The sequence below is a fragment of the Gramella sp. AN32 genome (assembly GCF_023718305.1).
Lineage (GTDB): Bacteria > Bacteroidota > Bacteroidia > Flavobacteriales > Flavobacteriaceae > Christiangramia > Christiangramia antarctica.
In genome coordinates, this window is record NZ_QEYO01000007.1 from 115,344 (window position 1) to 173,014 (window position 57,671).

Genomic DNA, 57,671 nt, shown 5'->3' on the forward strand with positions numbered 1-57,671 from the left:
TGAAGATATCGAAACCGAAGATGACGCCGAAGATCTTATTGGTGCAGAGATCTATCTTCCCTTGACGCTCCTACCTGAACTGCCGGAAGACAAATTCTACTTCCACGAAATTATCAATTTTGAAGTAATCGATAAGGAACATGGAAATATTGGAAAAATCGTTTCGATAAATGATTCTACTAGCCAGGCTTTGTTTGAAATTGAAAATAACGGAAAACAAATTCTTATTCCCATGAATGATCAATTCATCGAAAAACTGGATAAAAAGAATAAAAAACTATACGTAATTACCCCTGAAGGCTTGATCGACCTTTATCTCAATTAATCTTTTTAAATCATCGCTTCTTTCCAACCGAAAGCTTCGAGAATAGGACTAAAAAGAATTTTTCCTCCAACCATATTAAGGCCTTTGGCCAGCGTCTTATCATCTGCACAGGCATCTTCCCATCCCATATTTGCAAGTTTCAATACATAGGGCAGAGTGACATTCGTGAGGGCAACTGTTGAAGTATAAGGTACTGCTCCCGGCATATTGGCCACACAATAATGCACCACATCATCAATAATATAAGCAGGATCTTCATGGGTAGTTGGCCGGGTAGTTTCAAAACATCCACCCTGATCTACCGCCACATCTACGATCACTGTTCCCGGCTGCATTTCTTTCAGCATATCACGGGTAATAAGTCGCGGAGCCTTGGCGCCGGTAATTAAAACCCCACCAATTATTAGATCGCTGGTTTTTATATGTTTTCTGATATTGTATTCGTTGGAAAATTCGGTAACCACATGCGGGGGCATTACATCATTCACATAACGTAATTTTTTCATATCGATATCAAGAACGGTAACCTGAGCCCCAAGACCTGCCGCCATTTTTGCTGCCTGAATTCCAACAGTACCAGCTCCCAATACCAAAACTTTTCCCGGAGGAACTCCCGGAACGCCTCCCAGCAATATACCTCTTCCCTTTACTGGTTTTTCCAGATATTTTGCTCCCTGTTGAACAGCCATTCTGCCGGCAACTTCGCTCATGGGCGTTAATAAGGGAAGTGAGCCGTCTTCACCTTCCACGGTTTCGTAAGCGATACAAACAGACTTACTTTTCATCATGGCCTCGGTAAGTTGTTTGTTGGAGGCAAAATGAAAGTAGGTAAAAATGATCTGATCTTCTTTTATGAGATCGTATTCCTGCTCTATAGGTTCTTTCACCTTTACGATCATGTCACTTTTGTCATAGACCCGATCAATAGTAGGCAAGATAGTGGCCCCGGCAGCGTGATAATCTTCATCGTCCCATCCGCTACCTTCTCCTGCTGTAGATTGAATAAAAACTTTATGCCCCAGTTTACTTAATTCAAGAACGCCGGCCGGAGTCATTCCCACACGGCTTTCATTATTTTTGATTTCTTTTGGAATCCCGATTTTCATAATAGAATATTTAGATTCCGAAAAATAAACAAAGAATTTAATAAAGGGGGTCAAAAAATAAAAAAGTTATATTCCGCTTAATAATATTAATTTTTAAGGGGGTTATATTACGATATTTACAATTTTACCGGGGACTACAATAACTTTTTTAGGGGTAGATCCGTTTAATTGATTTTTAGTTCGATCATCATCAAGCACGGTTTTTTCGATTTCATCCTTTTTCATATCCAGCGGAAGTTCCATGGTAAAACGCATTTTCCCATTAAAAGAAACCGGGTAGTTCTTCGTGCTTTCAACCAGATATTTTTCTTCATAAACCGGGTACGCAGCAGTTGTTATTGATTCTGAATTCCCTAATTTTTGCCATAATTCTTCTGCGATATGTGGCGCGTAAGGCGCGATCAAAACGGCCAGTGGCTCCAGGATTTCCCGGCTGTGGCATTGCTGCGCGGTTAATTCATTTACGCAGATCATAAAGGTAGAAACTGAAGTATTAAAACTAAAATTCTCAATATCCTCGGTGACTTTTTTTATGGTTTTATGTAGACTCTTTAACGAATCTGCCGAAGCTTTTTCATCTGAAACCAAGAACTTCTCTTCTCCATTGGGGGAGTTGGAGGGGGCGTGATACAATTTCCAAAGTTTCTTTAGAAAACTATGTACCCCGGTAATCCCGGCGGTATTCCATGGTTTTGCCTGTTCCAGCGGACCCAAAAACATCTCGTACATACGTAAAGTATCTGCCCCGTAATCTTTACAAATCTCATCCGGGTTGACCACGTTGTATTTTGATTTGGACATTTTTTCGACTTCACGACCTACGATGTATTTACCATCTTCAGTGAGAAATTTAGCATCTGCAAATTCCGGTCTCCATTTTTTAAAGCCTTCAATATCCAATTCATCTGAAGCGTTTACCAATGAAACATCGGTATGTATTTTTGAAATCGAAAGATTCGGAATGTTATTAAATTTTTTAGAATTTAAGTAGTTAATAAGAGCGGAATAATTGGAATTACTTTTAATTACGTCAAAAAACTTCTGCTGTAAACTTTCAGGATTATCACTATCACTTTTTGAAATAAAAATTGAATCATAATAAATTGAAGCTGTAGGATTGTCTTCAATTAAATCTTCTTCATTAATATATTTAAAAACAAAATCCAACCTATAAGCAAATGCACTCTGCCCCAAAATCATTCCTTGGTTAATCAGTTTTTTAAAGGGTTCTTCCACGCTTAAATATCCGCGGTCATATAAAAACTTTGTCCAAAATCTGGAATAGAGCAGGTGGCCCGTGGCATGTTCGCTCCCGCCTATATACAGATCCACATTTTCCCAGTATTTCTGCGCTTCCTTGGAAACAAATTCTTCAGAATTGTCACTATCCATATATCTGAATAAGTACCAGCTACTTCCTGCCCAGCCGGGCATGGTATTTAATTCCAGAGGATAAATTCCATCACTCTGAGACCCCTCGACTGCGCTCGGCGTGACCCCATCATTATTTGCGTCATGCTGAACTTGTTTCAGCATGTTATTAGAAACCACTTTGTTATTTTTTGTATCCCAGGCCCAATCAGTTGCGTTTCCAAGCGGTGGTTCGCCGGTTTCTGTAGGCAGGTATTTTTCAACCTCCGGCAACTTTAAGGGAAGGTGCTCCAAATCTATCATTTTCGGCAAACCGTTCACATAATACACCGGGAATGGTTCTCCCCAATAGCGTTGTCGGCTAAAAACAGCATCCCTCAGCCTATAATTTATCTTTCCGTAACCCTGCCCGGTTTTCTCCAGTTCCAGGATCACTTTATGCATGGCCTCTTTATATTCCAGTCCGCTTAGAAAATCTGAATTTCCGATTACCGTGCCTTCCTTTCCCGCATGTGCTTCTTCAGAAATATCAACATTTTCGAAAATATTCCGGATTGGAAGATCGAAATGCTTTGCAAATTCATAATCCCGCTGGTCACCGCAGGGAACGGCCATTACGGCACCGGTTCCATATCCCGCCAACACATAATCCCCAATCCAGATAGGCACCGGTTCTTTGGTAAACGGATGTTCCGCATAGGCACCGGTAAAAACACCGCTAATACTTTTTACATCGGCCATACGTTCGCGCTCACTACGCTTAGCGGTTGCCTGAATATAGGCTTCCACAGCTTCTTTTTGTTCTTCGGTAGTGATCTTTTTCACCAGATCCAATTCCGGAGCTAAGGTCATAAAAGTGACTCCAAAGATGGTATCAGGCCGGGTGGTGAATACACCAATTGTAAATTCTGAATTCTGAATTTTGAATTCTACATGCGCCCCTACAGATTTTCCAATCCAGTTACGCTGACTTTCCTTTAGACTTTCGGTCCAATCCAAATCATTCAAACCCTGAAGCAATCGCTCAGCAAATGCTGAAATTCGCATACTCCACTGGGTCATTTTCTTTCTTAGCACGGGATAACCTCCACGTTCAGAAACTCCGTTTACAATCTCATCATTCGCCAACACAGTACCTAATTGTGGGCACCAGTTAACTTCAGTTTCAGCTAAATAAGTCAGGCGATATTTTAATAAAATTCGTTCTTTTTCATCTTCAGAAAAAGCATTCCATGCTTCCGCAGAAAATTCTTCCGTATCATCATCACAAGCTGCTTTAATTCTGGTATTTCCTTCCGAAGAAAATAACGAAGAAAGTTCAGTGATCGGTCTCGATTTATCCGCTTCCAGATCATACCAGCTTTCAAAAAGCTGGATAAAGATCCATTGTGTCCACTTATAATAATCGGGTTCACTGGTTCGCACCTCACGACTCCAATCGAAAGAAAACCCAATTTGATCTAACTGCTCGCGGTAACGCTTGATGTTACGCTCTGTGGTTAGAGCGGGGTGCTGCCCGGTTTGAATCGCATATTGCTCAGCCGGCAGGCCAAAACTATCATATCCCTGTGGATGCAACACATTGAAGCCTTTATGACGCTTATAACGCGCATAAATATCACTGGCGATATATCCCAGCGGATGCCCAACATGCAAACCGGCTCCCGAAGGATAGGGAAACATATCCAATACATAATAAGCCTCCCCCAGCCCCTCCGAAGGAGGGGAGCCAGGATTCTGAGCTCTAAACGTCTGGTTTTTGGCCCAGTATTCCTGCCATTCTTTTTCGATCCTATTAAAGTCGTAACTCATCTTCTGTCTCTTACTATTATCCATTTTCATGGAAGTCATTGCGAGAAATGTAATGCCGAAGCAATCTATAATCAAAAATGAGACTGCTTCACTACGCTCGCAGTGACGTTAATCACTAATTGCGTGCAAAAATACAATTTTCAAACACTTATTGGGAATGTTAGGAGGGTTGTATTATCCCGATTTTCGAGCCGCTTCTTCCATAGGTTTAAGGCATTCATAGATATACCGATTTATGGGAGTATCAACACCCAGTTTTTTACCCTGCTTTACGATATACCCATTAAAATTTTCTAATTCTGAAGGTTTTCCCTGCATGATATCCCTTTGCGTGGAAGCTGTGTTACCTTTCGGCTGGGAATTGATAATCTCAAAGACCATTTCCAGATGTTTATCTGTAAGTGGAATATTCTTAGCTTTCCCAACCGCGATAATTTCTTTTGCTGTATTTCTCATCATCTCGAAAAGATATTCGCTTTCCCTAATCTTATCTATGGAAACCCGGGTTAAACCTCCAATTCCACTTACTGTACAGATGAATAAAAATTTCTTCCAGATCTCAAGCTGAATATTTTTAGGGATTGAATTCTCAATTCCGGCTTTATCGAAGAGGGCATGAATCTTCAAAATTCTATCTGACTGTGAATTATCACTCTCTCCAAAAGTGATTTTGGGCTCGAAAGCTGTATGTTTTATTTTTCCAGGCTTCTCAATAAAACTTACTACAAAACAAAGCCCGGCCAGGACATTTTTCTTCGGAAGAACTTCGATTAATTTTTCATAATTATCGGCTCCATTCTGTAACGGAAGCACCATCGTTTTTTCTCCAATTATCGGTTTTAACTCTTTAGCAACCGAAGGAATTTGCCAGGATTTAATTCCCAGGATCACCAGATCAGGTTTAGGAACTTCAGCAACATTAGAAGTTGCCATTTTTGGTTTTACTTTAAAATTCCCGTTAATACTTTCAACCTCAAGTCCGTGTTTTTGGATTGCTTTTAAGTGCTCTCCCCGGGCGATCATACTCACATTAAGTCCTGCATTTGCCAATTTTCCTCCGAAATATCCGCCAATACCGCCTATTCCGTAAACAAGTATTTCCATAATTCGATTTTTATCAAATTTAGGAAACTTAATATTGATTTTATTCCTGGTTAAAATGACATTTATTGAAATGTCACCTAGCGCAGTCGAAAGGTGGCTTTAAGTGTTTCGATTTCGCTTAACATGACCAATTCTTATTCAGTGTCACCCTGAGACCAGTGATAAAAAAATTATATAGCGTAGGTAATTGACTTATTTTTTAGCATATCTAATGAGATGCTGAAACAAGTTCAGCATGACGGCAATTCTAAAAACCAGTATCGTCACCCTGAACTTGTTTCAGGGTCTCTAATAAGTAACCAAATAAAAAAGCAGTCTCCATAATAGATTGCTTCACTGCGCCTGCCTACCGCAGGCAGGTTCGCAATGACAACCAGTAGGGAAACGTCCTCAGTTTCGGATTCGGGACCCGTAGGTGCAAAATCCGTTCAAAAGAATTGCTGTTTGAGCGAAGCGAGTTCCATTCTTTTAGGATTTAAACCGTTACGGGTGAACGAGAAACTGCAGACTAGCTTTTTTGTTTCTTTTTCAGCAATGGAAAAAGAAAAGAATGAGATTATGCTTCGACTGCGCTAGCAGGACATAAGAATTAAAATGAAAACACACTTACACGTCAATGGTAACTGGTTTCAGGGTCTATAAAACGTAACCAAATAAAAATACGTCAATGGTAGAAACGAAGTGACCGAAGCAATCTCATGTAAAAAACAAATTCTTCAAAAGATCGCCACGCTGCGCTCGCGATGACGAATAAAACTAAAGACTAACTTAAATTGTCATTCCAATGAAGCAAAGCGACTGAGAAATCATATTCAATAAAGAGATTCCTCGACTGCGTTCGGAATCAAATAGTATAACATGACCGTAATAAACATGATCCCTTTCCAATATTTTTAAAAGTTTAAACGTTTTAAAGATTGAGAAAGCTGAACTTTCTTATTTTTACAAAAAATCTGCAGTCTCTTTATGACCACATCTTTCGAAAGGTATCAGAAACGCCGACTCATATCTTCCTATTTTTCTGTAGTAATCAGTATTTCGCTGGTATTATTCCTACTGGGAATGCTTGGCCTTTTAGTATTGAATACGAAAAAAGTAGCCGATCATTTTAAGGAACAAATCGCTCTTACCGTTTATTTAAACGATACGGCGAAAGAAGTTGAAATTGAACAATTAAAGAAAAGTCTGGCCATGGCAGATTACACAAAATCAACCAAATATATTTCCAAAGAAGCAGCTGCAGAAGAACATAGCAAGGAAATTGGTGAAGATTTTATGGAATTTTTGGGCTACAACCCGTTGCAAAATTCCATCGACGTATACATGAATGCCGATTTTGTTAGTTCAGAACAGGTAGACAAAATAGCGGAAGATCTCACGGCAAAGAATTTTGTGGATGAAGTGGTTTATGACAAACCCCTGATCGCGCTTTTAAACGACAACGTAAAGAAGATCAGTTTATGGGTTTTGGTGGCGAGTACCCTGTTTACTTTTATCGCGGTATTATTAATTAACAGCAGTATTCGATTGGCGGTATATTCAAAAAGATTTATTATTAAAACCATGCAAATGGTGGGAGCTACTAAAGGCTTTATTCGCCGCCCATTTATCTGGCAAAGCGTTAAACTTGGGATTATAGGGGCCGTGGTTGCATTGATTGGAATGGCTGCTGTTTTGTATTATCTCAATAATAGTTTCCGGGAACTGGAACTTTTGAGCGATGCAAAAATGCTGGTGATGCTTTTCTCTGGAATTTTTCTAATGGGTGTGGTAATCACCTGGATAAGTACGTTCTTTGCCACTTCAAGATTTTTGAATTTAAAAACCGACGAACTTTATTATTAATTTCAGAATATGAAAGAAAAAAATAAACGAAAGGGAAGTTTTAATACCGATTTTGTATTCGGAAAAAAGAATTACATGTTCATGCTCATTGGACTTGCTGTGATCGCGCTTGGGTTTATTTTAATGTCGGGTGGCGGGAGTGAAGACCCCAATGAATTTAATGATGCCATTTACAATTTCCAAAGAATTCGCCTGGCTCCTACCCTGGTTTTAATTGGTTTTGGAATTGAAGCATACGCCATTCTCCTCAACCCCAATAAAAAATAATATAATTTGGACGCATTAGACGCCGCCATCCTTGGAATTATCCAGGGCCTAACCGAGTTTTTACCAGTTTCATCCAGCGGACATTTAGAACTGGGAAAGGCAATTTTAGGAGATAACAGCATACCTGAAGAATCCCTTCTTTTCACCGTTATTCTCCATTTCGCAACCGCTCTCAGTACGCTGGTCGTTTTCAGAAAAGATGTCGCGGAGATATTTCGTGGTTTGTTTCAATTTAAGTGGAATGAGGAAACACAATTTTCTTTAAAAATCATTATTTCCATGTTGCCCGCTGCAATAATCGGGCTTCTTTTTGAAGATCAATTAGAGGAATTATTTGGGGGTAGTGTGATGTTCGTTGGCTTTATGCTCCTGGTCACGGCATTATTATTATGGCTGGCCGATAAAGCTAAAAATACAGGCAAAAAAGTTAGTTATAGCAATGCCTTTGTGATAGGAGTATCGCAGGCTATCGCCATGTTACCGGGAATTTCACGCAGTGGAGCAACCATTTCAACCTCTGTATTATTGGGTAATGATAAAACTAAAGCCGCAAGATTTTCATTTTTAATGGTAGTGCCTTTAATCTTCGGAAAGATCGCTAAGGACCTATTAAGCGGTGATCTCATGAATAGCAGTGCCGACTTCTCCATTGTTGCCATTGGCTTTGTTACGGCTTTTCTTGCCGGCCTGGCCGCCTGTACCTGGATGATAGCTCTGGTTAAAAAGAGCAAACTTTCCTGGTTTGCCATCTACTGTTTTGTGGTTGGGATTGTCGCCATTACCTTTGCTTATGCACAACAATAAATTTTCTGCGGAAGAGTTTAAAACCGGCCAGATTTTACTTTTTGATAAACCCCTGAATTGGACTTCTTTCCAGTTAGTCAATAAAATTCGCTGGCTAATCAGGAAAAGTTGTCACATCAAAAAAATTAAGGTGGGCCACGCGGGAACTTTAGATCCCCTGGCGACCGGATTGTTGATCATCTGTACGGGAAAGTTCACCAAAAAAATTCAGGAATTACAGGGACAGGTCAAGGAGTATACCGGAACGATCACTTTAGGTTCTACCACGCCTTCATTTGATTTGGAAACTGAAATTGATGCCTCTTTTCCAACAGATCATATTTCAGAAAAGCTTTTAGTGGAAACTTCGAAAAAATTCATTGGTGAAATTGGGCAAACCCCGCCTGTTTTTTCAGCATTAAAAAAGGATGGAAAAAGGCTGTATGAATATGCCCGCGAAGGACAGGAAGTTGAAATCCAGAAACGAAAAGTAGAAATTTCAGCTTTTGACATCGATGCTTCAGCATTTCCAAAGATATATTTTAGAGTAGTTTGTAGCAAAGGAACTTATATTCGAAGTCTGGCGCATGAATTTGGAATGGCCCTGAACAGCGGGGCGCATCTTTCCGAATTAAGGAGAACGGCAATTGGTGATTTTCAGGTTGCAAAAGCTTTCAATGTCGCAGCTTTTGAAAATTTGCTACCTTCACAGGATTAATATTTTCCCACTTTTATCTGGAAATGGATTTTTTTGAAAAACATAAAGCCCTAATCATCACCTCTTTGTTATTCGCAATATTGGTGCTGGTGCTTTATAATTTTAACCTCGCCCAAAACAGGCAGCAGGTTTCAGAAATGCTTGTGGATTTGGAACAATTTAAAGTAGAGGAACAGCCGGAAGAACCTGAAACAGAGCAGGAAACTCAGTCTCAAAATCAGCGAAATATTCAAACCAATCAGGCATTTAACGAAAGTAAAGAAGCCCGTGATGCCGATATGAACAATAGGCTTAATGAGATTTTCGAAAAGAATACCGCTAACCAGGAAGCCGAAGAAAACAATGAAAATTCAAATGCTGATGGGAATTATGCGCTGAGCAGAAAGAATTCTGAAAAGCAAAAAACCAAATCTGACGGAAATGACAATTCAGATGAAATTGGGCAAAAATCGGCAGTATATGATTATAGTTCCATTTCATTTTCACTGAAGGGCAGGAATGCGGTAAAAATTCCCAATCCGGTTTACACCTGTGATAATGCCGGGAAAATTGTAGTGAATATTATTGTGGATGCCAACGGATTTGTAACTGATGTGTCCCTTAATAAAGGAAGTTCAAACTCCTCCAACGAATGCCTTACGGAAAGAGCACTGCAATACGCGATTGATGCACGATTTACCAGGCTCACAGGTCAAAATTCGCAACCCGGTACCATTACTTATTATTTTAGATCTTAATTATGGAAAAACACAAATGTGGCTGGTGTCTTGGCGACCCTTTATATGAAGCATATCATGATACGGAATGGGGTGTTCCGGTTTTGGATGATGAAAACATTTTTGAGTTCTTGATCCTGGAAACCTTCCAGGCGGGCTTAAGCTGGATCACTATTCTTCGGAAAAGGGGAAATTTCAGAAAAGCTTTTGATAATTTCGACTACCGGAAAATCGCATTATATGAAGAACCTAAGATTGCTGAATTACTCCAGGATGCAGGCATTATTCGGAACCAGCTAAAAATAAGGTCTACCGTTTCCAATGCCAGAAATTTTATGAAAATTCAGGAAGAATTTGGCAATTTTAGCCGATATATCTGGAGTTTTGTAAATGGAGTTCCCATCCAGAATGAGGTACAAAATTATAAAGAAGCACCGGCAACCACGGCACTTAGCGATAAATTAAGCAAAGACCTGAAAAAACGCGGATTCAAATTTGTAGGATCTACTGTGATCTATGCACATATGCAGGCAACGGGAATGGTAAACGATCATGAAACGAATTGCTTTCGATATGCGGAAGTAAAAAAAATGGGGGAAAAAATAAAATTTGTTTAAGGCTACTTTAAAAATTCCAAAAATTTATTTCTATCAATTTCCAGGGCTCCCAGACTTTCCAGATGTTTTGTATACACCTGGCAATCAATTATTTTGATATCCTCCTGCTTCAATTTTTCTACCATTTTTATAAAACCGAATTTGGAAGCATTGTTCCTTTTCGAGAACATGCTTTCCCCGCAAAACATTTTCTTATTTTTCAGATAAATACCATAAAGGCCGCCAACCAATGTCTCATGATCCCAAACTTCAACCGAATTTGCCCAGCCTTCCTGATGTAGTTGAAGATAATTCTGCTTAATAGCCTGAGTGATCCAGGTTCCAGCCTGTCCTTTTCTATCTACCCTTCCACAGGCATCGATCACCTTTTCAAATTCCTGGTTGAAGGTGACCTGAAATTTATTTTGATTGAGATAAGGCTTCATGCTTTTCGCAATTTTCAGATCTTCTGGAAAAAGCACCATTCGGGGATCTGGCGACCACCACAAAACTGGCTGGCCTTCATTATACCAGGGAAATATCCCGTTAAGATAGGCTCGTTTTATTTGTGGAACGGCAAGCGTTGTCGAAACGGCCAAAAGGCCATCTTCATCAGCTAATTCCACAGGAGGAAACTTATCTTCAGGGTTTACGAAATACACGAATGAAATTTGTTTTGAAGTAAAAAAGTCCGGCTACACACGCAACCGGACTTTCAATTTTATTATTTGACCTTAAAAAGGAAGATCATCATAATCTTCATCATTGAGATCGTTTGCAGGCTCAAATTGATCGGGCGGTGGTACATTTCCACCTCCTGGTTGTTGTGCGACCAAATTTTCGATCCTCCAACCCTGTATAGAGTTGAAATATTTTGTTTCTCCCTGCGGGTTTACCCATTCCCTTCCTCGAAGGTTTACCCCAATTTTTACAGGCTGTCCCACTTTGTAACTATCTAAAAGGGAACATTTGTCCTGAACAAATTCAACCAGAATATGTTGTGGATATTGCTCTTCTGTAGTAACTACCACTTCCCTTTTCTGGAATCCGTTGCTTCCAAATTCTTTTGTTTCACCAATTAACTTGATTTTTCCTTGTACTTCCATCGTCTGTTATTTTGCTAATAATAAGTTCCAGGCCTTTGAAATTTCTTCCTGCTGAAGATATAACTGTGCCTTTTTATGAATTTTCTGTTTGTTTCCTTCTTTAATAAGCGTTAGATCTTCATAATTATTCTGAAGAAATATTTTTATTTTATCCTCTTCCGGGAGTTTTTCCACATTCCCCAACTTTCCAAGATCATTTCCAGTCAAAATATCGCTTGTCCTTATTTCTTTTGGCAATTGGTCTACTCCAATTCCTAATGTTGAGAGTGGTTTTGGCACTTCAAACATTCCTGTTTTAGCGCGAGTATACCAGTTCCCCCCCATTCTCGCTACCTGATCGATTTTATGTTGATCAATATAACCGTTTTCATCTAAAATTTCATCTTTAATATGCATTTTCAACACATGACAAATGATCAAATTTCCCGCACCGCCCTCCTGTCCCGTTTCCACGATCTCTTTCACTTTACATTCCATTTGCACGGGAGACTCAGCCACTCTGAAAGGTTTGATCAAATCTGATTTCAGCATAGTTAAACCTGCTTTTTCAAATTCATTCACCCCTTCAGCATATTCAGTACTGGAAAGGGACATTTGTTGAACTATTTCGTAATTCACGATATTGATCACCACCTCATCAACATGCTTTACATTTTCAAAAGTATGTTTGGTAGTATTGTCTCTTCCGCGACGCGCCGGGGAAAAGATCAAAACCGGTGGATTGGCCCCAAAAACATTAAAAAAACTAAAAGGTGACAAATTGGGCTTTCCTTCAGCATCAATTGTACTGGCAAAAGCAATGGGCCTTGGCCCGATCGCACCTAAAAGATACTGGTGCAGTTTACCCACAGTCACATCTTTCGGCTCAATAGTCAACATAAAATTAATTTTTTCAAAGGTAAAGAATTGAGCAAGGAATGAAAAGCGAAGCAGCACAATAAAATTTGTTTTAAAACGCTTATATTTAATTTAATAAATTACCTCAAAACGGTCTCCTGGAATATTTGAAAAACAAAATATTTCGATGTGAAAATGTGGTATTTTAATGCCCACGTGGTGGGTACAAAGCCTGAAAATTACATGAAATTATCAGACGAACGCAGCTTCAACCGCTGGTTTATCATCGCTTCCTGTCTTGTAGTTGTCTCCCTCGTGCTATGGAATACCAATATATTTTTTCAACGACTCAAGGAAGACGAAAGGGCTAAAATGAATATTTGGGCCGAGGCCTTCCAGGGTTTGGAAAAAGCTACCGATGACGCCCACCTTAACCTCATTCTGGAAATTCTTAATAAAAATACCACGATCCCTATTATCTATATGGACGAAAATGAGAATGTGGTAGATACCTCCAATATCGATCCTGCAATTACCGATGATGAAGAAAAACTGATGGATTTTCTTCAGAAGATTATGTCTGAAAATGATCCTATTGTGGTTGATCTTGGTGGCGGACAGGTTCAGCATTTATACTATGGCAATTCCCCTACATTGAATAAATTAAAATATTATCCTATTGGATTGACCTTACTTGGATTTCTCTTCGTGGGCGTGGTTTATTTTTTCTATACCACCACAAAAAATAGTGAACAAAACAAACTCTGGGCGGGAATGGCCAAAGAAACCGCACATCAAATTGGAACTCCGCTAAGTTCACTCATTGGCTGGACAGAAATTTTAAAGACTGAAAATGTAAATCCTTCTTATGTGGTAGAAATGGAAAAGGATATTGACAGGCTCAATACCATTACCGAAAGATTCTCCAAAATTGGCTCTGCACCTAACCTTCAGGATACAGATATTGTCCTTGCCACCAAAGACAGTTTTGATTATTTAAAAGCCCGAAGCTCCCGACTGATAGAATTTTCAATCCAGGCGCCAAGACAGCCAATTTGGGTAAAATTAAATGAACAGTTATATAGCTGGACCATCGAGAACCTGGTGAAAAATGCCATTGATGCGATGCGTGGGAAAGGAAAGCTATTAATTGAGATCAAACAGGATCTTAAAGAAGCGCACATCTACATTAGCGATACAGGGAAAGGAATCGATAAGAGTAAGTTTAAACTGATCTTTGAGCCGGGACAGACAACGAAAAAAAGAGGCTGGGGACTTGGTTTATCCCTGGCAAAAAGGATTATTGAAGAATATCACTCCGGAAGAATAAAAGTGGCGCATTCAGAATTGAAGAAAGGCACAACCTTTCAAATAAGTTTAAAGAAGGTGATTTAAAATTGCGCTAATTTTTCGCGAAGCCACTCAGGAACCGGAAAGGTTTTTTTAATTTCAAAATCAAAACAAACTACCACATCTTTACCCTCCGCACAAAGCTCATTTTCATCATTAAGAATGATGTGTTTCAACGTAAAGCTTTTATTCCCGATGGCATCCAGTTTCGTTTTGATGATGGCATTACCGGGATAGAACAATGATTTTATAAAATCACATTGCGTGGAAACCAGCATGGTCCCCTGCTTAGAATTTCTATAAAAATCATGAATTCCCGAAGCCTCCCAAAAGTTTACCCTGCCGCTTTGCAAATAGCGCATGTAGGCAACGTTATTTACGTGCTCATACATATCCAGATCACTCCAGTCTATTCTTAAAGCAAGAGAAAGTTTGTATTCAGAAAATTTGCTCACAGAGCCATATTATTATGAATTTTTTTCGCGAGGGCCGTAAATTCATCTTCTTCCATTTTTACATGGTTCGAAAAATCCATTCCGCTCATATCATTTAACGGGATCAAATGTATGTGTACATGAGGTACTTCAAGCCCTACAATAGCCATTCCTACCCGTTTACACTTAACAGATCTTTCTAGGGCAAGCGCCACTTTACGCGAAAAACGCATTAATTCCTGATAGGCTTCAGCTTCCATATCCCAAATCTTATTTACTTCTTTCTTCGGAATACATAAGGTATGACCTTTGGCATTTGGGCGAATATCTAAAAATGCCAGAAACTGACTGTCTTCTGCAACTTTATAAGCCGGGACTTCCCCCCGAATAATTTTAGTGAATAACGTAGACATCAATTTAAATTTTTTTGGTTCCTCTTAAAAATAAAGAATCCTTTTCTAAATTCCCGTGGATTGGGTGTTAGAAAAGGATTAAAGTTTTAGAAAACAGCTTTTATTCCCGCCAGATTTCGATTACTTCAAAATTTACCGTTCCGTTTGGCACTTCAATTTCAGCGGTATCACCCACTTTCTTCCCAAGGAGACCTTTCCCGATAGGAGAATCAACGGAAATTTTACCCGATTTTAAGTCGGCCTCACTTTGTGCAACCAGCATGTAGGTCATTTCCGTTTTATTCGTTTTATTTTTAATTTTCACATGCGAATGTACCAGCACTTTAGAGGTGTCTAACTGGGTTTCGTCAATAACCCTGGCATTGGAAAGCACTTCTTCCATTTTGGAAATTTTCATTTCCAGCAATCCCTGTGCTTCCTTAGCGGCGTCATATTCGGCATTTTCACTTAAGTCTCCTTTATCTCTAGCTTCACCAATAGCCTGCGAAGCTTTTGGACGTTCCACATCTTTTAATTGATTGAGTTCATCCTTTAGTTTTTTTAAACCTTCCGCGGTGTAATAAGATACTTTACTCATAACTTCTACGTTTTAATACTTAACATCCTCAGGGATTGCTCCCTAGGTTACAAATCTCTAATGACATAGTATTTAAATAGTTTCCCAGATTGGGAATATCCCGAATTTACTAAGCTTTAGGCCCCGGGAATAAACCAGAATATCATTAACTAAAAAAATCCCAATACGTTCGGGATTTCCTCTTATCAAATGTAAGAAATTTAATCTTTCAGAACAATTATATTATTTTCGTAAAAAATCAAATTTAATGTTAAGAATACTTAAAATTTTTATGATAAGCTGCCTGTTTTTAAGCTGTTCAGCAACTGATGATGGGTATCAAAATAATCCTAATCTGGCAAATCTTAATTTTAGGTTTCAGCTTAATTTAAATTTACCGGAATACAATAATCTCCAGTTTCCCGGGAATTCATTTGCTACCTATACTTATGGCGTTAAGGGTATCGTGATCTATAATTTTAATAATTCTGAATATGTCGCCTGGGAATTGAGTGACCCCAATCATCCTGCCAGCGATTGTTCTGCGATGACCGTAAATGGCATTATCGCGACCTGTGCCTGTGAAGGCAATGAATACAATATCGTTACAGGTGAAATAACCAAAGGTGAAGGGCAATATACTTTAAAACCTTACCGGATAAGACGCTCCGGAAATATAATTGAAGTTTCAAATTAAAAAAGCCCTCCAATTCGTTAGAAAAGGAAGGCTGCGGTTAGCATTTCAAATCTTAAAATTTCAACGTCAATCCCAATAAAAAATTAGTGGTCGCCTGCGGATAATATCCTGCGCCATCAAAAGTTTGCAAGCCTGAAGGGAGGTCCTCATTAGGAATATTATAAGTGTAATAATAGCCATTGGAGACATATTTTTCATTCAGGATATTATTAACCAGTCCCGTTAGCACCACTTCACGGAAGATCCAGGGTTTTTGCAGCACATACTGCACATTAAAGTCATTCACAAAATAAACCTCCAGTTTAGAGTTTTCAGCTTCTACATTACTCATAAATTGTTCTCCCACATATTTCGATAATAAGCGTAATTCTAGATTTTCAATGGGCAGGTAGCTGAAAATATTTCCCGCAACAATTTCCGGGGAGTAGGATATATCTGTATTTCCATAATCAACTAATTCGCCATTAAAACCTGAGACAAAATCCACATTTTTATTTCGGCTTAAAGAGATATTTGGCTGTATTTTAAATTGCTCATTTAATTTAATATTGGCATCAATTTCTACACCTACACGGTAACTGTTCCCACTATTCTCCCTTATAAAAGATCCCACATCATCTATGCCCCCGGTTAACACTAACTGATTTTGATAATCCATAAAATACAGGTTGGAATTAAGCTTAAAGCCTTCGGAAGTATGCCTCCAGCCCAATTCAAAATCATTCAACTCTTCAGGTTCGGGATCGCCATTCTCATAATCATTCCTGCTGGGCTCTCTATGGGCACGGGCATAAGAAGCATAAAACTGGTTCCCGTCATTTAATTCATACGTCACACCAGCTTTGGGATTGAAAAAGCTGAAATGATCTTCATTTTGAAAACGAGACTGATCATCCAGTAAACCATCGGTTTGATAATCTACTGTTCTTAACTGAAGATCTGCAAAACCCGAAAGTTTTTCTGTAATAACAAAGTTTGCTTTTCCGTAGATATTAAAATCTACTTTATCTGACTGGTTGAAATAGTAAGGATCAAAAGGTTCGCCATTCATCGCAAATCTGGTGTAAAGTATTTCCCCAAAATGATCTCCTTCATATTTATTTAAACCTCCGCCAAAAGTGATATCCCAGTTGGAATTCTGATAATTTAAACTGAAAACGGTTCCGTAGAAATTATTGTCCAGCCATTTAGTCCCTACAATATCTGAAGTTGAAAATTCCTCCCCATTGGCCAGAAAATTGGGCAACCCAAACTCCGCCAGATCGGCATCTTCATTAAATTCTTCATAATATCCCCTTCCATAGGTATAATGAAATGCGATATTTGAAGACCAGTTCGATCCATAAGCCTGGTTCCATAGGAGTTGATAATGGTCCTGTTTATAGTTATCGGTTTGATTATCATAGAATTTTACGTTTCCACCTTCATCAGTATAGATTCCCGCGGGATTAAATCTCCTATCCTCATCCAGTTGAGCCTGATCTATTCCATACCAGGCCTGGTAGGTAACTTCAGAACCGCCAAACATGATAGCCTTGATTAGGCTCTGGTCATCGACATAGGTTCCCTGTAAAAAATAAGATTTAAGATCACTGCTCGCGCGATCGATATACCCATCACTACGAATCTTGGAAGCCCTACCGGCGAATTCGAAATGATCATTGATTAGCCCTGTGCTGAATTTTGCCGTATGCTTAAATGTGTTATAAGAACCAATGCTATTGGAAATTTCCGCCTGTGCATCGGTTTTATAAGAATCGGTTAAAATATTTAGGCTTGCACCGAAAGCGCCGGCACCACTGGTTGAGGTCCCTACCCCTCTTTGCAGTTGCAAATTCTGAACTGAAGAAGCAAAATCTCCTAAGTTCACCCAGAAGGTGCCTTGGCTTTCCGCATCATTATACGGGATACCGTTAATAGTTACATTTACACGGGTCGCGTCGCTCCCACGCACCCGGATTCCGGTATATCCTACACCAGCCCCCGCATCGGTAGTAGTTACCACGTTCGGCATATAATTCATTAAAACGGGAATATCCTGCCCTAAATTTCTATCGGCTATTTCCTCATTACTAAGATTACTATAGGTGATCGGGGAATCTGGAGTGACCCTCACCGCATCCAGAAAAACCTCCTCAAGGCTTTCTTTAGCATTCGCCATATCTACGTTTAAGGTAAGATCGGCGTTTAGATTAATTTTTCTGCTTAACTGGTTACCATAGGAAAAGATAAGGGTGTGATTTCCGGATGGAAGGTTTAAAGAATAAAGGCCATCGGCATTGGTAATAGTTCCAGGGGAAGTGCCCTCTGCATAAACCGAAACATCGCTTAAGGCTTTTCCGTTTTCAGAAACTGTTCCTTTAACTTCGAATTCCTGAGAAATTCCGGTGGCACAAGTGAGTAAAAAACCCACAAAAAATAATACATTTTTCATTCGTAAAAGAGTTTACGAATAAAAGGGGCAATTATTCATTGATTAAATTTTAAAAAAAAATCCCGAAATTACCATAAGGTAAAATCAGGAGTCATACATAGCACGTTAGTGCTTATCCCTTGGCAGCATTACCTGCCCAGGTTCGTTGGGTATGATCTCAGCCCGAAGGCACCCCTTTGAGATATTGGTGCAAATGTAATTTGGTTTTTTGGAAAAGCAATAACTTTATAAGAATTTGTGAAAATGGTTTAATTTTGGTTTAAATTACTTCGATGTTCAGTAACAAACGCTCCATCACTATAAAAGTTATCGCAGGCTACGTAATTGTCGCCGCCCTGGCCGGTCTGGCCGTCTGGTATATTTATAATCAGGTCCTTCAATATTCACAATTAGCCGAATCTAATTCCGACAATAACCAGCAATTAATCCTTGTTTCTGAAATTACCACTAATTTAATTGCTTCTGAAAATACCAGCAGAAGGTTAATTCAAACCGGTGAAGCAGAAGAACTGGAACTTTATAACCAACAAATAGATAGCGTTAAGTCTACCCTCAATGAGTTAAAGGAAAATTATAAAAATTTAAATCTCGACACTGAAGCCGATAGTATTTCCCGCTTACTTGAACAAAAAACGGAAAACCTAAAAGAACTGGTCGCATTAAGGGATACAGATAGGAATACGAATTATTATTCCCGGGTATTATATGAACTTGAAAAAATCGATGATTCGTTTACAACAGAAAATTATGATAAACGATTTCTCAATCTCGAACCTCACCAAAGGGATATTTTAATAAAGTGGCTGGAATATGCCAAAGAGGACAATGCGAACAAATTAACCAATCAGCGCCTGGATTCCCTAATTGTTTCAGTAAAAAGGGTGCTTTATGAACTGGAATATGCCAATCGAAAATTCAGGAATACGGTTAACGAAAAGGAAAAAGAGCTTCTTAATAATGACATGATTTTAAATCAGCAATTACGCGGTTTGCTGGTGGAACTGGAGAAAAAAGAGCGGCAAAATTCTCTTAGCCGTGCGGAGATATTCCAGTCTATGGTTCAAAAAACTTCTGATATTATTTTTATTGGGGGAGGAATCATTTTGTTGATCACCCTGTTCTTTATCATCAATATTATACGGGATATTACCCGCAGCCAGCGTTACAGGGCTGAGCTGGAGGATGCTAAAACATTTGCAGAATTGCTGCTTGCCAGCCGGGAACAATTTATGGCGGCCATTACGCATGATTTACGAAGTCCGCTCACCACGGTCATGGGTTATACAGATCTTATCCAGAAAACCGATCTGGATGATAAGCAGCGGCATTACGTACAACAGGTGAAAAAATCTTCAGAATTTATTTTGAGATTGGTAAACGATTTGCTCGATTTATCTAAACTGGAAGCAGGCAAAATGTTGATCGAGAAACTGCCATTCAATCCCAAAAAACTTATTAAAGACACGGTGAATAATATCATTCCGGCGGTTAAAAATAAGGATATCAAAATTAAAATTGATGTTGATGAGGATACGAATATGCGTGTTCAAAGTGATCCCTTCAGAATTAAACAGATTCTGGCAAACCTAATTTCTAATGCCTGGAAGTTTACTGAAAAAGGTTCTATTATTATTTCGGCAGGTATTGAAAAAGGATTTTCTGACAATTACACTCTAATTATTCGTGTAAAAGACACCGGAATTGGAATTTCTGAAGCGATGCTGGAGAGTATATTTGAAGAATTTTCCCAGGAAAACAGTAGTATTGAAAAACGTTTTGGAGGTTCGGGACTAGGTCTTGCCATCACTAAAAGACTGGCAGAATTGCTACAAGGGGAGATCCAGGTGAATAGTGTGGTGGGGGAAGGAAGTGAATTTATACTTTCAATTCCCGTAGTGAAATTATCTGAAACACGTGAAGAAATTGAAGAGGATGAGGTTGAAATTGAAGAAATTGAAACTCCGGCTTCTCAAACACTGGCCAGGGGTAAAAAAGTACTGGTTGTAGACGACGAACCGGGACAGCTATCCCTTACCCTAGAAGTTGCACGGTCTATGGGATTTGAGGTGGTAACCGCAGAAAACGGCAAGAAAGGCTTCGAAGAATTGAAAAAAGGCGGTTTCGACCTTGTCTTAACCGATATACAAATGCCGGTTAATGATGGTTTTGATCTCATCATAAATATTCGGGATCATAAAGAATTACAGGATTTGCCGGTAATTGCCCTTTCTGGTAGAACAGATATGGAAAATGAAGTGTACACCAAGGCCGGATTTGATAAAAATATGTTGAAGCCCTATAAATCAATTTCTCTTAAAAAGAACATTGCTGAATTACTGGATCTGGAACATCCACTGGAAGATAAGTCTGAAAGCACCGTTTCAACAGATCGTCTAAAATCCCAATTTTATGATCTCAGCGAGATTTACGAGTTCTCCGGGAGGGATGACCAGGCCATGCAAATGATTATTCAGGCATTTCTAGAAGGAGCTGAGTCCAGTCTTCAGGAATTAAAAGAGGCACACGGAAATAAGGACACCGAAAGTATGGGAAGACTTGCTCATAGAATGTTGCCAATGCTTCGCCAGATGAGGGCAAAAAATGTGGTGTCTACTCTGGTAAAAATGGAAAGAAGGGAAAAATTGAAACAGGGTGAATTTGCAACTTTCAGGAAAAGTATGGAAAATTTAATGCAGGAACTTCAAATGGAAACTACAATCTAATATCATATTGCTTTAGCTTGTTATAGAGCGTTTTCCGGTCTATAGAAAGCATTCGTGCCGCCTTGCTCTTATTGCCACCTGTTTTTTCCAAAGCGTCCAAAATAAGCTGCTCCTCATTTTTGTTTTTGAAAAGTCCGTAATCATTTTCATTGGAATGATTTGCTGTAGCGATCTCATGAGGAAGGACCTTTAATGGGATAAGATCATCTTTGGTTAATAATACAGCTCTTTTCACCATATTTTTTAACTCGCGTAGGTTTCCAGGCCAATTATAATTTTTAAAAGCGGTAACCGCCTCATCTGTAAAACCAACTACATTCTTTTCAAGATCAATATTTGCTTCGTCAAGGAAATGATTCGCGAAAATCATCAGGTCTTCTTTCCTTTCCCGAAGTGCAGGAAGTTTGATTGAAAACTCGTTCAATCGATGGTAAAGATCCTCTCGGAACTCCCCTTCTTTTACCGCCTGTCCCAAATCTTCATTCGTTGCCGTAACCACGCGAATATCTACATGAATTTCATTATTACTTCCTACTGGTTTAACTTTTCTTTCCTGAAGTGCCCTTAATAACTGCACCTGAAGTTCATAGGTTAAATTCCCAATTTCATCCAAAAATAATGTTCCGCCATTGGCAGCTTCAAAATGACCGGTTTTATCATTAATGGCGCCTGTAAAAGAGCCTTTAATATGGCCAAAAAATTCACTCGAGGCGATTTCCTTAGGAATGGCCCCACAATCTACAGCAATAAAGGGCGCATTTTTTCTCTTGCTTTGCTGATGAATCTTTTTCGCAATCTGTTCTTTTCCTGTCCCGCTTTCTCCAGTAATTAATACCGACATGTTCGTGGGCGCAACCAATTCTACATAATCATTCAATCTACGGGATGGCTCACTAATTCCCGTAACGAGATTTAATTGATCATCAACCTCACGGGTAGTCCTCAGTTTCTTTACAATTTCCGGCTTATTCTCTTTTTTTAGGTTCCCACTCGATTCTGAAACTGCTTTGGTTTGCAATGCGTTTTCAATAGTCTGTAGTATAGTTTCAGGTCTAAATGGTTTAGAAACATAATCGAAAGCCCCTTCTTTCATAGCATTAACAGCCATGCTAATTTCAGCATAACTCGTCATAACAATAGCCTGTGTAGATGCGTTGGCAGATTTTATTTTTTTTAAAATCTCAAGACCGTCGTGATCAGGTAAGCGAACATCGGTCAGAAGAAGATCAAATTTTTCTGATTCTATGTGCTTAAAGGCTTCGGCAGCAGTAAAAACTAAAGAAACATTATAATTCCTTTTTTCCAAAAAGGTTTTTAACATGGTTCCGAAGGCTACATCGTCTTCAACTAACAGTACTTTAGGCATATAAAAAATTTTGCAAAGGTAATAATCTGTAAAATTAAGCTTATTTAAATAAACCATAAAAAAGGGAGACCAAAATGACTGGTCTCCCTTCTTAAACAACTTCTTATCCTAACCTAATTTAAATGTACCTATCCAATTTTACAAACTTACAGTCAAATTATACAAGTGGTAAAAGCGGCCCTCTAGTTTTTTGGTTGTAGTTAGAAACTTTAACTCTAAAAACCGCTTTTAACAACTTGTGTCTATCCTTGGGGGTAGATTAATCTTTATGTCATTCGTTTGTCGTCCCGAAGTTTGGTTTCTTCGTTTTATGAACTACTTTTCAGTTTCTACTTCTTTTTCTTCATTTTCCAACCAGTTCCCATCCTGATCGATAAACACCTTTTTCTCGTCACCTTTCACGTCTAGTGCTAATTTATAAATTGTCTGCTCATCTTCAGATTTAATCCAGGCTTTAGTAACTGTCGCATCATTATATTCTGTAACAATCGCATCCTGTATCACCTGAGGTAATTCTGAAACATCAAGATCTGCAAACTCATCCTGTTCAACTTCTACTACTTCTATTTCTATAACTTCCACTTCTTCAGTTTCAGTTTCCTGCGCCTGAGCATTTTGGGTTGCAAAAATCATTGCTCCAATCGTGAATACACTTAATACAATCTTTTTCATTTTTAAATATTTAATCATTCTAAAAAAGACTATTGAGAAAATGATGCCTAAATTAATTAATAATTATAATTTATTGATATTCAAATGAATAACTTCTTTTTTTTCAAAATGATAATATATTCCTTTGGGGAATTTCCTCAGAATAGTATCACCATATGTGGATGAATGTCTACACCTTTACTCATGATTAGATTTAAATCTTCATTGGATTTAGATAAAATAGAAAAGGCTCCAAGTTGGAGCCTTTTCAATCCGAAAATCTAAATTATAAAACGGAATAAATTAAGCCGGTTAGCTAATTATTCCGTTCCCAATACTAACCTTTAACCCTTATAGGAATAATTGTACCAATTAAAATTTATCTTACTTTATTCGCTTAAACTTATTATTTATAAGGCTTTACATAAATCTCTTAAAACTTTAAAAAAAATAAAACTGGGAATAATTGTGGAATGCACACACAAAGTGGGGAATTTTTCCCCGAATTTTCATTTTAAAGGATCTTTTCTATTTTGTTTGATCTCAGCCTTTTTTTTCTTTTTTTTTAACCTTTTTATTTTTGAAGCATGCGTAGGTTTTGTTTTCTTTCTTGGCTTTGGCTTTTTTAACGCCTTTTTTAATTCTTCCAGAAAAGTTTGAGTTACCAGATCCTTATTCGCATGCTGGCTACGCGAATCTTCACTACTCATTTTTAGAATATGCTCTTTTGAAATCCTATTATAAAGCTTTTTGAAGATTTTTTCTTTTTCCTCATCGCTTAATCCAGCTGAGTTTTTCACATCAAAACTAAGTTCTACTTTTGTAGCTGTTTTGTTGGCATGTTGTCCCCCAGGACCAGAACTTCTAACCGCCTTATATTCCAGTTCCCTTAAGATCTGTTCTTTATCCACGCTTATGTAGGCTGATGGGTTTTCTTCAATAAATCTGAAACTGTCTTCACCGGATTAAAGGTTTCCACAGGAACTTCTACAAAGATTGTATTCCATTTCGCCATCCCTCCATTCCATAAACCGGGACGTTCCAGGGCTTTTAAAGGCTTTCCATCTTTTGTTTTATCTGCTATAAAACTCATATCCTCATCTACAAATTCATTAAGGTCATAGCTTTCCCCACGATAGTTTTTTAAACAACAAACAATATCCACTGGATTGAAATGGGTTGCTTCCCTTGCCGTTTTGGCCTGTTCCGGATTGTTATTATCTATTTGGGCCCCTTCAATAATCTGCAATGAAATTTCTCCATTTTTATCTTTTACTAAAAACGGACCTCCACCTGGCTCACCTTCATTTTTTACCATCCCACAAACCCTCAAAGGCCGGTTGAGCTTTTGTATTAATTCTGAAGGACTTAATTTTTCTTTAGAATTACTTTTCAAGAATAATTCTGTTTCCAGGAATCTTTGGATGGTATCTATTTCATCTCCCGAAATATTACCTGCTTCTAATAATTTTAAATATTCTGAAATTTTCTCCTGCGTTTTCAGCAATTTTCCGCCTAACATTTTTTTAAAATCCACCACTAATGAAATAGTATCTTCCGTAACAACATTATCAATATTCTTTATAAATATGATCTCTTCATCTAGTTGATTTAAATTTTCGATCAAAGCGCCATGTCCTCCGGGACGAAAAAATAATTGATCTTCCTTGGTTCTGAAAGCTTCATTATTTTCATCTACCGCAATAGTATCGGTCTTTGGATCCTGATACGAATATTCAATTTCAAATTTCACAGCAGTTGCTGCTTCCACTCTTTCCCTTATAGCTTTCCATTCATTCTGAAATTTCTCCTTATCCCCTTCTGCTACCGTAAAATGGACTTTTGCGACTCCATCTATGCTTACATACCTAACCGCCTCTACCAAATGTTCTTCGAAAGCCGTTGCAGTATGATCACTATATTTATGGAATGGCACCAAACCTTTGGGCAAATTGCTCAGATACAAACCATCTGCTTCCAAAATGGTCTTTACTATGAGTAGGTGCTGTTCATCATGAGATTTATCAGCATAATTTTTATGGTTCTTCTTTGTTCTTTCCAGCGCATGGGCATAAAAAGGCAATTTTTCAAGTTGATCAAAAAACAACTGCAGGCTTTGATCCCCACTTTTATCCAGGTATTCTCTTAAACTGCTATTTTCAGGATCAAAATCTTCTGTAAGATTATGCAGCGCTTTAAACATTCTGGTTGCCGCACCGGAAGCCGGAACAAATTTCAGAACACTATGCTTATTTTTTTCCGCTTCAAAAAAAGAAATCAATTCTTTTTTTTCCCGTTCGTCAACAGCACTTATGCCATTCCCGATTGTAGCGGCTTCAGTAATATTGACCTTGAGATTTCCTCTTTTAAAAATGCTTATTTGCTCTTTGACTTCTTTGGTAGAAATTCCTTTTTCTTCGATTTGAAGAATATCCTTTTCATTAAAATTCACTTTGCTTGCTTATTAGTTGGTTTATAGCTTCAATGGCCTTCTTTAGCCTTGTCTCACTGTCTCCTTTCAAAATTATATAAGGTAAATTGAATTGTTTCAATTCATGCTCAAATCGTTGGAACATGCCTTCACGATCGTGAGGTTTGTCCCTTAAATCATCAGGTATCCAGGGACAATCAATATACGTTAAAAAATAAAGATCATATTGGTTGTTTAACGCATGTTTAAGAAGTTTAGGCTCGCAATAGCCCTCAAAATAAGCTTCAGAATACACCTTTAATTCTAAAAGATTGGTATCGCAAATAAGCAATTGATCAGCGGCTGCGGAAAGTCGATTTTCTGCATGCATTTGTCCTTCAGCAATCGGGATCATATCCTTTGGCTGGCAAATCCTTTTTTCTTTATCCCAAACCTGCTGAAGGTATTCACGCATAAATTCCGGTACCAGCGGCTCCTGAAAATATACCGAGAGTTGTTGGGAAAGAGTCGTCTTTCCGGTAGATTCAGGCCCAAAAAGGACTATTTTCAGGCAGGACGAAGGTCGTTGCGCAAGTTTTTCTTCCATGCTTTATAACCATAAATTGCAATAATGCTGAAAACCAGATATTGCAGACTGGTAAAAGTGAGACCCTTATAAAAATATAACGGTACCGAAATAATATCGCCAATAATCCAGTAGATCCAGTTTTCAATTTTTCGTTTGGCCATTAACCACATCCCCACAAAAAATATCGCCGTGGTCACCGTATCTACATAAGCGGTCCAGTTATTCCATTTATTGAAATATTCATACACCGCGAAAACAAAGATCAAAGTTCCTATGAAAATAAGAACCGATAACACTTGTTCCTTTTTAGTAGTAGAAGTAATAGGTGTAAAATGTTCAGCATCTACTTTTCGCGTCCAGATGTACCAGCCGTAAATACTCATGGCGAAATAATAGGCATTGATCATCATGTCTCCCAGCAATTGCCATTGCCACAACAAATACACAAAGATCATCGTGCTTACAATTCCTGTAGGATAAACAAGGATATTATTCTGTTTGGAATACCAGACAGATAAAAATCCGAAGATCACTGCAATGATCTCGAGAATTATAAATAAAGTGGGATAGGTCGAATATTGTTCGAAGAAAAAATCAAAAATCGGCTGCATAGTCGCTAAGGTCAGATTTTACGATTTTTATGTACATGAGCCCGCGTTCTATCGCTTCAAAAGTATTTTTTATTTCCTTATTCAGTACATTCATTACCTCATCATATTCTCCATAAACCTGGGTGCTTAGTGGATTTTCCTTTACATTAAGTCCAGATTCCCGCATTTTTTTAATAAAATTGATGATCGCAGGTTCATAATCATCCTGAATTGGCGTAAGGGTAAGCTCTACTGAAATTTTCATGGCAATTTATTTTAATCTCAAAGTTAGCCAATATCTAAAGCTTACTAAATAGTTGTGGAAATTTATTTGAAAAGCAATACCATATGCTGAAATAGCAGCTTTGAAAAGCAGAAGGGTTTGAGAAATCCTGTGTAAAGAAACCTCACTGCGAACATAGTGAATCAGTCTCTTCAAGAATGAGATTCCTTCGCTACGCTAGGATGACAATTTTTATGTGTGATTGGACTAAGTATAGCCCTCCCAGGTTTTAAAAACCTGGGAGGGCTGATTTTCAAAAAAATAAAGTGATAAGGAAATCTGGTGTAAGGAAACCTCATTGCGAACTCAGTGAAGCAGTCTCTTCAAGAATGAGATTCCTTTGCTACGCTCGGAATGAACGGTACGGACTTGCTGTACAGAGCATTCTAAGATAAAAACAAATTTTTAAGCAGCTAATTTCACAAAAGGTTCCTCTCTTTTTACAACGGCAAAAATTCGTAGTACCAATTTATTGGCCACGGCATTGATCACCGTCATTTTATGTTTTCCATCTTTGATTTTCCGGTTGTAATATTTCTTCAGCTGAGGGTCGTGCTGAACAGCGCTTACCGCACCTTTTATCAATGTGGCTTTCAGGGACCTGTCCCTTAGGTAGTGGGTTCTTGTTTTTCCCCTTATACTGGTTCCCGATTGGTATGGGAAGGGAGCCAGGCCACAATGGCAACTGAATTTTCTTGGGTCGGTAAATTTCAGGAAATTATCTGTCCCGCTAATGCACTTCACTGCTATGACAGGGCCGACACCTATTACAGCAGTAATTTTGTTGTAACTCTCATTGAGGTTTTGATCGGACCTAATGATTGTTTGGTTTGTATTTCTTTTTCAATCTTGCGGATGCTTTTCTGCAAGGATTTTAACTGCTTTTTTTCTTCCCTGACCAGCATTTTCACATCTACTGTTTTATTCAATATTTCATTGGCCTTTAAGCTATTTTGAACCTGGACGGACATCTTTACGTAGTGCTCCCTTGCCGTGATAAGGGCTTTGAGCCTCCTAAGGTTTTCGGCAGGTAGCTGGTATGGGCTTAGCCTATGCTTGTTTGTTATGGCGTATTCTGCAATTTGATAAGCATCCTTTGCATCACTTTTACCCCTCTGAATACCCAGTGACTTTCTAAGTTCCAAGGGGTTGATCAGGTAAAAAACATAGCCGTTTTTACTAAGGCAATTAATTATGGCCGCACCGTAATGGCCTGTGTGCTCTAAGGCAAATACAGTGTTGTTTTTGTCAAACTTTTTAAGCCACCTTTCAATGGCCTTTTGTTGATTGTTCAATACGCCCCTGGCTTTTACATAAACTTCTTCTGTATCCAGGGTGCAATAATCTAAAGTGTCTTTCGAAATGTCGATGCCTGTGATTAGATTTTTCATAACTTTGAATTAGCTATTAAAAACCTGAAGAACCAAGAGGTTTGTGTACTAACGCTATTAATAAGCCTTTAAGCTTAACATTCTAAATGGTACCAAAACCTAAGAAGGGAAAGGACTGATGCTCAGGTTAAACCTATAAGTTTAACAGTCGAAATAGTTCACCTTTTCCTTCTGGTTTTTCAGAAATTTAATAAGATTAAACTTCCTGTAAATATAAAATGCTAAACTAATAGCCTGTCGAAGTGCGCTGGTGTTTGAGATTATGAATAATGAAAAAGTATCGACTGCCCTCACTGTGACAAATATTCAAATTTGAATTTTTCACTTTTTCCAGTTTCCAGTTTCCAGTTTCCAGTTTCCAGTTTCTAATTTCTAAAAAATCCATTTTCAAAAGCAGTCCCCATTACCACCAAATCGGCGCCCGCCTCATACGTTACCTGTAGTTGCTCTGGGCTGCGGATACCGCCCCCTACGATAACTGGTATTTCCAGCGCCTCTTTTACAGCATGAATTATTTCAGAAGAAACAGGAAATTTGGCGCCACTCCCTGCTTCCAGATAGATTAGTTTTTTTCCTGAATACTGGCCGGCTAAAGCTGTATTAAGGATCTGCCGGATATTATTTTGTGCTAAAGGGAGCGTATTGCTAACTTTTTGTACAGACGTTTCTTTCCCTCCGTCAATTAAAATATATCCGGTAGGAATGATTTCCAAAGTGGTTTTCCTGATCTTTTCTACAGAACGTACCTGTTGTTCAATTAAATATTCAGGATTTCTACCGGAAATTAGACTTAAGAATAAAAGGGCATCGGCGTGCTCTGAAATTTGTGAATGATCCCCCGGAAATAAAATCACGGGAAGACCGGTAACATTTTTAATGATTTTAACAACTTCGCAGGTCTTGCCTTTGCTTACTGTGCTTCCCCCAACAAAAATATGGGTGGTTTGCTGCGGTAATTTAAGGAAAAATGCAGCACTTTCAGATTCATTAAATTTATCCGGATCTATTAAGATTGCAAGTAATTTTCGGTTTTCCCTACTCGCTTCCACAATTTCTTCCAAATAGCTCTGAACTCCTACCACGTTTGATCCAGTTTAGATTTTAAAGGTTGCGCATACACACAGGTAAAATTTTCAAATTCCAGGAAATTGATATCAAACCACTCGTCCAGGCCATTATACCTTACATGGGTGGTCGTTTTAAAATCGTCAAAATCAAAATCAGTGACGTTAATGTGCTGTAAAAAGCCTATTCCGGGCTCCGCGATCAATTTATAAACCGATTCCTTGGCACCCCAAACAATAGTAAGCTTTCTAATCAAAGCTTCCTCATTCGCCAATGTATGGTATTCATCAAGTGGAGTAAATTTATTGGCTATTTTCAGGATCTTATTGCGCTGTTTCTCTATATCAATTCCCACGTGGTTCCTTCCTACAATAATTGCGGTAAAATTAAAGGAATGCGTGATGGAAATATATTTATCATCTTTTAGATGCGGTTTTCCCAGATCATCATACCATAGATCGTGGTCTACATAACCCGCTTCAGCCAATAAATGCCTAATGCTCATAAAACCGCGGCGATGAATTTCAGATTTCATCCCATCCACTCTTTTTTTACAATTTTCAGTAAGCTCCACATCTTTAGCCAAGGATTCATAGGATTCTTCCACCTTCCAAATGAAGGCTTTAGTATGTTCATCAACTGTTATTGTTTTATAAAGAGGCATAAAATTTCTAAGCTTTTCCTTATTTTTGCAATCGTAAAAATTGCTAATATTCAAATATAATAATATGTCGACTAAAACAGTACCATATACCGCCTATAAAGTTAAAGATATTGAGCTTGCTGAGTTTGGCCGCAGGGAAATCGACCTTGCCGAAGCAGAAATGCCCGGATTAATGGCATTACGCGCTGAATATGGTGAATCTAAACCATTAAAGGGAGCCAGAATCGCCGGATGCTTGCACATGACGATCCAGACCGCCGTACTTATAGAAACACTTGTAGAACTTGGTGCTGATGTTACCTGGAGTTCCTGTAACATCTTTTCTACTCAGGATCATGCCGCCGCTGCGATTGCCGCTGCCGGAATCCCTGTGTATGCATGGAAAGGTATGACGGAAGAGGAATTTAACTGGTGTATCGAGCAAACACTTTTCTTTGGAGAAGATCGTAAGCCTTTAAATATGATCCTTGATGATGGTGGGGATTTAACTAATATGGTTCTTGATGAATATCCTGAACTTGCTGAAGGGATCAAGGGCCTTTCTGAAGAAACCACTACCGGAGTGCACAGATTGTATGAGCGTATGAAGAATGGAACACTTCCTATGCCCGCGATCAACGTGAACGATTCTGTAACCAAGTCGAAATTTGACAATAAATATGGATGTCGTGAAAGTGCCGTAGATGCGATCCGTCGTGCTACCGATGTGATGCTTGCCGGAAAACGTGTGGTTGTTTGTGGTTATGGTGATGTGGGGAAAGGAACGGCCCAGTCTTTCAAGGGAGCTGGTTCTATTGTAACGGTTACTGAAATTGACCCGATTTGTGCTTTACAGGCTGCTATGGACGGTTTTGAAGTGAAAAAACTGGAAACAGTACTTCCAAAAGCTGATATCGTAATTACCACCACAGGAAATAAAGGCATCGTTCGCGGTGAACATTTTGAAACGATGAAAGACAAAACAATTGTTGCTAATATTGGACATTTTGATAATGAGATCGCGGTTGCCTGGTTGAATAATAACCACGGAAATTCCAAAGTGGAGATAAAGCCTCAGGTTGACAAGTACACTATCAACGGGAAAGACATTATTCTTCTTGCGGAAGGTCGTTTGGTAAACCTTGGTTGTGCTACCGGCCACCCGAGTTTTGTGATGAGCAACTCATTTACGAACCAAACTTTGGCACAAATAGAACTTTGGAAGAATACTGATGAATACAAAAATGAGGTTTATATGCTTCCGAAGCATTTAGATGAAAAAGTAGCCAAACTTCACCTTGAAAAAATTGGTGTGGAACTTACTGAATTGAGCCAGGAACAGGCAGAATATATTGGTGTAGAAGTACAAGGACCTTACAAACCTGAGTATTACAGATACTAAAAGAGATTTTAGAAATAAGATATTAGAAGAGCCTGACACATGTTGGGCTTTTTTTATTTTTCGGAAGTGGATTTCATATTCCAGGACATTCTTCTTACACAGAATATATTATTTCTAATGGTATATTATTCAGTTCCTGCCTGAATATTTATACAACCATAAAGTAAAATAAAAAGAGAGAAATAACGAGTAAAAACCTAACACCCTTAATTAAGGCTATACGTAAACTTCTTCATCATTTTATAGATGCAGCGAAAAACGTATTTCTTAGAAGTTTTTTTAGAACCTTCGAAAGTGAATTTGATAAACCTGCTGTCTGGATTGTCATTAGAAATTTTGTATTGAGTCCCGTCGAGGATAAAATGCATTTTTTCAGAAAATATAAAATCAGAAACATATTTCTTAACTAACCTGCGTTTACCTGAACCTTTCATAAGCTGATTTTTAGATTTCCATGCCTTAATTTACAATAAATTATAATATTTCTAATTGCTTCAGCATTTTTTTAATCCTGTCTTCCAGCTTTTCCGAAGACAATTTTTCCCGAAGTCTGTCTGTAATGATCGGAAAAGAAAAAGGTGTGGGCTTTACACATTGCTTCCAAACGATTGTTTGCCTGCCAATTCTTTCTAATGAAATTCGCAAACGGCCTTCCTCAAGCTGATGCTCAAAAGTTTCTCTAAACGCCTGTTGATACAATAAATTATCCTCTTCATAATCCCTAAAAACACTAAATAACAGTTGAGAATTGCTTTGCAAATGTTTATTCTGAATCATCTTGTTGGGATAACCTGTAAAAACCAGCCCGGCAATTACCGCAATATCCCGAAATTTCCTGCGTGCCATTTCTGTAGCATTCAAACTTTTATAAAGATCATCCATTAAATACTGCGGACTAAAAAGATCATTATCGATCACCTGCTGCATATCAATCTCCTGATCACTTAACAATTCAAATCCGTAGTCATTAAATGCTAATGAAAAACTTATGGGGGAAAGCAAGCTGATACGATAAGCCAGTAAACTTCCCAAAGCTTCATGTACAAATCTCCCTTCAAAAGGATAAAAAATGGCATGATATCCTTCCCGTGTTTTAAAAGTTTCTATTAAAAACTCATTATTTGAAGGAATAATAGATTCCTTTTTCTGTCTTTCAAAAATTGGCTGCAAAGCGTTTAATTCCGCTGAGGCATTTTTATCATGATCACTTTTGGCTGCGAGGTACATTTCTTCACGTAGCAATTCGCTCATCTGTGCTGAAAATGTCATTCGGCCTCCTCCCCAACTTGGCACTCGTGAGGTTTTTCGGCTTGATTTTCTAACCAGGACCTGCATACTTTTAACCCTTACCAACTCCAGATTCCTGCCGGCAAACGTAAAAACATCGCCGGGTTTTAATTTGGATATAAAAAACTCTTCAATAGTCCCTATGTATCCACCTTTCATATATTTCACGCTAAGGGAAGCATCACTTACAATCGTTCCAATTTGTAATCGGTGCCGCATGGCCACGCCCCTATTATTTACTTTGAACTTCCCATCTTCTTCAATCTCTACTTTTTTATATTCATCGTATGCCTGCAAACTCTGGCTTCCTTTGGTAATAAAATTGAGAACCCAGCGCCATTCTTCCTCTGTAATTCCCTGGAAGCAAAAAGTGGAGGCAATTTCAGGATAAATATCTTTTGGATAAAAACCGTCTGAAACTGCTAATGTTGTAAGATATTGCACAAGAACATCAAAACTCATTAGATAAGGAACACGATCTTCTACCGCTTTTTTCTCTACTGCTTTTTGTAATGCTGAAGCTTCTATCAATTCGATGGCATGTGTGGGCAAAAAATAAATGAGACTTACTTTTCCCGGCTGGTGGCCGCTTCTTCCCGCCCTTTGTAAAAATCTTGCCACACCTTTTGGCCCGCCAATTTGAATAATCGTTTCAACCGGGGCAAAATCTACCCCTAAGTCCAGACTGGAAGTACAAATCACTGCTTTTAGACTTTCGTTTCGAATGGCCTGTTCTACCCAGAGCCTGGTTTCCTTATTGATGCTTCCGTGGTGCATGGCCACCTCTCCGGCAAATTCAGGATATTTGTTCATCAATCTTTGAAACCAGATCTCGCACTGCGACCGCGTATTCGTAAAAAGCAGGGTGGTTTTAGAAGCATTTATGATGGGTACAACTGCATCGATTAAATGTAATCCGAGATGGCCCCGCCAGGGAAATTTTTCCATGGTTTCAGGAATGATCGAGCGTACTTCAATTTTCTTTTTAAGATTCGCTTTGATCATTACTGAATTTTCCAAAGCCTGGGAGGTAGGGCCAAGCAAAACTTCACGAGCCTGTTGAAGGTTCCCGATCGTTGCCGAAATTCCCCAAATCCGCAGATCTTTAGAGATCGTTTTTAAACGGGATATTCCCAGTTCGATCTGTACACCTCTTTTCGTTCCCAGCAGTTCATGCCATTCATCAACAACGATCGCCTGAAGGTTTTTAAAGGTCTTTTTGTAATCTTTTGAAGAAAGCAGTAAATGCAAAGATTCCGGAGTGGTGATCAAAAGATCTGGCATGGCTCTTTTTTGTGCCGCCCTCTCAGCCTGGGAAGTGTCTCCCGTCCTGATGCCTACCGTAAATTTTGTTCCCATTTCTTCAGCAAACCTGCTCGTGGCCTGTTCAATTTCTACGGAAAGTGCCCTCAACGGAGTGATCCAGATCGCTTTTAAGCCATTTTTTTGCTTCGTTTGATACTCTGGATTTTTCCTGATATAATCCAAAACGATGGGAACCCAAAGGGCGAAGGTTTTCCCACTTCCGGTGGGGGCATTTAAGAGCCCGTTCTTCTTCTGAAGATAAGCCGTCCAGGTGTCCTTCTGAAATTTAAAAGGTTTCCAGTGCTGATTGGAAAACCAATCTTCTGCAAGCCCAATAAGTTCAGTTCTTTTCATTTTTTTTACTATGATTTCAGATGCACCTGAAAATTTAATATGCTTATCTGTTTAGACACCTAATATAAGTTTTTGTCACCTTGCGCGCAGTCGAAATGCTCGACGTAAGAATTTTAGTCATGACATGATTTGTTTATTCGGTACTTTAGCGGGCAAACATAAAATTTAATTAAAAAATAACCTTCAAAGCATTGTCTTTGAAGGTTACTCTTGAAATGTGTTTTAAGATTTTAGATACTTTTCTCATTAGGTCCTTTTTCTCGCGGGATCCTTTTTTTACTTTCACCGCTAAACTGAGGATAATATTGTTGTAAAAACTGTTGATGAATAGAATCCATTCTTCGAACCTGCTCCCGGAAATCTTCAGTTCTCATATTATTACTAAAAAAGTCGTCCTTAAAGAAATTACCGGAAAATAAACTATCATTTAAAAACAAATTCATCATCTCATCAGGAGAGTTCATTCCTTTTCTATTGAAAAACTGGCGAAAGTTTTTCTGGATTTCTGCCTTCTCATCAGTAGATATCGTATCACCATCTATCGTGCTGTAAGAATACACATAGGTTGAATCATAACTTATAAGGTTCCCATCGTCATCAAATTCCCGGTTCACTGTCCAGCTTCCTTCCGGGCGTACAGTGTCCTGGTTTTTTTCAACTTTCATTGCGCTATCCATCTCTTTCTTTTCTTGCGCATCACAGCTGTTCAGGCTAGAAATAAAAACCAACAGCAACAGAACATTTACTTTCATCTTACTTCTGATTTTAGTTAAACGAAATAGTTAAATTTACTGTAGGGTTCCGCAATATAAATACCAAAACACCTGCTGTCATTATTAAAAAACTCTAAAAATATTTAGGGGATCAAAGCTTTAAGATCTTCTAAAGTATTCGCCTCTTCAATTTTTTTATCTTTTCGCCAGCGTAACATTCTGGGAAATCTTGTGGCCACACCACTTTTATGCCGTTTTGATTCTGCGATTCCCTCAAAACCAATTTCAAAGACATGATGCGGAGTAACACTTCTTACCGGCCCAAACCGTTCCAGCGTATTCCGTTTAATCCAGGCATCCAAAGACCTGAATTCCTTATCAGTTAAACCGGAATAAGCCTTGGCGAAAGTGACCAGTTCCTTTTTTTCATCATCCCAAAGTCCGAAGGTATAATCTGTAAATAAATTACTTCTTCTCCCATGACCGCGCATGGCGTAAGTTAACACGGCATCGATCGTGAGCGGATCTACTTTCCATTTCCACCAGTCACCTTTTTTTCTTCCCACTAAATATGGCGAATCCAGTCGTTTCAGCATCAAACCTTCAGACTTTACCTCACGCGAATTTTCCCTTTCCTGTACTGCCTCATTCCAATTTGAAAATTTCATCGTTTCTGAAAGGCGTAAAGGCAATTCATGTGAAATGATCGAATGATAAAGATTCTCCAGAATTTTTCTTCTCTCTGAAAATGGCAAAATTCGAACATCTTTTCCCTCCCATTCCAGAACATCATAAGCCTTTAAAATCACCGGCACTTTTTCCAGTAATTTCTTCGAAACATTCTTTCTACCTATGCGGGTTTGCAGATCATTAAAAGTTCCAATTTCATTATCGGGATAGGGTAAAATTTCCCCGTCAAGCACAGTGCCATTGGGAATCACCTCCACAAATTTTTCAAATTCCGGATATTTATCAGTTACCAGTTCTTCCCCACGGCTCCAGGTAAATAATTCATCATTTCGAATAATCACCTGCGCCCTGATGCCATCCCACTTATGTTCCGCGCTCCATTCTGAAATATCACCAAGATTCTCAGGTTCATTTTCGATAGCATAGGCCAGGTAAAAAGGGTAAGGTTTGGAAAGATAATCCTCTTCATTTTCTTCCAGGATCAATTTATTATAACTGATTTTAGAAGGATCCCAATTCCCCATCAATTTGTAGGCAAGGATATCTTCATCAATTTCGGTAGCCTTGGCCAGTGCCCGCGTCATTAACTTCTGGCTTACCCCAATCCTAAAACTACCCGTAATTAACTTGGTAAAAACAAAGCGTTCGTAATAATTAAGATGTAGCCAGTTTTCAAATAGATATTCCTTTTTAACCTGATCTGGCATTTTCTTGAGTGCAATGATTTCTTCCAGAAACTGATTCAGACTTTTTTCTGAAGATGCATCAGAAGGAGGAATCACTAAAGCAATGGTTTCCGCTAAATCACCTACAATATGATAGGATTCTTCAAAAAGCCAAAGCGGAATATTAGATAATTCTGAGGCCCATTCCCGCATTAAGGTAGTGTTTACCGGTCTTGGTGGGCGACGATGACTAAGGATCGCAATCGTCCAGACTTTATCTTTTGGAGCGGCCTGGTTGAAATATTCGGTAAGCGCGGCGACCTTTAAAGTTGTTTTATTGGTGCTGTCCAGTTTTTTAATAAGTTGGGCAAATGCTTTCATTCAGATTCCTTTTCTTTATCGGCTTCCAATTGCCCTAATTCCCCTTCATATTGCGTTTCTTCAGTTCTTGCATCATAACCCTGTTCTCTTAAATATCTGGAGAATATATCAGAATAACCATGGGTACAAATTACTTTTTCGCAGCCTGTTGCTTTTATAGATTGTAACAGGCCCTGCCAGTCACAATGATCGCTCAGGACAAAACCTTTATCAATCGCCCTTCTGCGTCTGGCCCCACGAAACGTCATCCATCCACTCGCTGAACCTGTAACATATGGTACCATTTTCCGGATCCAGGTTGAACCATGGGCACTTGGCGGGGCAATGACGATATTGCCTTTAATCTCTTCCTTTTTAGTTTCACGGGTAATTCTCGTAGTGGGCGGCATCACTACCAGTTCACGCACAACTTCTGTCATATTCTCTATTGCACCATGTGTATAGATCTGGCCAATGGAAGTATCTAAATATTTCAGCAAACGCTGAGCTTTTCCCAGGGAATATCCAAAGAGAATAGAAGTTTGGCCATTATCCCTGTTTTCCTGCCACCAGTTATTGATATCTTCAAAGACCTTATCCTGCGGAATCCATTTAAAAGCGGGCAACCCAAAAGTACATTCCGTAATAAAGGTGTGGCATTTTACAGGTTCATAGGGCACCGCGATGCCGTCATCTTCAGTTTTATAATCCCCGGTAAAAACCCAGACTTCACCCTGATGTTCCACCCGTATTTGAGCGGAACCAATAATATGCCCGGCCGGGTGAAAAGAAAATTTAACCCCGTTAATAGTGAAGCTTTCATTCCAGCCTTTTCCGGAAACCTCAATTTCGCCTAAACGATGTTTAATGAGAGGAACATTGCTGTGATGAGTGATATATTTTTTGTGCCCATAACGTGAATGATCTGCATGACCATGAGAAATTATTGCTTTATCTACTGGCTTCCATGGATCCAGATAGACATCTGCAGCTTCACAATAAATGCCATTTTGATTAAATGCCAGTAGCGGTGGTCTCATAAATCCTGAAATTAAATAAATACTATAGTATCCAAAAGTGATTAAGAAAAGATTATAGATTGATTGAGTTTTATTTTAATGTATTTATAGCCCCAAAAAGTTGAGTGATTATTTATATTTGTACTTTAAAATTTAAATAAATGTCTTTTTCAGATTTATTCGGCTCGGGTGAGCATTTAAGAAATTTAAGCCACTTCGCTTCTATCGTGAATCTCGCATCTATAGATGGGGATATAAACGAACACGAGGAACTGTTGCTACAACGATTTGCCAGAAAATTGGATATAAGCGAGAGCGAATATGCCAAGATTTTGGAGAACCCCAAAGCCTTTCCTATTACCGGTTACAACAGTGTGGAAAAAAGACTGGAAAGACTTCACGACCTGTTCAGGATCATCTTTGCCGATCATAATATCGACGATGAAGAAGCGGAATTGATCAAGCGCTATTCTATTGGCCTTGGTTTTTCAAGCCAGGCTTCTGAAGGTATTATTAAAAGATCTATCCAGATTTTTCAGGGTCAGTTGAATTTTGAAGATTACCGTTATTTATTGGAAAAGGATAACTCCTGAGCCTGATCTTTTTTTGTTTCTTCTGAAACTCGCATAAATTCTTCAGCTTTTTCTACCATTTTTTTGCTTCCGCAGAAAAAGGGAATCCGCTGATGAAGCTCTGTAGGTTTTATATTCAGAATCCGCTGAAATCCATCACTGGCCTTCCCGCCGGCCTGTTCCACAATAAAAGCCATAGGATTGCACTCGTATAGTAAACGAAGTTTTCCATTATTGGCTTTGGAACTTTTTGGGTACATAAAAATGCCCCCTTTAATCATATTTCTATGGATGTCTGAAACCATCGAACCAATATATCTTGAGGTATAAGGCCGGTCATCTTTCTCCTCCTGACAATATTTAATATAGTCTTTCACACCCTGCGGAAAGTGTACATAATTCCCCTCGTTAATAGAATAAATAGTTCCGCTTTCAGGAAATTTCATATCTGGATGCGATAAATACCAGGAACCTAATGCGGGATTCAGGGTAAATCCGTTTGTTCCATGACCGGTAGTATAAACAAGCATGGTGGAAGTTCCATAAATAATATAACCTGCCGCCACCTGGTTATTTCCCGGTTGAAGAAAATCTTCCAGCTCTACCGGGGTACCAATAGGCGTTACCCGTCGGTAAATAGAGAAAATAGTTCCAACGGAAACATTTACATCAATATTGGAACTGCCGTCCAATGGATCTATAAGTACCACATATTTGTTCTGATGATCCCCTTTATGACCTTCAATTCTTATAAAATCGTCATTCTCTTCGGAAGCAATCCCACAAACAATTTCACGATTGGTAAGCGTTTGAATGAATTTGTTATTGGCGTAAACATCCAATTTTTGCTGATCTTCCCCCTGAATATTTGTTTCCCCATAGGCCCCCACAATATCCACCAGGCCGGCTTTATTTACTTCATGGTTTACAACTTTCGCGGCAAGCCGAATAGAATTGATCAACCTGGAAAGCTCCCCTGAAGAATAAGCAAAATCTGACTGATTTTCAATGATAAATTCTCCCAGAGTCTGATTTGGTTTAGACATGCTTTAGTTTGTTTTGATAAGCAAAAGTATCAAAATTTCAACTTACTACAACGATTTCGTAAAGAATCTCAGCATTCCTTAAATTTGGTAAAAAATCAGTATATGGAATATATAATCAGAAAAGCTACAAAAGCAGATATGCCCGCAGTCTTAGAACTTATAAAAGAACTGGCAACTTTTGAAAAAGAACCTCAGGCCGTGATAATAGACGAAAATGACCTTATTCGGGATGGTTTTGGGGAGAATCCGGCATTTAACTGTCTTGTTGGTGAAATTGAGGAGAAAATTCAGGGCATGGCGCTCTTCTATTTTAGATATTCTACATGGAAAGGGAAGACCGTACATCTTGAAGATCTTATCGTACGTGAGAAATTTAGGGGCGTAGGTTTAGGCTCGGCTTTATATACCGCGGTTATAAAATTTGCTGCGGAAGAAAAAGTGAAGCGAACCGAATGGGTGGTTTTGGACTGGAACAAAACAGCCGCCGATTTCTACCGCAGAAGCGGAGCAAATGTCCTCGCAAGTTGGGATACAGTACAAATGGATGCTCAGGCCATGCAGCAATATCTTGAAAAGAAAAACCTGGTATAAAAATTTCTTGAAACCGACTATTCCCAAGGCAAGCCGTAGGGTATTTCACCGGTTTCATTTTGGCCTCTGGACCAAAAACCGAAATTTTGTATTTCCCCTCACCCAGAACTGCGAAAAAGCAGTTCTGAACTCTCCCTTGGGAGCGGTGAAAGGGAAACCCCGAGGCTAAGCCGTCGGGGAATTATATAGATTAAAGCTATTTTAATAATGTTTTAGTTCGCAATTCATATTTTTGTTAAAATGACCAACCAATGAATTATACAATTAGGGAAGCAAAAAGAGAAGATATGCCTGCAGTTCTTGAGCTTATAAGAGAACTGGCAGAACATGAGAATCATTTAAGTGATGTTGAAGTAAGCGTGGACGATCTTGAAAAAGAAGGTTTTGACCACAAAAACTTTAAATGCTTCGTAGCCGATGTGGAGGGGAAAATTCAGGGAATGGCGCTGGTGTATTTTAGATTTTCAACCTGGAAAGGAAGAACCGTCCATCTGGAAGACCTTATTGTAAGAAAGGAAATGCGGGGAACCGGTTTAGGAGGTGCCCTTTACCAAAGTGTCGTAAAATATGGACATGAAAATGATGTTAAAAGGATTGAATGGGTTGTTTCTGAAGGCAATAAAAATGCCATAGAATTCTACGAAAATACGGGAGCACAAATTAAAGAAAGCTGGAAAACCGTGCATATGGAAGAAGGCGGAATTGCTAAAAATGTAAAAAAAGGTGCTTAAAGTCTTCAAATTTGGGGGAGCATCAGTAAAAGATGCTGAGGGAGTTCGTAATGTGCTAAAGGTTTTAAAAACGACGGGAGACAGCGATAAACTTGTGGTAATTTCAGCAATGGGGAAAACCACGAATGCCCTGGAAATTGTGGTTCGGGATTATTTGAATCAAGCCAGTTTCGCCAATAGCCTGCAAATTGTAAAGAACTACCATGAATTAATTTTAGATGAACTTTTCGAATATAAACAACATCCAGTTTTTCTCAAAATTTATCAATTATTTGAAGAATTAGAAAATTTTTTAAAGCACAATAAGTCCCTGAAATACGATTTTGTCTACGATCAAATTGTGAGCTTTGGAGAGTTGGTTTCCACGACCATTGTAAGCGAATATTTGCAGGATCAGGAATTAAAAAATACCTGGCTGGATGCCAGAAAACTAATAAAAACCAATAGTACCTACAGGGACGCGCACGTAAATTGGGAAAAGACCCAGGCAATTATTCAGACTGAAGTAGAAACCAATAAACTCAATATCACCCAGGGTTTTATAGGATCTGATCCCAATAATTTTACCACTACTTTGGGTAGGGAAGGTTCAGATTATTCCGCGGCAATTATCGCCTATTGTTTAAATGCTGAAAGTCTTACGATCTGGAAAGATGTGCAGGGGGTTTTAAATGCCGATCCTCGGTATTTTACCAAAACTGAGTTATTACAGCAAATCTCCTACGAGGAAGCCATTGAACTGGCATTTTATGGCGCTTCGGTAATTCACCCAAAAACCCTGCAACCCTTGCAGAGAAAGGAAATTCCGCTTTTTGTACGATCTTTTATAGAACTGGATAAAGAGGGAACGGCAGTTAGCAAAGGCCAGAAAATCGTACCGAATATACCCTGCTTTATCGTTAAAAAAGAACAGGTCTTAATTTCCCTTTCTTCGCGGGATTTTTCATTTATGGTAGAAGAGAATATTTCTGAAATCTTCAAATTATTCCATAAATATCAAATGAAGGTAGATCTCATTCAAAATTCCGCGATTAGTTTTAGGGTTTGTGTGGATAATAAATTCAACCATCTGGAAAAACTGCTGCAGCATTTAAAAGCCAGGTTTAAAGTGGATTTCAAAACCGGGGTTTCCCTGTATACGATCAGGCATTTTGATGAGGCAGCTATAAACGAGCTTGAAAAGGATAAAAGAGTACTTTTAAAACAACTCACCCAAAATACTGTGCAGCTGGTAACCGAAAATTAGTTTTTTCAGACTAATTCAGCATTTGAAAATTTTCGGTTTAAAATATATCTGGAGGATTTTAAGTAGAAGAATTTAACTGAGCATGATGGACAAATTTTTAAAGATCGTTCCGTTTCTTAATCTTGCTACAGTACTTTACTTTGTTTTCTTCCTTACAATTTCCCATTTAAAAGTTCAGTCACAGGTTTTGCAATTTTTCACAGAGCTTACCATGGTTCCTATGCTTTTCTTGTGTTTTATACTTGGCCCGGTCTCCATTTTCCTGTTATATAAAAAACCCAATCTCCTGTTGATTATCAGTTATTTATTTCTACTGGCGCTACATCTCTTTATGTTTTCTGAATTTTATTAAGCTGAATATTTGTTAAGATACTGTTATTCCACGTACTTGCGTGTGAAGGTTTTTAATTCCTTCTTATCTTGGGAAAAACTGAAAATAATTATGGAAAATATATTAATAGCGGGAGCGACCGGAGCAACCGGAAAACGCGTCATCGAAATTCTGAATAATTCACAGGCATTTAGTCCGCTGGCCTTGATAAGAGATGAAGAGCAGCGACAAATGTTTGAAGATATGGAGGTTGAGGCGGTGCTGGGCGACCTCGAAGGCGATGTGAGCCACACCATGAAAGGGATCGATAAAGTGATCTTTGCTGCAGGTTCCGGCGGCAAAACCGGAAAGGAAAAAACCACAGCGGTCGATCAGGAAGGAGCTAAAAAATTAATTGATGCTGCAAAAAATGCGCGGGTCAAAAAATTTGTGATGCTCAGCTCAATGGGCACTGATGATCCTTCGCAAAACAAAGATCTGGAACACTATTTAAAAGCAAAAAAAGAAGCTGATGATTATTTAAGAAATAGCGGGCTCGATTTTACCATAGTACAACCCGGCGCACTTACAGATGATATGGGCCTTGCCAAGGTAAAAGTTGCAGAAAAACTGAATGAAAAAGGTGAAATTTCACGGGATGATGTTGCCTTTCTACTCGTGATGAGCCTGGCCGATCCTTTGGTTAAAAATATGTCTTTTGAAGCCCTGGAAGGCGAAAAGTCTATTAAAAGTGCCCTCATAGAAATATCAGATCTTTAAGATTTACTGGAAGGCAGCATCTATGGGTTCCCACAACTCGATCTTGTTGCCTTCCGGATCTAAGATCCAGCCAAACTTGCCATAATCATAGGTTTCCATTTCACCAACAATCTGCACACCTTCTTCCTTAAGGACTTTTAATAACTCTTCCAGATTTTCCACTCTGAAATTTTGCATAAATTGCTTTTCAGAAGGTTTAAAATAATCTGTTTTTGCATCCATGGGGCTCCATTGGGTTGAAGCATCTTTCCCGTCCTTGTCTTTCCACCAGAAGGTACAGCCGTATTGATCTGTATTTAAACCCAGGTGATTTTTATACCATGCTTTGGCTTTATCGGGATCTTTAGATTTGAAAAAGATTCCGCCAATTCCTGTAACCCTGTTTTTCATTATATTAAATTTTAGAAAGTTCCAAATTCCGCGATAATCTTATGGGCAATGGTTTCAGCAAGTTTGAGCTGCGATTCAAACGTCCAGCCGGCCACATGAGGGGTGAGCAACACATTCTCCATGTTGATCAAATCCTGAAGTGCCTGGGGCATTTGATTTTTTTGGTCATTTTTACTGAAAAGGTTCTCAAAAGAAGATTTTTCATACTCCAGAACATCCAGGCCAGCACCTAAAATTTTACCAAATTTCAAGGCTTCCACAAGATCATTGGTGACCACACTTTTACCACGTGCTGTATTGATCAACCAGAATGGTTTTTTGAATTTTGAAATAAATACGGCATTTACCATTTTGTTGGTTTCCGGTGTCCAGGGCGTATGCAGACTTAAAACATCAGCTTTTTCAAAAATTTCGCTGAGTTCCACCTGGGTGGCATTTTCATCTGCAATCCCGGTTTTGATATCATGGAAAATTACTTCCACATCGAAACCCTTTAGTTTTTTCGCGAAAGATTTTCCCATATTTCCGTAGCCAATAAGCCCCACGGTTTTTCCACCCAGTTCATGGCCGCGGTTATCTTCCCGGTTCCACTGGCCCGATTTTACCTCCGCATTTGCCTTGTTCAATTTATTAAAAAGGGATAAAAGCATTCCCAGAGAATGCTCCCCCACCGCATTTCGGTTTCCTTCCGGAGCGGAGAATAATTTGACACCTTTTTTTTCAGCATACTCAATATCGATGCTTTCCAGGCCTGCACCAACACGGCCAATAAATTTCAAATTTGGAGCTTTCTCTAAAAAACTGCTGTCGATCTCAAATCTACTCCGAAGAATAATTCCATCATACAACTCCTGCTTATCTAAGATCTGTTCGGGAGACATTGTATAGCCTTCAATATTGGAATACCCGGCTTTTTCCAGGAGTTTAATGAGTAAAGGATGATTAGCATCGGCATGTAGCACCGTCATATCTTTTATTTTAGAAGCCTAAAATTGCTTTTGCGATAAGGAAATAAGTCAGAATTCCGAAGACATCATTACTGGTCGTTATGAACGGACCCGTGGCCACAGCAGGATCTATATTATTTTTACTTAGAATGATGGGAATAAAGGTGCCAATCAAAGCGGCGAGGACAATCACCGAGATCAAAGCGATCCCGATACTTATGGATTCCAAAGTCGTGGTTCCAAAAATATAATTGCTGATTATAAAAACAATTATAGCAATAGAAATTCCATTCACCAAAGCAAGTCCAAATTCCTTTAATAAGCGGTTTATGATATTGCCACGCAAACTATCATTAGCCAATCCCTGTACCACGATTGCGCTTGATTGTACCCCAACGTTTCCTGCGGTTGCCTGAATAAGCGGCACAAAAATTAAAATATTCGGGAAACTTGTGAGGATCGTTTGAAAGCCGGAAATAATACTCGCAGCTCCAAGACCTCCAAACATCCCGATAAGCAACCACGGTAATCTGGCACGGGTCTGTTTAAAAATGCCATCATCTGCCTCAACATCTTCCGAGATACCTGCAGCCATCTGGTAATCCTTTTCAGCTTCTTCCCGAACAAAGTCCAGAATATCATCAACGGTAATCCTTCCCACGAGACGATTCATTTCATCTACCACAGGAATCGCTTCCAGATCATATTTTTGCATCACCCTGGCCACTTCTTCACCATCAGTATGCACATTTACATAATCAACCTGGGGAATATAAATATCACTAATATTCTCGTTGCTAGACGCTGTTAAAAGATCCTTTAAAGATAAACGGCCTTTTAATTTATTCTTTTCATCCACGACATAAATAGAATGAACACGGGTCACATTTTCCGCCTGTTTGCGCATTTCGGCCATACAGCCCGTAACACTCCAGTTCTCATTCACCTTTACCAGCTCTTTCGCCATTAAACCACCGGCAGAGTTTTCATCATAGCGCAAAAGTTCCACGATATGATCGGCATGTTTTTGGTCTTCAATTTCCGCGATTACATTTTGCTGGAGTTCCAGGGAAAGTTCTGAAATGATATCGGCGGCATCATCGGTATCCATTTCATTAAGCTCCGAAGCAATCTCTTTGGGCGAAAGGTTATCAAGAATACGCTCCCGCACATTCTCTTCCAGCTCCATAAGAGCTTCGGCAGTTTTTTCGCTATCCAGAAGTTTAACGATATAAGTTGCTTCTTCCAGACTAAGTTCCGTGAGAATTTCAGCAATATCAGCGTGATGCACATCTTCCAGATGCAACAAAAGTTCCTCATCGTTTTTCTCTTCGATAAGGAATTGGATTTTATCTATTAATTCATCACTTACTTGAAACTGCATATGGTTCTATCATTTTCGTGAGGTCTATAAACTGCTGAAATCCCAATTGTTCCGGGCGCTTGTCAAAGATAATATCTTCCCTTAAATTACCTGGAAGATTTAAACTTTTTAAGCTATTCCGAAGTGTTTTTCTGCGCTGATTAAAAGAAGTTTTCACAACCCGGTAAAAAAGCTTCTCATCACAAGCTAAATGAAAATTTTCCTTGCGCTGAAGTCTTAAAACCCCGCTATCTACTTTCGGCGGCGGACTAAAAACCGAAGGGGGCACGGTAAAAAGATATTCGGCGGTGTAAAACGCCTGGGTAAGCACACTTAGAATTCCATACGCCTTACTTCCTTCTTTTTCACAAATGCGCTTAGCCACTTCTTTCTGGAACATCCCCGAAAATTCAGGAATTTGATCTCGGTGTTGAAGCACCTTGAACACAATTTGAGTTGAAATATTATAAGGAAAATTTCCAATGATGGCGAACTCTTCAGCACCAAAGAGAGATTGAAGATCAACTTTTAAAAAATCTTTTTCATGGATTCTATCACGAAGGTGAAGATAATTACTTTCCAGAAATTCAACACTTTCCCGGTCGATCTCGATCACGTGGATTTCAGCATCTTTTTCCAGCAAATATTTAGTTAAAACGCCCATCCCGGGACCAATTTCCAAGACTTTATAATATCCCGAATAACTTAGGGTATCCGCAATTTTCGAGGCGATATTTTCATCTTTCAGAAAATGCTGGCCCAGATGCTTCTTGGCCCTCACATCCCCGGAGGTATTTGGTTTATAATTTTTCATGTTGAAATATTCTGAAGATTATAATTCAGTGATTACTTCTAATTCCGTTCGAAAAGAAAGTATTTTGTCCCCAAAACGCTTTGTTTTCTCTCTTAGTTTCGGAGCATTTTCAGCATAATAGCTTTTTAGTTTTTCCTTATTTTCCGCAGTATATTGAACAGAATAAGTGATCCCGCCCATAGTTTCCTGCTCCATGACCCGTGTCATTAATGCTTTAATAAATTTTCCTGTTTTCAACATTTCAGGAATATGCTCGTTTTTCATCCATTGCAGCCATTCATCATGAATACCTTCCTGAACGTTAATTGTAACGTTATAAATTATCATTATTTTCTTTTGAGATTATTCTAAAGTATCCCCGCGCAGCGATCGAAACTTTTTGCGTGCATCGGTAAAATAGATACTGTCGGCAAAGTTAAAGATAATTTGCTCGTAATAGTTTTTTGCTTTTTCAGGCTCGTTGAGCTGATTCGCATACAATTCTGCCAGAAAATAATTGGCATTATCGGCCAGGATTTCCTGGCCAAAAGCAGCTATGATCTGGAGATAATTAGATTCAGCTTCTTTAAAATTCTTTTCTTTTTCGAACAATTTTGCCTGGGAATACAGCGCCTCATCTTCGATTTTTTGCCCCGAATAGCTAGCGATCACATCTTCCAAAGCTAAAATTGCTTCACCGTTTTTTTCCTGAAATGCCAGTAAATCTGCCCTCGCATATGCCTTTAAAGCAGCCTGGGTGGTATCTTCCAGGGAATTATCCTGGATCAATAAACTTAATTCCATCGCATCATTGGCGATAAGTTGTGAAGTTGATTTTTTAAGAATATCCAGTTGGGTTTTAGCCCATTTAAAATCTCCCTTATAATAACTGGTCTTGGCCACTTTAAATCTCGCATCCTGTGAAATCTCATCGTTCTTGACCAGGTTCTGAATTTGGGAATAATAGATCAAAGCTTCATTGAATTTTTCTTCGATCACCAAAATATCGGCAAGGGCCATTTTTACTTTGGCCAGTTCAAAATTTGAAGAAGTGGTTTCAGCGGTATTTTTTAAGATTACCACGGCTTCCTGTTCTTTTTTGAGGCGGAAGGCCAATAAATTAGCATAATCGATCTGAACATCGATCGTTTCAGGACCGTAACCATATTCTGCTAAAAGCGTTTTAAAACCCTCTTTCACTTTTTTCAAATGTTGTTTCTCAACCGTTTCCAGTTCAAGGTTCAATAAAAAATGCCGTGCCTGTAAATTAAAAGTCCTGGAAGGTGACTCTTCAATGGTATAAGCGATAATTTCTTCAGCATCTTCATAAGCCTTCGCGTTTTTTGCCATGACAGCCAGGTTCAATAAACCCTGAAGATCGCTTTCGCCGCGTTTATACACCGCCCGTTCCTGGGCAAAAGCTTTGTCAAAATCATTTTGCTGCACAAAAAGCCAGCTTAGCATTTGATTATATAACACAGAAGGATTTTCCTGAAGCCGCTTCAATAATAATTTTCTAAAAATGATATTTGCTTCATTCCCGGGATCATCAGAAATATAACGGCTAAATTCGCGATTAGCGATGCCATAGAATTTCATGTCATCTTCGATGAGGTTCAGATAATTTCCGAACATTTTTTCAACCTGTCCCTGTTCCCCGTAAATTTTGGCAAGCTGAAGGTTATAGTTTTTATCCGGGCTCATTTCCATAGCGCGTTCATAGGCTTTGGCGGCATAATCCAACAGATTGTATTGCTCAAAACTTCGGGCAATTCCATAGGCATAATTTGGCCTGCCTTCAAGGGACTTTAAGGCTTCCTCGTAGAATTGAACAGCTCGCTGCTTTTTTTCCTGAACTTCGAAATTATGGCCTAATTCTATGAGGATAGTGGGATTATTTGCTGAAGAATTCAGCCTTTCCATTAATAATTTTTCGGCTATATCAAAATTTTCTAGTTGCTGGTGTGTGGAAACCATCGCATTGAAAATAATAGGATTCGCGGGATTCTTTTCGTGAAGTTTTTCGTAGATATTTAAGGCCTTTTCATATTCCCCCTGATCATAGAAATTCCTGGCCAGTTGCTCACTTTGTCCAAAAAGTTGCAATCCAGCTAAAATTAAGAAGCTTATGAAAAAAATAAAACGCATCATGTAAATATAATCATTTACATAAATAGACCTCCCAGGTTTTAAAAACCTGGGAGGTCTGAAAATTAATTAATTATATCAAACCCGCAATAAGGCCTAAGCACTTCCGGAATTACAATTCCATCTTCGGTTTGATAATTTTCTAGAATTCCCGCAAGCACTCGTGGTAAGGCTAAAGCGCTTCCGTTAAGCGTGTGGGCAAGTTCTTTTTTATTCTCTTTATTCTTAAACCTCAGTTTTAAACGATTTGCCTGAAAAGTTTCAACATTCGAAACTGAACTAATTTCCAGCCAGCGATCCTGAGCGGTTGAGAAAACTTCAAAATCATAAGTGAGGGCGGCAGTAAAACCAAGATCCCCTCCACAAAGCCTGAGGATGCGATAAGGTAATTTTAAATCCTTAAGTAACGCCTTGATATGATCTACCATGCTATCAAAAGCCGCATAGGAGTTCTCCGGAGTTTCCAGTCTCACAATTTCCACTTTATCAAACTGATGTAAACGATTGAGTCCGCGTACGTGAGCTCCATAAGATCCGGCTTCTCTTCTAAAACAAGGCGTGTAGCCGGTACACATTACCGGAAAATCACTTTCGTTCATTAAATTCTCACGGAACATATTGGTCATGGGCACTTCCGCAGTAGGGATCAAATAAAGGTCATCCCCGGTCACATGGTACATCTGGCCTTCCTTATCTGGCAACTGTCCTGTTCCAAAACCTGAAGATTCATTCACCATTAGGGGCAATTGATATTCAGTATATCCTGCTTCAACCGCTTTATCTAAGAACCAGGTGATCAAAGCACGTTGAAGCCTGGCGCCTTTTCCTTTATAAATTGGAAATCCCGCTCCCGTAACTTTATTTCCTAACTCAAAATCTATAATATCATACTTTTTCGCCAGTTCCCAATGCGGTAAAGAACCTTCCGCTAGAACCGGAATATCTCCTTCTTTATAAACCTCTTCATTATCTTCTTCACTTTTTCCCGCCGGGACCGATTTATGTGGAATGTTGGGAATGGTATAGAGTAATTGCTGAAGTTTTTCTAAAATTTCCCCAAGCTCATCAGAAAGTTTTTTTGATTCTTCCTTTAAATTACTGGTTCTCTCTTTCAGCAAATTTGCTTTTTGCTGCTCCCCATTTTTAAACATCGTTCCAATCTCTTTGGAAAGTTTGTTGGAAGTTGCCAGGGTTTCATCTAATTGAGTTTGCGTAGCCCTTCTTGATTCATCCAAATTTAGGACTTCATCAAAAATAGCTTCAGCATCAAAATTTCTCTTTTTAAGCGCCTGGATATAGGCAGCTTTATTTTCGGCAATATTAGAAACCTGTAACATGCTTGCGGTTTTACTTAAATTAAAATTAAGCCGCAAATGTAACAAAAGCAGGGAAGAAAATTAGTCTTGCTTTGAAGGTAATATCCAATTCTTGTGACGAAAATGTGGCCATTTTTCTGCAGCGAGATTTACTTTGGGATCAATAAAGGGTTGGTAAGGTCTTCCGTTTACGCTAACTTTCGAGTTCACATAAACCTCAACCTCTTTTCCTTCTTTTTCATATTTCTTTTCCAGACGCTGCGCAAACTGCCAGATCATGTCTGGTTTGGAGCCAATGGCGCGAAGTTGCTTTCTGCCTAAATAGGCTTTATTATCAATAAAAATAGTATCTGAAGTTCCTTTTTCTACCACTTTAAATTTTACACTTCCGCTTTTGCCCCGCAGCATCATTCTCCAGCTTAAGCGATGCCCTTCTTCCGTCCAGAGCACGTCGTCCTTAAAGAACCAGTGCCGCAAAGGCAAACCAATCTGGATGATAAACCAGATGCTCATGGCGGTAACAAGAAAATTTCGGTACGACGGAACAATTATTTCATCCCCGTCATAATGCTCTTTTTTATTCCGAAGAAACCATTTATTGATCTTTTCAGTAGGGAAAAAGAAGATGCAAAATGCCAGGGACATATAGGGAAATATGCCAATATGAAAAATAAAACTATTGAAAAGATGGAAGAATATTGCCGCAATGAAAATGGGCAACCTGGTGGGTTTCCACAGTAAAAGCGGAATGATCAAAAGGTCAAATAACAATCCAAAATAGGCAATGGCATAGCGGATCCAGGATTGCTGAAGAAATTCCCCAACCAGCCAGTAATCTGCTTTTCCTTTCATTAAAATTGCAGGGAAACTACCATCCAGCCAGTCCGGATAAAATTTGGCTACGGAAGCATAGGTGTACACAATAAACAGCTGTAGAACGATCACGATCCAGACCCAGCGCGGCATGGAAATCTTACTAATTTCAGGGTTTAATTTTGCATCGATAGAAAACCAACGATTTGCAGGCAAAAAACTCATGATCATACAGAGCAGCATGAGCAAATAATAATGGTTGTTGTAGGAGGATTTTTGCATGAGGTACACGCCAGACCACATAATCCCGTAGCAAATAATGCTCATTCTATATTTAAAACCGAGCATAACAAAAATCCCGAATATTCCCATGACACCATAATACCAGAGCATTCCGTTGCCCGGTAATGGCTGCAAAAATTCAAAACCTATAAAATTAAAAGTGAATTGAGGCTCGATGAGTGTCCTCTTAATCCAACCGGTGAAAATTGCCCCGAAAGCTTCTACAGAAATTAAAAATCCGAACAGGGCGCGAAATACCACCAGTGCAGCATTATCCACCTGTTTGAAAAGCAACCTGTTAAGCATAATTATCCTGAATAAACTGCCTGCTAAAAGCCTGATCCTGTTTCATGGCGGTTTTTAATTCTTCAATAGAACTGAATTTTTTTTCATCGCGAATACGCGTGAGCATTTCAATGGAGAGATAAGAACTGTAAAGATCCTGGTCTATTCCAAAAAAATAGGTTTCTATTGTTTTCTCAGTTCCACCCACGGTTGGGTTGGTACCAATATTCATCATTCCATACACCATTTCCTCACCAATTTTTGCCCGTACTACATATACCCCGTTCCTTGGGACCAGCTTGTAATCTTCTTCCAGGAACAAATTAGCGGTAGGAAAGCCAAGGTCTTTCCCCATTCCTTTCCCACGTACAATTTTTCCGGAAAGCGTAAAAGCCTGTTCGAGATAATTATTGGCTTTTTCAACTTTCCCTTCTTCCAAAGCTTTTCTAATTTTTGTAGAACTCACCGCCACTTTTTCAACTTCCTGCTGACAGATCTCTTCTACTTCAAAATTAAATTCCTCGCCAAATTTTTTCAGATCATTGATATCTGCAGAACGATTTCTTCCGAAGCGATGATCGTAACCAATTATGATCTTTCTGGCGTTTAGTTTATGCACTAAAATATCCCGAACAAATTCCAAAGCGGTCAACCTTGAAAATTGATGCGTAAAAGGATGAATGACCAAATGATCTATTCCTGTCTTTTCCAATAATTGTTTGCGTTCCTGAATGGTATTAATAAGCTGAATCCCACTTTCCTTTTGTAATACCATTCTGGGATGGGGGAAAAAGGTAAGCACTACAGATTCCAGGTTATTTGCCCTGGCTGAATTATTTAGCCTTTCAATGATCTTGCGATGACCTGCATGAACACCGTCAAAAGTTCCAATGGTTACTACAGTTGGTTGTTCAATATTAAAGGCATTCGCGCCCTGGTACACTTTCAAATCCTGCTATTTTCCGTTAAATGTATTCATTGTGTTATTGATTCCGGCGGTTCCAAAAGAAAGTATTACTTCAGCAGATGTCTCTAAACGTTCCGTCATCGTATCCAGTTCATCATTCCCCCATTCTCCCAACACATAATCTATTTGCCTGCCTTTAGAAAAATCGTCACTTATTCCAAATCGAAAACGGTTATAATTTGTGGTATTCAATTGTGTTTGAATATCTTTTAAACCGTTATGCCCTCCATCACTGCCTTTGGTTTTAAGCCGAAGCGTTCCAAATGACAAATTAAGATCATCGGTCACCACCAGCAAATTTTCAGGCTGAATTTTCTCCTTTTGCAACCAGTAATTTACTGCCTTTCCGCTAAGGTTCATATAGGTGCTAGGCTTCAGCAACACAAAGGTCCTTCCTTTGAATTTGAAAGTAGCCACATCACCCAATTTTTGGGTTTCAAAGCTGATTCCCTGTTTTTCAGCTAAATAATCCAGGATCTTAAAACCGATATTATGCCGTGTATTTTCGTATTTCTCCCCGATATTACCCAAACCGGCGATCAAAAATTTTTTCATGGGATCTATTTTGTTCCCGGCCTCCTTTTTACCTATTAATCTTCCGAAGAAAGAGAGCATGCAAATTGTTTTCGTAAATATAAAATTTATAGAACAATTCCGCAGAAAAAATCGGGAAGGCTTCAAATTATCTAAAATAAAAAAGCATCCAAATCCTGAAGTTTTCAGAAATAAGGATGCTGCCTCACCCGAAACTGCCTTTCAACAGTTTCGACCTCTCTAAAAGAGAGGTAAAAAGAAAATTCCCCGAGGACAGGGCCATCGGGGAATTTTTACTAGTTAAAGAACTATTCTTGTTTTTTAGTATCTTCCCCGCCTTTTACTGCTGCCTGGTCATCAACTTCAGTAGCCGGTACTTCATCTGCTGCAACTTCATCTTCATCTTCCTCTTCAAGTTCCACAAGGTTACGTGAAGTTCTTACCTGACAGATTACCGTGTTATCTGGATGCTGAATTTTATAATCGTCGCTTTCAACCTCAGTTACATAAAGCTTTTGACCAATTTTGAGTTTAGTAACATCTGCGATGATATAATCTGGAAGATCTCCAGGTAAACCTCTTACCTTAAGACGACGTAAGTTGTAACGTAAAACACCCCCATTTTTTACCCCACGTGCAACACCTTCAGTGTGAATAGGGATTTCCATAGTGATGGGTTTATCTTCAAATATCTGATAGAAATCTACGTGAAGAATGGCATCGCTTACAGGATGAAATTGAATATCCTGAAGAATCGCGTCGAAACCTTTTCCACTTTTCAGCTTGATTTTTACCGTGTGTACATCTGGAGTATACACTAAATCTTTAAATGCTAATTCCTCTGCTGCAAAGTGTAGCGGTTCACCATCTGTCCCGTACAGTACGCAAGGAACCTGTCCAGCATTACGTAGGTCTTTGGTTGCCTTCTTGCCCACGCTTTCTCTCTTAGATCCTTTGATCGTAATTGATTTCATTTGTTTTTTATTTGTTATGACAGCTGTTGTCAAGTTCGCTCTGAACCGCCTTCAACTGTTTAAAAATTTAGGCTGCAAAAGTAATAAAAAAAATTAATGTACCAATGTACCAATGTGGAAAGCGGATGTTGGATGTTGGATGTTGGATGTTGGAGGTTGGAGGTTGGAATATGTGATAATAAAATTTTATGTATATCCGTTTATTGTCATAAATATTTATTTCGTCACCCTGAATTTATTTGACTCCGTCGAATTTTCGATTTCAGGGTCTCTATTACTGTAATGATTACAGAACTATAAGATTCTGAAACAAGTTCAGAATGACGTCTCTTATCCCTTTATGACACTTTATGGACAATAAAATTAAATATTTAGTTTCAGTTTACATGCAAATATGCGTTGTAACTATATCATCTACCATTTCCCTGCAATCTTCTAGCTTCAAGCTTCAAGCTTCAAAATTACATCACAAATTTAGAACTGATGGATTTATTTTCCTGAACGCTTCTCATGACATCAGCAAACAATTCAGCACAGCTTACCACCTTTATCTTTTCGCATTTTTGTTTCAGCGGAATAGAATCGGTTACAATTAATTCCTGAAGTTTGGATTTTTCGATCCTTTCATAAGCATTCCCTGAAAGGACCGGGTGGGTACAAATTGCACGAACACTAAGTGCCCCGCGTTCCATCATAATATCTGCCGCCTTGGTTAAAGTTCCGGCGGTATCTACCATATCATCAACCAATACCACATTTTTACCGTTTACATCCCCTATTAATTCCATATGGGAAATAACATTTGCCTTGGCCCGTTGCTTATAACAAATCACCACATCACTCTCCAAAGCTTTAGAATAGGCATAAGCTCTTTTAGAACCACCCATATCTGGAGAAGCAATGGTAAGGTTATCCAGATTTAATTTATTTAAATAGGGAAGAAAAACTGTGCTGGCATACAGATGATCTACAGGTTTTTCAAAAAATCCCTGAATTTGATCGGCATGCAAATCCATCGTAATAATTCTTGTAGCACCAGCGGTTTCCAGGATACTGGCAATCATTTTTGCCGCAATGGGCACCCGCGGTTTGTCTTTCCTGTCCTGTCTTGCCCAACCAAAATATGGCATTACTGCGGTGATATGTCTTGCTGAAGCCCTTTTGGCGGCATCCAGCATTAAAAGCAATTCCATAAGGTGATCTGCTCCCGGATTTGTAGATCCAATAATAAAAACCCTTGCTCCACGAACCGACTCTTCGAAGGAAGGCTGGAATTCGCCGTCGCTATAGGTTGAGGTAATCACATTTCCGAGTTTACTTCCGTAATGTTCGGCGATTTTTTCTGCGAGTTCACGACTCTGATTACAGCTAAAGAGTTTGGCTTCTATGGTCTCAGGCATGGTTGGGATATTTGTTGTGTTTGTAGTTTACAAATTTAGAAATATTTCTTTTGCTGCAAGGAATATTCTGTGAACTCAAAATATTTACCGGGAAGATTTAATCTTCAATGCATTTCCGGAAATTCTAAATTATAACTGTGAATACGGCAGGGTTTTTAAAAAAACCCTGGTAATATCTGAAACCGTATTAGTATATTCATCAAGTTTTGAAATACGTTTCCACTCAGGGTTCTTGCCGAAACCGGCCCAGGCTTTTTCATGTTCCGCTTTGTCCTTAAACGCGAGCATATAGGTTAAAGAAGGCATTTGCCCTCCCGAGATATTCTTTCCGAAAAATACGGTGTGTAAACCAACATTCTCGAAAATTTCAAATTCATTTTCATTGAACATTTTTAATTTCCTTCTTAATGCATCTTCATTAGAACTTTCATAAATCCTTAATTCAAATTGATTCAAGGCATCATCAGGTTTCACAAGATTAGGAAATCCCCAGGTAGATCTTATGAGCCTGCTTTCATACCTTTCAAAAGGAATCTTATCTACAGGGAGATTACTAAATGCTTCAGAATCGGATAAAAATTTCCCGTCCTGTTCAATTTTATCGTTAATTTCCGCATATGCCTGCATACTTTCATAGGGGATAAGGAGATATATTTTTTTAGGCAAACTTTCCCCACTTTCCTCAAAAGCTCCCACCTTATTTAGTCCCTCACGATTGAGGGCCGGAATTAGCGCATCCTTAAAATAATCATGCAAAGTAGCCTCTGAAACACCAAATTTCATATCATATACCCTGAGCTCATAAATTTCAGACTGTGCCAAGGATGACATATATAAAAATAGGCTGCAAATAAAAAAGATAATTTTAGAATTCATGTTTTTATGATATTTATCCTGGAAAGATACAATTATAAATTTTGCTTTAGCCCCAAAAGAGACCTCTAGACCAGTCTTAGTATATGATTATTTTTTACATCCTTTAAACTGGTTCAATAAAAAATATGACTGATATATTATAAAAATACTCATAGTAAAATCGGATAAATTTCATTTTTGAAAGCAAATTTTTTTATACTTTTGCCCTCCACTAGCTCGAGTGGCGGAATTGGTAGACGCGCTGGATTCAAAATCCAAATTTGAGAAAGGAAAAAAAGTATGCCGAAGTGGTGGAATTGGTAGACACGATGGATTCAAAATCCATTGCTCACAAGGCTTGCGGGTTCGATTCCCGCCTTCGGTACTAAAAAAGCTGAGATGAAAATCTCGGCTTTTTTTATGACTTGGTACAACATAGGTACAACATTTTGTTATTTTGAAGACAACATTCTTATTGATATTAAATCGTTTCATTTGTCATTTATCTTTATGAATTACCAAATAGGATAATAGATTCTGCCAAATCACAACCTTTTTTCTTCGGAAGGGAAGTTTATTATCATACAATATACACGCAAGGTAAACTCGCAAAATACTTCCATCAAAAGACTTCTATATAACTCCTTCTTAAATATTTGATTATCAAGCTGCTTCTTCGAGTTCCTTTTGTATGTGGGCAACCTTTTTCTGCAAGTTGTCGAGCCTCTTTTGTTGGCTGTGCCTTTTCATTTTTACTAAAATGGATTCATCGTATTCAACCTGTTGTGTTACCATGGTGTAGACTATGGATGCCAGTTTGTTCCCAGTTGCAATCGCGGCCGCCTTACCGCCATTTTTAGCCCTTTGGATTCGGTAATAATCACCCAAAGGTCCCTTGCTTTTCCAGAGACAGCTGCCAGATTTCCTGAAGATATGCCCCGCAGTGTTCTTCTTGTTCATCAAATGGCTGCTTATCAGCTTCCCTCCAGATTGTTTGTTGTTGGGCACGAGGTTAAGCCAAGAGAGGAACTGTTTCCGTGTCGGCCATTTACAGAAATCGCTTCCCATTTCCCCCAGAATGTTCAGACCACTCAGGCTATCTATACCGTCTATTTGGGTAATGTCCACACCCAATTGCGTTTTTAGGTAACTGTCGACATCAAATTTTGGGGTGTTCTTGTTTTTCGTTTTTCTGCGTTTCTTAATGGGGCTTTTCTCCTCGCCCAGAATTTCGATTGTTTCCCTTTTCTTTAATGCCTTTTCTATTTTTTCATCGCACTGCCGTATCTGTGCGTGCACGAAATGGAAGGCATCGTACGCCTGTTGAAGGGTAAAAAGGTATTCTTCCCGCC

At 38.8% G+C, this 57,671-nt stretch carries 58 protein-coding genes, 1 tRNA gene and 1 riboswitch (2 of these 60 cut by a window edge); of the genes, 18 read left to right on the forward strand and 41 right to left on the reverse strand.

Annotated elements, in window-relative coordinates; translation table 11 throughout:
* Positions 1-325, forward strand: partial view of a ribosome maturation factor RimM gene (gene rimM / locus DHD80_RS09925; RefSeq protein WP_251741110.1) — the 3' portion only. 203 nt of this gene lie to the left of the window's left edge; only the last 325 of its 528 coding nucleotides appear in the window; its start codon lies off the left edge, out of view; the stop codon is at positions 323-325.
* A 5-nt stretch (positions 326-330) separates the two neighbouring features.
* Here rimM and ald read toward each other — a convergent pair whose 3' ends face one another.
* From ald to DHD80_RS09940, 3 genes are all read right to left on the reverse strand, one after another.
* Positions 331-1,431: an alanine dehydrogenase gene (gene ald / locus DHD80_RS09930; protein ID WP_251741014.1), complete on the reverse strand. Its 1,101-nt coding sequence runs from the start codon at positions 1,429-1,431 to the stop codon at positions 331-333.
* A 102-nt stretch (positions 1,432-1,533) separates the two neighbouring features.
* The gene (locus DHD80_RS09935; RefSeq protein ID WP_251741111.1) at positions 1,534-4,614 is read right to left on the reverse strand and encodes a class I tRNA ligase family protein; all 3,081 of its coding nucleotides are present in this window, start codon (positions 4,612-4,614) and stop codon (positions 1,534-1,536) included.
* 174 nt (positions 4,615-4,788) lie between these two features.
* Positions 4,789-5,718, reverse strand: a complete 930-nt coding sequence (locus DHD80_RS09940) for a 2-dehydropantoate 2-reductase (protein WP_251741015.1) — start codon at positions 5,716-5,718, stop codon at positions 4,789-4,791.
* Between the two features lie 966 nt (positions 5,719-6,684).
* On the opposite strand from DHD80_RS09940, the gene DHD80_RS09945 reads away from it, so the two are divergent.
* Genes DHD80_RS09945 through DHD80_RS09970 form a run of 6 tightly spaced genes read left to right on the forward strand, consistent with a single transcriptional unit; the run spans position 6,685 to position 10,664 of the window.
* Positions 6,685-7,563, forward strand: coding sequence for a permease-like cell division protein FtsX (locus DHD80_RS09945; RefSeq protein WP_251741016.1), 879 nt, complete (start codon positions 6,685-6,687; stop codon positions 7,561-7,563).
* A gap of 9 nt (positions 7,564-7,572) precedes the next feature.
* Positions 7,573-7,830, forward strand: coding sequence for a DUF3098 domain-containing protein (locus DHD80_RS09950; protein WP_251741017.1), 258 nt, complete (start codon positions 7,573-7,575; stop codon positions 7,828-7,830).
* Between the two features lie 6 nt (positions 7,831-7,836).
* Positions 7,837-8,634, forward strand: a complete 798-nt coding sequence (locus DHD80_RS09955) for an undecaprenyl-diphosphate phosphatase (RefSeq protein WP_251741018.1) — start codon at positions 7,837-7,839, stop codon at positions 8,632-8,634.
* On the forward strand, positions 8,621-9,331 hold the full coding sequence (gene truB / locus DHD80_RS09960) for a tRNA pseudouridine(55) synthase TruB (protein ID WP_251741019.1): 711 nt from the start codon (positions 8,621-8,623) through the stop codon (positions 9,329-9,331). Before DHD80_RS09955 ends, truB begins: the two co-directional genes overlap by 14 nt.
* A gap of 23 nt (positions 9,332-9,354) precedes the next feature.
* Positions 9,355-10,068 (forward strand): energy transducer TonB, encoded by a 714-nt coding sequence (locus DHD80_RS09965; protein WP_251741020.1) that lies wholly within the window; start codon positions 9,355-9,357, stop codon positions 10,066-10,068.
* Between the two features lie 2 nt (positions 10,069-10,070).
* On the forward strand, positions 10,071-10,664 hold the full coding sequence (locus tag DHD80_RS09970; RefSeq protein WP_251741021.1) for a DNA-3-methyladenine glycosylase I: 594 nt from the start codon (positions 10,071-10,073) through the stop codon (positions 10,662-10,664).
* 2 nt (positions 10,665-10,666) lie between these two features.
* On the opposite strand, the gene aat is transcribed toward DHD80_RS09970, so the two are convergent.
* The 3 genes from aat to DHD80_RS09985 all read right to left on the reverse strand — a co-directional run bounded on the left by aat (position 10,667) and on the right by DHD80_RS09985 (position 12,628).
* On the reverse strand, positions 10,667-11,305 hold the full coding sequence (gene aat, locus DHD80_RS09975; protein WP_251741022.1) for a leucyl/phenylalanyl-tRNA--protein transferase: 639 nt from the start codon (positions 11,303-11,305) through the stop codon (positions 10,667-10,669).
* Positions 11,306-11,377: 72 nt separating this feature from the next.
* Complete coding sequence (locus tag DHD80_RS09980) at positions 11,378-11,749, reverse strand: DUF3127 domain-containing protein (protein WP_251741023.1); 372 nt, start codon at positions 11,747-11,749, stop codon at positions 11,378-11,380.
* Between the two features lie 6 nt (positions 11,750-11,755).
* The gene (locus tag DHD80_RS09985) at positions 11,756-12,628 is read right to left on the reverse strand and encodes a flavin reductase family protein (RefSeq protein WP_251741024.1); all 873 of its coding nucleotides are present in this window, start codon (positions 12,626-12,628) and stop codon (positions 11,756-11,758) included.
* A 201-nt stretch (positions 12,629-12,829) separates the two neighbouring features.
* Between DHD80_RS09985 and DHD80_RS09990 the strand changes: the two genes are divergently transcribed.
* Positions 12,830-13,981: a HAMP domain-containing sensor histidine kinase gene (locus DHD80_RS09990; protein WP_251741112.1), complete on the forward strand. Its 1,152-nt coding sequence runs from the start codon at positions 12,830-12,832 to the stop codon at positions 13,979-13,981.
* Here DHD80_RS09990 and DHD80_RS09995 read toward each other — a convergent pair.
* From DHD80_RS09995 to greA, 3 genes are all read right to left on the reverse strand, one after another.
* Positions 13,978-14,391 (reverse strand): acyl-CoA thioesterase, encoded by a 414-nt coding sequence (locus tag DHD80_RS09995; protein WP_251741025.1) that lies wholly within the window; start codon positions 14,389-14,391, stop codon positions 13,978-13,980. The genes DHD80_RS09990 and DHD80_RS09995 overlap by 4 nt on opposite strands.
* Entirely contained in the window at positions 14,388-14,783 is a 396-nt protein-coding gene (locus tag DHD80_RS10000) for an HIT family protein (protein WP_251741026.1), read from the reverse strand. The genes DHD80_RS09995 and DHD80_RS10000 overlap by 4 nt, the downstream gene beginning before the upstream one ends.
* Before the next feature lie 100 nt (positions 14,784-14,883).
* Positions 14,884-15,360 (reverse strand): transcription elongation factor GreA, encoded by a 477-nt coding sequence (greA, locus tag DHD80_RS10005; protein ID WP_251741027.1) that lies wholly within the window; start codon positions 15,358-15,360, stop codon positions 14,884-14,886.
* A 247-nt stretch (positions 15,361-15,607) separates the two neighbouring features.
* On the opposite strand from greA, the gene DHD80_RS10010 reads away from it, so the two are divergent.
* On the forward strand, positions 15,608-16,036 hold the full coding sequence (locus tag DHD80_RS10010) for a hypothetical protein (protein ID WP_251741028.1): 429 nt from the start codon (positions 15,608-15,610) through the stop codon (positions 16,034-16,036).
* 52 nt (positions 16,037-16,088) lie between these two features.
* Here the strand turns inward: DHD80_RS10010 and DHD80_RS10015 are convergent, their stop codons facing one another.
* Positions 16,089-18,470, reverse strand: coding sequence for a TonB-dependent receptor (locus tag DHD80_RS10015; RefSeq protein WP_251741029.1), 2,382 nt, complete (start codon positions 18,468-18,470; stop codon positions 16,089-16,091).
* Between the two features lie 98 nt (positions 18,471-18,568).
* A riboswitch (TPP riboswitch) is annotated at positions 18,569-18,656 on the reverse strand.
* Between the two features lie 86 nt (positions 18,657-18,742).
* Between DHD80_RS10015 and DHD80_RS10020 the strand changes: the two genes are divergently transcribed.
* Complete coding sequence (locus DHD80_RS10020; protein ID WP_251741030.1) at positions 18,743-21,193, forward strand: ATP-binding protein; 2,451 nt, start codon at positions 18,743-18,745, stop codon at positions 21,191-21,193.
* Here the strand turns inward: DHD80_RS10020 and DHD80_RS10025 are convergent.
* The 11 genes from DHD80_RS10025 to DHD80_RS10075 all read right to left on the reverse strand — a co-directional run bounded on the left by DHD80_RS10025 (position 21,183) and on the right by DHD80_RS10075 (position 30,202).
* Positions 21,183-22,559 carry a sigma-54 dependent transcriptional regulator gene (locus tag DHD80_RS10025; RefSeq protein WP_251741031.1) on the reverse strand — a complete coding sequence of 459 codons (1,377 nt, stop codon included), beginning with the start codon at positions 22,557-22,559 and terminating at the stop codon, positions 21,183-21,185. The two genes, DHD80_RS10020 and DHD80_RS10025, sit on opposite strands and share 11 nt — an antisense overlap.
* 315 nt (positions 22,560-22,874) lie before the next feature.
* Complete coding sequence (locus DHD80_RS10030; RefSeq protein WP_251741032.1) at positions 22,875-23,231, reverse strand: hypothetical protein; 357 nt, start codon at positions 23,229-23,231, stop codon at positions 22,875-22,877.
* A gap of 488 nt (positions 23,232-23,719) precedes the next feature.
* Positions 23,720-24,121 (reverse strand): alternative ribosome rescue aminoacyl-tRNA hydrolase ArfB, encoded by a 402-nt coding sequence (arfB, locus tag DHD80_RS10035; protein ID WP_251741033.1) that lies wholly within the window; start codon positions 24,119-24,121, stop codon positions 23,720-23,722.
* Between the two features lie 2 nt (positions 24,122-24,123).
* Complete coding sequence (locus tag DHD80_RS10040; protein ID WP_251741034.1) at positions 24,124-25,662, reverse strand: DUF4301 family protein; 1,539 nt, start codon at positions 25,660-25,662, stop codon at positions 24,124-24,126.
* On the reverse strand, positions 25,652-26,227 hold the full coding sequence (locus tag DHD80_RS10045) for an ATP-binding protein (RefSeq protein ID WP_251741035.1): 576 nt from the start codon (positions 26,225-26,227) through the stop codon (positions 25,652-25,654). Before DHD80_RS10045 ends, DHD80_RS10040 begins: the two co-directional genes overlap by 11 nt.
* Positions 26,188-26,820 carry a nicotinamide riboside transporter PnuC gene (gene pnuC / locus DHD80_RS10050; protein WP_251741036.1) on the reverse strand — a complete coding sequence of 211 codons (633 nt, stop codon included), beginning with the start codon at positions 26,818-26,820 and terminating at the stop codon, positions 26,188-26,190. Before pnuC ends, DHD80_RS10045 begins: the two co-directional genes overlap by 40 nt.
* Positions 26,804-27,064 carry a YkoF family thiamine/hydroxymethylpyrimidine-binding protein gene (locus DHD80_RS10055; protein WP_251741037.1) on the reverse strand — a complete coding sequence of 87 codons (261 nt, stop codon included), beginning with the start codon at positions 27,062-27,064 and terminating at the stop codon, positions 26,804-26,806. The genes pnuC and DHD80_RS10055 overlap by 17 nt, the downstream gene beginning before the upstream one ends.
* Positions 27,065-27,487: 423 nt before the next feature.
* Positions 27,488-27,826 carry a transposase gene (locus tag DHD80_RS10060; protein ID WP_251741038.1) on the reverse strand — a complete coding sequence of 113 codons (339 nt, stop codon included), beginning with the start codon at positions 27,824-27,826 and terminating at the stop codon, positions 27,488-27,490.
* A gap of 23 nt (positions 27,827-27,849) precedes the next feature.
* Positions 27,850-28,473, reverse strand: coding sequence for an IS110 family transposase (locus tag DHD80_RS10065; protein WP_251741039.1), 624 nt, complete (start codon positions 28,471-28,473; stop codon positions 27,850-27,852).
* Positions 28,474-28,838: 365 nt separating this feature from the next.
* A complete protein-coding gene (locus DHD80_RS10070) occupies positions 28,839-29,555 on the reverse strand; it encodes a geranylgeranylglyceryl/heptaprenylglyceryl phosphate synthase (protein ID WP_251741040.1) in 717 nt (238 codons plus the stop codon).
* Complete coding sequence (locus DHD80_RS10075; RefSeq protein ID WP_251741041.1) at positions 29,549-30,202, reverse strand: 4'-phosphopantetheinyl transferase superfamily protein; 654 nt, start codon at positions 30,200-30,202, stop codon at positions 29,549-29,551. Before DHD80_RS10075 ends, DHD80_RS10070 begins: the two co-directional genes overlap by 7 nt.
* Positions 30,203-30,266: 64 nt before the next feature.
* Between DHD80_RS10075 and ahcY the strand changes: the two genes are divergently transcribed.
* A complete protein-coding gene (gene ahcY, locus DHD80_RS10080; RefSeq protein ID WP_251741042.1) occupies positions 30,267-31,583 on the forward strand; it encodes an adenosylhomocysteinase in 1,317 nt (438 codons plus the stop codon).
* 206 nt (positions 31,584-31,789) lie between these two features.
* Here ahcY and DHD80_RS10085 read toward each other — a convergent pair whose 3' ends face one another.
* The 5 genes from DHD80_RS10085 to DHD80_RS10105 form a co-directional block, all read right to left on the reverse strand.
* Positions 31,790-32,017 (reverse strand): hypothetical protein, encoded by a 228-nt coding sequence (locus DHD80_RS10085; protein WP_251741043.1) that lies wholly within the window; start codon positions 32,015-32,017, stop codon positions 31,790-31,792.
* 40 nt (positions 32,018-32,057) lie between these two features.
* The gene (locus DHD80_RS10090) at positions 32,058-34,529 is read right to left on the reverse strand and encodes a ligase-associated DNA damage response DEXH box helicase (RefSeq protein WP_251741044.1); all 2,472 of its coding nucleotides are present in this window, start codon (positions 34,527-34,529) and stop codon (positions 32,058-32,060) included.
* Between the two features lie 230 nt (positions 34,530-34,759).
* Positions 34,760-35,281 carry a hypothetical protein gene (locus DHD80_RS10095; protein WP_251741045.1) on the reverse strand — a complete coding sequence of 174 codons (522 nt, stop codon included), beginning with the start codon at positions 35,279-35,281 and terminating at the stop codon, positions 34,760-34,762.
* Positions 35,282-35,385: 104 nt separating this feature from the next.
* A complete protein-coding gene (locus tag DHD80_RS10100) occupies positions 35,386-36,978 on the reverse strand; it encodes an ATP-dependent DNA ligase (RefSeq protein WP_251741046.1) in 1,593 nt (530 codons plus the stop codon).
* Entirely contained in the window at positions 36,975-37,997 is a 1,023-nt protein-coding gene (locus tag DHD80_RS10105; protein WP_251741047.1) for a ligase-associated DNA damage response exonuclease, read from the reverse strand. The genes DHD80_RS10100 and DHD80_RS10105 overlap by 4 nt, the downstream gene beginning before the upstream one ends.
* 140 nt (positions 37,998-38,137) lie before the next feature.
* On the opposite strand from DHD80_RS10105, the gene DHD80_RS10110 reads away from it, so the two are divergent.
* A complete protein-coding gene (locus DHD80_RS10110; RefSeq protein ID WP_251741048.1) occupies positions 38,138-38,569 on the forward strand; it encodes a TerB family tellurite resistance protein in 432 nt (143 codons plus the stop codon).
* Here DHD80_RS10110 and fbp read toward each other — a convergent pair.
* Positions 38,542-39,594: a class 1 fructose-bisphosphatase gene (gene fbp, locus DHD80_RS10115; protein ID WP_251741049.1), complete on the reverse strand. Its 1,053-nt coding sequence runs from the start codon at positions 39,592-39,594 to the stop codon at positions 38,542-38,544. The two genes, DHD80_RS10110 and fbp, sit on opposite strands and share 28 nt — an antisense overlap.
* A 102-nt stretch (positions 39,595-39,696) precedes the next feature.
* Between fbp and DHD80_RS10120 the strand changes: the two genes are divergently transcribed.
* The 4 genes from DHD80_RS10120 (at position 39,697) to DHD80_RS10135 (ending at position 43,252) form a co-directional block, all read left to right on the forward strand.
* A complete protein-coding gene (locus DHD80_RS10120; protein ID WP_251741050.1) occupies positions 39,697-40,185 on the forward strand; it encodes a GNAT family N-acetyltransferase in 489 nt (162 codons plus the stop codon).
* Positions 40,186-40,436: 251 nt separating this feature from the next.
* Positions 40,437-40,916, forward strand: coding sequence for a GNAT family N-acetyltransferase (locus DHD80_RS10125; RefSeq protein WP_251741051.1), 480 nt, complete (start codon positions 40,437-40,439; stop codon positions 40,914-40,916).
* Positions 40,909-42,162, forward strand: a complete 1,254-nt coding sequence (locus DHD80_RS10130; RefSeq protein ID WP_251741052.1) for an aspartate kinase — start codon at positions 40,909-40,911, stop codon at positions 42,160-42,162. The genes DHD80_RS10125 and DHD80_RS10130 overlap by 8 nt, the downstream gene beginning before the upstream one ends.
* A gap of 442 nt (positions 42,163-42,604) precedes the next feature.
* The gene (locus tag DHD80_RS10135; RefSeq protein WP_251741053.1) at positions 42,605-43,252 is read left to right on the forward strand and encodes an SDR family oxidoreductase; all 648 of its coding nucleotides are present in this window, start codon (positions 42,605-42,607) and stop codon (positions 43,250-43,252) included.
* A gap of 3 nt (positions 43,253-43,255) precedes the next feature.
* Here the strand turns inward: DHD80_RS10135 and DHD80_RS10140 are convergent, their stop codons facing one another.
* The 10 genes from DHD80_RS10140 to pth form a co-directional block, all read right to left on the reverse strand.
* Positions 43,256-43,642, reverse strand: coding sequence for a VOC family protein (locus DHD80_RS10140; protein WP_251741054.1), 387 nt, complete (start codon positions 43,640-43,642; stop codon positions 43,256-43,258).
* An 11-nt stretch (positions 43,643-43,653) separates the two neighbouring features.
* Positions 43,654-44,610, reverse strand: coding sequence for a 2-hydroxyacid dehydrogenase (locus DHD80_RS10145; protein ID WP_251741055.1), 957 nt, complete (start codon positions 44,608-44,610; stop codon positions 43,654-43,656).
* 10 nt (positions 44,611-44,620) lie between these two features.
* On the reverse strand, positions 44,621-45,973 hold the full coding sequence (gene mgtE, locus DHD80_RS10150) for a magnesium transporter (RefSeq protein WP_251741056.1): 1,353 nt from the start codon (positions 45,971-45,973) through the stop codon (positions 44,621-44,623).
* Positions 45,954-46,766: a 16S rRNA (adenine(1518)-N(6)/adenine(1519)-N(6))-dimethyltransferase RsmA gene (gene rsmA / locus DHD80_RS10155; RefSeq protein WP_251741057.1), complete on the reverse strand. Its 813-nt coding sequence runs from the start codon at positions 46,764-46,766 to the stop codon at positions 45,954-45,956. Before rsmA ends, mgtE begins: the two co-directional genes overlap by 20 nt.
* A gap of 18 nt (positions 46,767-46,784) precedes the next feature.
* Positions 46,785-47,093, reverse strand: a complete 309-nt coding sequence (locus tag DHD80_RS10160) for a DUF4286 family protein (RefSeq protein WP_251741058.1) — start codon at positions 47,091-47,093, stop codon at positions 46,785-46,787.
* Positions 47,094-47,108: 15 nt separating this feature from the next.
* Positions 47,109-48,851, reverse strand: coding sequence for a tetratricopeptide repeat protein (locus DHD80_RS10165; protein ID WP_251741059.1), 1,743 nt, complete (start codon positions 48,849-48,851; stop codon positions 47,109-47,111).
* Positions 48,852-48,958: 107 nt separating this feature from the next.
* Positions 48,959-50,230: a serine--tRNA ligase gene (gene serS, locus DHD80_RS10170; protein ID WP_251741060.1), complete on the reverse strand. Its 1,272-nt coding sequence runs from the start codon at positions 50,228-50,230 to the stop codon at positions 48,959-48,961.
* A gap of 60 nt (positions 50,231-50,290) precedes the next feature.
* Positions 50,291-51,610, reverse strand: coding sequence for an HTTM domain-containing protein (locus DHD80_RS10175; RefSeq protein WP_251741061.1), 1,320 nt, complete (start codon positions 51,608-51,610; stop codon positions 50,291-50,293).
* The gene (locus tag DHD80_RS10180; protein WP_251741062.1) at positions 51,603-52,538 is read right to left on the reverse strand and encodes a bifunctional riboflavin kinase/FAD synthetase; all 936 of its coding nucleotides are present in this window, start codon (positions 52,536-52,538) and stop codon (positions 51,603-51,605) included. Before DHD80_RS10180 ends, DHD80_RS10175 begins: the two co-directional genes overlap by 8 nt.
* 6 nt (positions 52,539-52,544) lie before the next feature.
* Complete coding sequence (gene pth, locus DHD80_RS10185; protein WP_251741063.1) at positions 52,545-53,171, reverse strand: aminoacyl-tRNA hydrolase; 627 nt, start codon at positions 53,169-53,171, stop codon at positions 52,545-52,547.
* Here pth and DHD80_RS10190 point away from each other — a divergent pair.
* A complete protein-coding gene (locus tag DHD80_RS10190; protein ID WP_251741113.1) occupies positions 53,110-53,334 on the forward strand; it encodes a hypothetical protein in 225 nt (74 codons plus the stop codon). The two genes, pth and DHD80_RS10190, sit on opposite strands and share 62 nt — an antisense overlap.
* Positions 53,335-53,398: 64 nt before the next feature.
* Here DHD80_RS10190 and DHD80_RS10195 read toward each other — a convergent pair whose 3' ends face one another.
* The 3 genes from DHD80_RS10195 to DHD80_RS10205 form a co-directional block, all read right to left on the reverse strand.
* On the reverse strand, positions 53,399-54,064 hold the full coding sequence (locus DHD80_RS10195) for a 50S ribosomal protein L25/general stress protein Ctc (protein ID WP_251741064.1): 666 nt from the start codon (positions 54,062-54,064) through the stop codon (positions 53,399-53,401).
* Positions 54,065-54,525: 461 nt separating this feature from the next.
* Positions 54,526-55,464, reverse strand: coding sequence for a ribose-phosphate pyrophosphokinase (locus DHD80_RS10200; RefSeq protein ID WP_251741065.1), 939 nt, complete (start codon positions 55,462-55,464; stop codon positions 54,526-54,528).
* A gap of 129 nt (positions 55,465-55,593) precedes the next feature.
* On the reverse strand, positions 55,594-56,340 hold the full coding sequence (locus DHD80_RS10205) for an NIPSNAP family protein (protein WP_251741066.1): 747 nt from the start codon (positions 56,338-56,340) through the stop codon (positions 55,594-55,596).
* A gap of 281 nt (positions 56,341-56,621) precedes the next feature.
* Here DHD80_RS10205 and DHD80_RS10210 point away from each other — a divergent pair.
* Positions 56,622-56,704: transfer RNA gene (locus DHD80_RS10210), tRNA-Leu, on the forward strand.
* A gap of 278 nt (positions 56,705-56,982) precedes the next feature.
* On the opposite strand, the gene DHD80_RS10215 is transcribed toward DHD80_RS10210, so the two are convergent.
* Positions 56,983-57,671 carry the 3' portion of an IS110 family transposase gene (locus DHD80_RS10215; RefSeq protein ID WP_251741067.1) on the reverse strand. It continues 655 nt past the right edge of the window, so 689 of the gene's 1,344 nt are visible here — the last part of the coding sequence; its start codon lies off the right edge, out of view — the gene reads right to left on this strand; the stop codon is at positions 56,983-56,985.

What these genes read in the sequence shown, in the direction of transcription:
- DHD80_RS10175 (WP_251741061.1), bottom strand. Translation starts at nt 51,610, where the DNA reads ATGCTTAACAGGTTGCTTTTCAAACAGGTGGATAATGCTGCACTGGTG.
- DHD80_RS10105 (WP_251741047.1), bottom strand. Translation starts at nt 37,997, where the DNA reads ATGAGACCACCGCTACTGGCATTTAATCAAAATGGCATTTATTGTGAA.
- DHD80_RS10205 (WP_251741066.1), bottom strand. Translation starts at nt 56,340, where the DNA reads ATGAATTCTAAAATTATCTTTTTTATTTGCAGCCTATTTTTATATATG.
- DHD80_RS10010 (WP_251741028.1), top strand. Translation starts at nt 15,608, where the DNA reads ATGTTAAGAATACTTAAAATTTTTATGATAAGCTGCCTGTTTTTAAGC.
- DHD80_RS10100 (WP_251741046.1), bottom strand. Translation starts at nt 36,978, where the DNA reads ATGAAAGCATTTGCCCAACTTATTAAAAAACTGGACAGCACCAATAAA.
- DHD80_RS09970 (WP_251741021.1), top strand. Translation starts at nt 10,071, where the DNA reads ATGGAAAAACACAAATGTGGCTGGTGTCTTGGCGACCCTTTATATGAA.
- DHD80_RS10090 (WP_251741044.1), bottom strand. Translation starts at nt 34,529, where the DNA reads ATGAAAAGAACTGAACTTATTGGGCTTGCAGAAGATTGGTTTTCCAAT.
- DHD80_RS10025 (WP_251741031.1), bottom strand. Translation starts at nt 22,559, where the DNA reads ATGCCTAAAGTACTGTTAGTTGAAGACGATGTAGCCTTCGGAACCATG.
- DHD80_RS09935 (WP_251741111.1), bottom strand. Translation starts at nt 4,614, where the DNA reads ATGAGTTACGACTTTAATAGGATCGAAAAAGAATGGCAGGAATACTGG.
- DHD80_RS10200 (WP_251741065.1), bottom strand. Translation starts at nt 55,464, where the DNA reads ATGCCTGAGACCATAGAAGCCAAACTCTTTAGCTGTAATCAGAGTCGT.
- serS (WP_251741060.1), bottom strand. Translation starts at nt 50,230, where the DNA reads ATGTTACAGGTTTCTAATATTGCCGAAAATAAAGCTGCCTATATCCAG.
- DHD80_RS10030 (WP_251741032.1), bottom strand. Translation starts at nt 23,231, where the DNA reads ATGAAAAAGATTGTATTAAGTGTATTCACGATTGGAGCAATGATTTTT.
- ald (WP_251741014.1), bottom strand. Translation starts at nt 1,431, where the DNA reads ATGAAAATCGGGATTCCAAAAGAAATCAAAAATAATGAAAGCCGTGTG.
- truB (WP_251741019.1), top strand. Translation starts at nt 8,621, where the DNA reads ATGCACAACAATAAATTTTCTGCGGAAGAGTTTAAAACCGGCCAGATT.
- DHD80_RS10020 (WP_251741030.1), top strand. Translation starts at nt 18,743, where the DNA reads ATGTTCAGTAACAAACGCTCCATCACTATAAAAGTTATCGCAGGCTAC.
- DHD80_RS10110 (WP_251741048.1), top strand. Translation starts at nt 38,138, where the DNA reads ATGTCTTTTTCAGATTTATTCGGCTCGGGTGAGCATTTAAGAAATTTA.
- DHD80_RS10075 (WP_251741041.1), bottom strand. Translation starts at nt 30,202, where the DNA reads ATGCCTCTTTATAAAACAATAACAGTTGATGAACATACTAAAGCCTTC.
- DHD80_RS10195 (WP_251741064.1), bottom strand. Translation starts at nt 54,064, where the DNA reads ATGAAATCAATTACGATCAAAGGATCTAAGAGAGAAAGCGTGGGCAAG.
- fbp (WP_251741049.1), bottom strand. Translation starts at nt 39,594, where the DNA reads ATGTCTAAACCAAATCAGACTCTGGGAGAATTTATCATTGAAAATCAG.
- DHD80_RS10125 (WP_251741051.1), top strand. Translation starts at nt 40,437, where the DNA reads ATGAATTATACAATTAGGGAAGCAAAAAGAGAAGATATGCCTGCAGTT.
- DHD80_RS10045 (WP_251741035.1), bottom strand. Translation starts at nt 26,227, where the DNA reads ATGGAAGAAAAACTTGCGCAACGACCTTCGTCCTGCCTGAAAATAGTC.
- DHD80_RS10135 (WP_251741053.1), top strand. Translation starts at nt 42,605, where the DNA reads ATGGAAAATATATTAATAGCGGGAGCGACCGGAGCAACCGGAAAACGC.
- DHD80_RS09990 (WP_251741112.1), top strand. Translation starts at nt 12,830, where the DNA reads ATGAAATTATCAGACGAACGCAGCTTCAACCGCTGGTTTATCATCGCT.
- ahcY (WP_251741042.1), top strand. Translation starts at nt 30,267, where the DNA reads ATGTCGACTAAAACAGTACCATATACCGCCTATAAAGTTAAAGATATT.
- pnuC (WP_251741036.1), bottom strand. Translation starts at nt 26,820, where the DNA reads ATGCAGCCGATTTTTGATTTTTTCTTCGAACAATATTCGACCTATCCC.
- DHD80_RS10085 (WP_251741043.1), bottom strand. Translation starts at nt 32,017, where the DNA reads ATGAAAGGTTCAGGTAAACGCAGGTTAGTTAAGAAATATGTTTCTGAT.
- mgtE (WP_251741056.1), bottom strand. Translation starts at nt 45,973, where the DNA reads ATGCAGTTTCAAGTAAGTGATGAATTAATAGATAAAATCCAATTCCTT.
- DHD80_RS10095 (WP_251741045.1), bottom strand. Translation starts at nt 35,281, where the DNA reads ATGAAAGTAAATGTTCTGTTGCTGTTGGTTTTTATTTCTAGCCTGAAC.
- DHD80_RS09985 (WP_251741024.1), bottom strand. Translation starts at nt 12,628, where the DNA reads ATGTTGACTATTGAGCCGAAAGATGTGACTGTGGGTAAACTGCACCAG.
- DHD80_RS10015 (WP_251741029.1), bottom strand. Translation starts at nt 18,470, where the DNA reads ATGAAAAATGTATTATTTTTTGTGGGTTTTTTACTCACTTGTGCCACC.
- DHD80_RS09965 (WP_251741020.1), top strand. Translation starts at nt 9,355, where the DNA reads ATGGATTTTTTTGAAAAACATAAAGCCCTAATCATCACCTCTTTGTTA.
- DHD80_RS09950 (WP_251741017.1), top strand. Translation starts at nt 7,573, where the DNA reads ATGAAAGAAAAAAATAAACGAAAGGGAAGTTTTAATACCGATTTTGTA.
- DHD80_RS10190 (WP_251741113.1), top strand. Translation starts at nt 53,110, where the DNA reads ATGGGATCTATTTTGTTCCCGGCCTCCTTTTTACCTATTAATCTTCCG.
- pth (WP_251741063.1), bottom strand. Translation starts at nt 53,171, where the DNA reads ATGCTCTCTTTCTTCGGAAGATTAATAGGTAAAAAGGAGGCCGGGAAC.
- DHD80_RS10160 (WP_251741058.1), bottom strand. Translation starts at nt 47,093, where the DNA reads ATGATAATTTATAACGTTACAATTAACGTTCAGGAAGGTATTCATGAT.
- rsmA (WP_251741057.1), bottom strand. Translation starts at nt 46,766, where the DNA reads ATGAAAAATTATAAACCAAATACCTCCGGGGATGTGAGGGCCAAGAAG.
- DHD80_RS10055 (WP_251741037.1), bottom strand. Translation starts at nt 27,064, where the DNA reads ATGAAAATTTCAGTAGAGCTTACCCTTACGCCAATTCAGGATGATTAT.
- DHD80_RS10120 (WP_251741050.1), top strand. Translation starts at nt 39,697, where the DNA reads ATGGAATATATAATCAGAAAAGCTACAAAAGCAGATATGCCCGCAGTC.
- greA (WP_251741027.1), bottom strand. Translation starts at nt 15,360, where the DNA reads ATGAGTAAAGTATCTTATTACACCGCGGAAGGTTTAAAAAAACTAAAG.
- DHD80_RS09980 (WP_251741023.1), bottom strand. Translation starts at nt 11,749, where the DNA reads ATGGAAGTACAAGGAAAAATCAAGTTAATTGGTGAAACAAAAGAATTT.
- DHD80_RS09940 (WP_251741015.1), bottom strand. Translation starts at nt 5,718, where the DNA reads ATGGAAATACTTGTTTACGGAATAGGCGGTATTGGCGGATATTTCGGA.
- DHD80_RS10065 (WP_251741039.1), bottom strand. Translation starts at nt 28,473, where the DNA reads ATGAAAAATCTAATCACAGGCATCGACATTTCGAAAGACACTTTAGAT.
- DHD80_RS09945 (WP_251741016.1), top strand. Translation starts at nt 6,685, where the DNA reads ATGACCACATCTTTCGAAAGGTATCAGAAACGCCGACTCATATCTTCC.
- DHD80_RS10000 (WP_251741026.1), bottom strand. Translation starts at nt 14,783, where the DNA reads ATGTCTACGTTATTCACTAAAATTATTCGGGGGGAAGTCCCGGCTTAT.
- DHD80_RS10145 (WP_251741055.1), bottom strand. Translation starts at nt 44,610, where the DNA reads ATGACGGTGCTACATGCCGATGCTAATCATCCTTTACTCATTAAACTC.
- DHD80_RS10140 (WP_251741054.1), bottom strand. Translation starts at nt 43,642, where the DNA reads ATGAAAAACAGGGTTACAGGAATTGGCGGAATCTTTTTCAAATCTAAA.